This is a genomic window from Herbaspirillum sp. WTB6 (genome assembly GCF_057457785.1).
The window spans coordinates 2889757-2947427 of record NZ_CP176522.1 but is presented as its reverse complement, the minus strand read 5'-3'; the positions used below and the strand labels follow the sequence as shown (position 1 = coordinate 2947427).

Here is a 57671-nt window from a genome sequence, read left to right as displayed (position 1 = left end):
ATCGCGGCACGCGCAAAATCATCCCGACTCCGTATGGAAAAGTGGTGATCGCGCGGGCTGAAAAAATCCTGCAGGAAGCCAAGGGATTGCGCCGCGACGTTGAACTGATGAAAGCCCACGAGTACGGAGAAGTATTGATTGGAGTCGGTCCGATCCCGGCCGCCGTTCTCCTCATTCCGGTAATTTCGAAGCTCGCGCGTCTGCATCCGAAAATTCGCACCCATGTCGAAATCACGCACTGGCGCAATTTGCTGAGATTGCTTGAAGCGGAAGCGCTCGACCTGTTCATTGCCGATACCCGCGAACTGTTGACCAGCGACCGGCTCGAGATCATTCCGTTGCCCGAACTGCCCATCAGCTGCTTCTGCCGCGCCGGCCACCCGATCCTGGCGCATCCGCAAATCACGGTGGAACATCTGCATGAATACCCGCTCGCGTCATTTCGGTTTCCGGACGTTTCCCTGACCGAGGTGATGAAGGCGTTCAAATTCAAAGGCGACCCGCGCACCCTCTGGAGCGTCGAATGCGATAATCTGCTGGTACTCGAGCAGGTTGCGGTGGCCACCGATGTGGTGATCCTCGGACCCGAATCGGCCTTTAGAACCCAGGTAAAAGAGCAAGAACTGGTCGAAATCAAGGTAACCCCGTCACTCAAGTTGTTTACTCATTTCGGGGTCGTAACCCTGAAGGGCAGGATGTTATCGCCGGCGGCGGAATTATTCATTCAATTCGCCAGTGAAGAACTTGCGCTGGAACTTGCACAACGAAAAGCGCGCAAGAAAAAATAAGTATCCTGCCCTCCCCCGATCGAGGATCGCCGCATTCAGGTTTTACGCCCCGGTTTGGTGGCGTCCTTGATCGGAATCCGGACCACGGTCGGATTCGTGCCGTTGAAGTAATTGATCCACGAAGACGTCCCGCGTGTCCCATCCACCGCCGGCACCATCACCTCCTCCAGTTCGTTCAAACGCCCGGTCTCCTTGGCAATCCGATATTTCTTGTTGTGAATGCATTCCCGATCCTTGAATTCACAAACATTATCATCGGTCCCCGAGCAAGGCCCATTGGCCAACCCCTTGGGACAGGTCTCCGGGCAGGTATATAGCAAATGCTCGATCCGGCAGAAGCCACAGGTCTCGCACCCGAGTGCCGCGGATTTGGTCAAATGCTCCAGTTTCAACAGGGCGCGCTTGCCGACGCCGGTGGCGTTCACGGTTTGCAGCACCGGCTTCAGAACCTTGGCCCCTACCGAATCCTGGTCGAACATGGCGTGATGCACTGAAGACATGCGCCGGTATTTGTTCATTTCTTCCGGCGCCGCCCGTACCGTGCCGATCTCGGGAAGCGACGTCAAACTTCTGGCCTCGGGTTGCTCGCTTCCGAACAGATACAGGCCTCCCGGCGGCGCAAAATCGGCGGCGCTGCCATCCTGCAGCCGATGCGCTTCCGCCCACGCCTGGTCCCATTGTTCACGGTTGGTGATCGTTTTTTCCAGATCGTCGACGAGCTCGATCACCTCGCACAAGGCTTCGTAAGTTTCCACGCCGCTCAACTGCACGCCGGCATAGCCCATCAACCTGACCCCGATGACCTGCAGGGCGAGCCGGCGGTAGTAGCATGCGCGCGCCTCCGGTTTCCCGAGTTTGCTTTCTTCCAGTATCTTGCCAAACAGGCCATCGGACATGTGCACGCCGGGCAGGCGACCCGAATGAATCCCGCGCGCCCAGCCGAGCGACGGCAAGAGCAGATTGGCAACCACCGGTATCTGAAAACCCCGGGCGTCCCGGTACCAGATCAGCTCCTCGAACTTCCGCATGTCCCAACCACAGTTGGTGATCAGATAATTCGCCCCGGCGCTGATTTTCTTGGCCATCTTCAGGTACTGGTTTGCCAGTTCCTCTTCCCGGTACTTGAAGGGGGAGATGGCTGCCGCCACCAGGCAATCCGGATTGAGCCGCTTCGCATCCAGAATTGCCACCACCGACTCATGGTAGCGGGTGCGGCCGGGCCGGGTCGGTTCCATGATCCGGTCGCCAGTAACCAGCAGCATGTTGTTCAACCCGGCGTCCAGCGCCTGTCGGATCACGCCGACCGCTTCCCGCGGCTCGCGGTCCTTGCCGGCCAGGTGCAGCAGCGGCACCAGACCGCTCGCCTCGGCGACGATCTTCCCGCACTCGACGGTGCTGAAGCAATCTGTCGATTTGACTCGGTCGCCGATGTTGACGCCACGTATTCTCGGGTCGCGCCCGACCAGTTCCGCGTCGCGCGCCAGACGGTCCAGCGCCACGCGGCCGGCGCCGCGAAGTTCCGGAACATGTTCGAGGGTGTAGAGAAAGTCGCCGTTGGCCAGCCCTTCCCTGATCGCATTTTTGTAAGCCATGAATTTGATCAATCAAGATATGAATGCGACGCATCGGCGTCGGAACCCGCTCGGGCGCCTTGCTCGCCGCTAAGCGTTCACCATCGAAAGAAACCGCTCGTGTTCCTGCGCCGTCATGTGCTGGGTATGTTCCGGCAGGGGGTACTGGCCGGAAAGCACCTGTTCCTTGTATGCCGTCAGCCCCCGGGCAATCACCGGCGTGATGTCGACGAAAGCCTTGGCATTTTTCGGCCGGCGAAAGGCGCTGTATCCAACAGCGTCGCCGGTGCCGATATAGATGCCGTCCGGTGACCAGCCGGCGCTGACGCTGATGATCGGCACCGGAAGCGTCCTGGCCAGGTAGGCGGTGATTTCAACCGGGACGTACTCGAGGATGATGGCGAACGCGCCGGCTTCAACAAAGGCGCGCGTGTCGTCCACGATGCCGGCGGCCTCAACCGCGCTACGACCCTTGAAGCCGTACCCGCTCTGTTCCAGCATGCGCGACGCCTGCATCCCCATATGGCCTACCACCGGTATGCCGGCGCGCACGATTTCCGCCACGTTGCGGGCGGTATGCCGGTTACCCTCGCACTTGACGGCATCGGCGCCGCCCTCGCTGATCAGCCTGGCAGCGTTGCGCACCGCCTCCGCCGCCGACGCCTGGTAGGTCATGTAGGGCATATGCGCCACCATCAGGCCGTATGGAGCCATGCGGCTCACGGCCTGGCTCAGGATGAGCTGCTCTTCGAAACGCACCGTCATCGGTGTCGGATGCCCTAGCAGGGACATGGGCCCGGCGTTGCCGTTGATCAGGAGGTCAAAGCCGATTTCGTCTGCGATTGCCGCCATCGGCGCGTCATACGCGGCGATGCAGACGAGCGGCTCGCCGCGCTGCTTCTTGGCGAGCACCGTTTTCACGGTGACCTTCTTGCGTGTGGATCCTGTCATGATTCATTCCCCCGACCGATATGGATAAATCAACAATCAACTCGCCGGGTCACTTGACGAGATCGATGAACTTGGCGTGTTCGTCCTCGGTCATGTGTTGGGTGAATTCCTGGTTGGGATAACTGCGATTCAGAACCTGTTCCTTGTATGCGCGCAGCCCTTGCTGAATCAAAGGCCGGACATCGACGAAGGAACCCTCGTGCTTGGGACGCGGGAATGCGCTATAACCCACCGCATCGCCGCTGATGAGGTAGATGCCGTCAGGCGAAGGGCCGCCACCAACGCTGATGATCGGAACCGGGAGCGTTTTCGCCAGATAGGCGGTAATTTCCACTGGCACGTACTCGATGATCATGGCGAACACGCCCGCATCGACAAAGGCGCGCGCTTCCTCGACGATCTTGAACGCCTCTTCGGCGGAGCGCCCCTTGAAGCCATATCCGCTCTGCTCCAGCTTGCGCGAAGCCTGCATGCCCATGTGGCCCATTACCGGAATGCCGGCGCGCACGATTTCGGCAACGTGTTTGGCGGTATGGATGTTGCCTTCGCACTTGACCGCGTCCGCGCGTCCTTCGCTGATGAAGCGCGCCGCGTTGCGGATGGCCTCCTCTGCCGACACGTTGTAGGTCATGTAGGGCATATGCCCGACCACCATGCCGTACTTGGTGACGCGGCTCACAGCCTGGGTCAGGATCAGTTGCTCTTCGAAGCGCACGGTCAGCGGAGTCGGGTGTCCGAGAAGGGACATCGGCCCGGCATTGCCATTGATCAAAAGATCGAAACCGATTTCGTCGGCAATGGCTGCCATCGGCGCATCGTAGACGCCGAGGCTGACGATCATTTCCTTGTTTTTCTTTTTATCGAGCAGATGTTTGATGGTCACTTTTTTGCGCTTTTCGACACTCATTTTGCTAGCCTCCGGAAGTTAAGTTGACTCTGGCGAGTCTTTGGGAATGTGAAACTAGACGGGAGACTAGCACCACGAAAACAATACCTCCAATGCATTGTATTGACTGTTCCAATGCATTTGGTGCAATTGGTGTGGAATTCCGCTATAGGCGTTTCGGATCAAAAGCCCCGAGTTGGGAAGTTCTTATTTCTAAAATTCGAGATACGCGGATGGAGCTCATAGAAAACTCATATAGGGCAAGTTGATTCGATTTTTTTAAGACTACCAAAGAGCGGAGTTTTGCCGGACCTTACGCCAGTGTCGGATAGACGCCGATTCTTGACGTGATTGACAACGCAACGCAATCGACATGTCCCCTTACGCATAGAAGCGGCTGCAATCATCCAGCCGCGGGGCGCATTTTTAGCTGGTCCACGCAATCTCACGATTGCAACCACGCTCCCAAATTTGCGTTGGAAATAATTGAGGAATGCCATTGCCTTAGTAGCTGGTCACTCGTACACCGACAGATCGATGTTGAACCATAGTTATCTCTTAGTTATCTCTTAGAAAAGCCGCTGCACCGCCACAGGTCGCAGTCTCGTAGATCCGCTGATCGGGAATTTTATAGATTGCAGCCACTGCATGGTTATGCTGAATAGAATGCATTGGATGTATGGAAAAGCCGATGCTAATCTTCGTTCACCAAATCCGCATCAACCATCACAGAAGTAAAAACGGGGTCTTCTTCGTATGACTGAAAATAGCGCAGGAAAACGGAAACGCGTGACGCCAGATGCGATACGCAGCCGCAAAAACAGCGGAACGCCAATTACATTGGTTTCAGCGTACGACTATCCATTTGCACGCTGCGCGGATCACGCCGGGATTGACATCATTTCCGTCAGCGACGCATTCGCCAGCGTAGGCCTTGGCCGCCGCGACACGCTGTCGGTCACGGTCGATGAAATGATCTACCACACCAAGGCGGTCAAGAGCGGCGCCGGCGACAGCCTGGTGCTGGCCACCCTGCCCTATCTTTCGTACTCGAACCCACGCGACGCCATCGCCAGCGCCAGCCGCCTGATCAAGGAAGGCGGTGCCTGCGCAGTCGAAATCGAGGGCTGCGCCGATCTGGCCCCGACCGTTCATGCACTCAGCGACAGCGGCATCGCCGTGGTGGCGCACGTCGGCCTGACCAAGAAAATCGCGGCGCGCACCGGCAGCTACCGGACCCAGGGCAAGGACGTGGAATCCGCTCTGACGGTGATCGAAGATTCTCTTACACTCGCTGACGCCGGCGCCTTCGCCCTGATTCTCGAATGCATACCGGACCGGATTGCGGCCGTGATCACCCAGCTTGTGCAGGAGCCGACCATCGGCATCGGGGCCGGCCCGTATTGCGACGGGCAAGGGCTGGTTACCCAGGACATGTTCGGGCTGTTCGACAAGTTCACGCCCAAGTTCGTTCAGCAGTTCGCCCAGCTCGGAACTTCCGCTATCGACGGCTTCCGCTCGTTCAAGGGCAGCGTCGAACAAAAGCAGTTTCCCGGCCCCAGCCACACCGTCGCGGTTGGCGACGAGGTTCTGGCGAACATGCTGCATCGGTTGCAAGGTGCCTGTAATGGCGCCGCCACCAACGGTTAGTAGAAACTCATTTAGCAGTGGCAGTACGGTCATGACCCGCGTGTCATGTTCTTTTTAAATCAAACCTAAGGAAGAGAAAAATGGCAAATGACGGACACATCGCTCTTGGTCTGGTCGAAACACGGGGCCTGGTCGGTGCAATCGAAGCCGCAGACGCAATGGTGAAGGCTGCCAACGTGACTTTGCTCGGCAAGGAAATGATCGGTGGCGGTTTTGTCACGATCATGGTTCGTGGCGACGTCGGCGCTGTGAAAGCAGCCACCGACGCCGGCGCCGCCGCTGCGAAACGCGTTGGCGACCTGGTTTCCGTCCACGTGATCCCGCGCCCGCATGGCGACCTGAACTCCGTTCTGCCGAGCCGCGCAGCGCAAGCAACCCAGGGCAAGTAAACGCCATGTCAACCAATAACTCCAGCAATTTGCAGCTGCGAGCCTTCTTCTACATCGACCGGATGCAGGCTCAATACGCAGCGTACTTCGGCACGGTAACCTCCGGCGACATTCCGGTTGCCGGGATGGCTCAGTTGTATGTAGAGCTCGCCCCGGGCAACGAGGTGTTTCGCATTGTCGACATGGCGCTCAAATCCACTGACGTCAAGCCGGGGGTCCAGATCGTCGAGCGCGAGTTCGGCGTATTGGAAGTGCACTCGGACTCGCAGGAATCGGTGCGCGAAGCCGGACGGGTCATCCTGGAACGCCTCGGCATGAAAGAGGAGGACCGGATCCGCCCCAAAGTGGCATCGGTTCAGTTGATCACCAACGTCTCCCCCTACCAGGCGCAGTTGATCAACCGCTCGCGCCGGGGCCACATGCTGGTGCCGGGCGAAGCGCTGTACGTGCTGGAGGTGACGCCGGCCGCGTACATCGACCTCGCCGCCAACGAAGCGGAGAAATCCGCCAACGTGCGCCTGATCCGGCTGCAGGACGTGGGCCGCTTCGGCCGCCTGTTCATGGCCGGCACGGAGGCGGAGGTCAGGACTGCGCAACTGGCGTCGACCGCCGCGATCGAGAATCTGACCGGCGTCGACAAATAACAACCAACCGACTGGCTTACATATATGTTGATATGCCGAACCATTGGAATGGTGGTTTCCACCATCAAGGAAGACCGCCTGCACAGCAACAAGCTCCTGCTCGTGCAGCGCGCGTCTTCGGACGGCACTGCCGCCGGTGAACCGTTTGTCGCCATCGATACGGTCGGCGCCGGGGAGGACGAGCTGGTGCTGGTCGTCACCGGCAGTGCCGCCCGGGAGACCGAAACGACTCGCGGCGCTCCGGTGGACGCAACCATCGTCGGGATCATCGATTCCACATCGGGTGGCGGAAAGCTGACGTTCTCGAAAACCGGTGAAGCGCCGCCGAAACGGCGGTAACCGTCAAACAGGAGAGGAAACGCCGTGTCACAAACACCATACGATAAAGACCTGCGGTCCGTTCAACAGGCCCGACGCCTGCTTGACCAATGCAGGATTGCCCAAAGGCAGTTCGCCAGCGCGACTGCCTCGCAAGTGAACGATATCTGCGAAGCGATGGCCGAGGCTGCCTACAAGGATTCCACGCGGCTGGCACAAATGGCTCACGAAGAAACCGGCTACGGCAATGCGGAACATAAAGTCATCAAGAACCAGCATGCATCCAGGGCCGTCTGGAATTCGATCAAGGATATTCCGACGGTCGGCGTCATCGCCAGAAACAGCGAGCAAAAGATGCTGACCATCGCCGAGCCGATGGGCGTCGTGGCGGCCCTGACTCCTTGCACCAACCCGACCTCGACCGCGATCTTCAAGTCGCTGATCGCCGTCAAGGGGCGTAATGGCATCGTTTTCTCGCCGCATCCATCCGCCGCGCGCAGCACGCTCGAGGCCGTCCGCACCGTCAGCGCCGCCGCCGAGCGCGCCGGTGCGCCGAAGGGCCTGATTGCGTGCCTGGAAGAATCGGCCTTCGCCGGCACCCAGGAAATCATGCGCCATCACACCGTCAACGTGATCCTCGCCACCGGCGGTGGTCCGATGGTGCGGGCCGCACACAGCGTCGGCAAGCCGGCGTATGGGGTTGGGCCGGGCAACGTGCCGGCCTGGGTCGATCGAACCGCCGATGTGCGCAAGGCTGCGCGCGATCTGGTGATGAGCAAGTCTTTCGATTGCAGCCTCATTTGCGCTACCGAACAAACCGTGGTCGCCGATGAGGCGATTGCGCAGGATCTGCGCCGGCACATGGAAGAGGAAGGCGCGCTATGGCTGAGCGCCGAACAAGCAGCCCGGTTGTCCGCCTTGCTGTTCCACCCAGACGGTTCGATGAATACGCGGCAGGTTGGCCAGAGCGCGCGCAAACTGGCGGCCGCAATCGATCTCCCGGCGCCGGATAATCTGCGCGTGCTGGTCGCGCCGCTGGCCGGGATCGGTGCAGATCATCCGTTATCGCGCGAAAAACTGACCACGGTTCTCGGCTTCATTACGGCACCGACTCCCGAACAGGGATTGGATTTGTGCCTTTCCATACTCAAGTTCGGCGGCGATGGCCATACTGCCGTGATCCATTCGCAAAACGAGCAGCAGGTCGAAGCCATGGCGGCACGCCTGCCGGCATTCCGCATCGTCGTCAACTCGATGTCCACACTTGGCAGCGTCGGCCATACCTGCGGTTTCGCGCCGTCGTTCACCCTGGGCACCGGTGGCATCGGCGGAGCGATCAGCGGCGACAACATCACCGTCACCCACCTGATCAACCAGAAACGGGTCGGCTGGGAAATCGCCCCCTGGCTGCCATTGCCATCGCACGAAGCAAGCGCGAAGGCCGGCACGCCGCAACCGGACATCGACATGATCGTCAAGCAAGTTCTGGCCAGATTGAAGAGCGGCCAGGCTCCGAACGTACCGTTGTCTTAGAAAATATCATGTCATATTACTGTGCCCCTGTAGAACGACCACGCCAGACCAAGCGTTTCCTGACGGTACGCGACGTCGAGGATGCGGCCGCCAGCGGCTGCCGCGAGATCGTTCATACGGCTGATCTGATCATCACCGACGCCGCCCGCGAAACGGCGCACGACCTGGGCGTGTCGATCGTCAAACCCAAGGCAGACGTACCGGCAGCCGCGCCGCAGCCGGTTGTGGCCGCGGTGCAAACGCCAAGCCGCGCCGTTGCACCAATCTTGAATTCACCGCCTCCCGCTTTCGCGATGCAGCACGATTCCGGCGCCGGCCAGCATCCGCTCGTACAGGAACTGGTGCGGGCAATACGAAACAAATGGCAACCAGTCAAGCGCCGTCAACGGCAATTGCTGGCTTGACTACGGAGACCAGACCCCATGACCGCCTTCTCAGCCAGATATCGCGACTTGCCGATTCGCCGCCGCGAGGTCATCACGCGCGCCGACATCGATGCGCTTGCCGCGCGCCACCAACAATCCATCACCGTCGGTGAACACTGCACGATCACCGACGAGGCGCGCGAGCATGCGCTCAAGCTGGGCATCCCGGTTCAATACAGAGATGTCAAGGCCAAAACTTCCGCTCCCGCCGCCACACCGCCATCCGCGCCACCGGCCAGCCCGCGCCGGCCGGTTGCCGGAGAAACTGCCGGCGCCGGGATGTCCGAAGCCATAGTTGCCGTGTTGCGCGAAATGAAGCTGCAACCGACGGAAGAAATCATCCGCCTGGTGATAGAGCGCGTCAGCACGGCTCTTGCGGCGCCGCGCGCCTGAAAAGCAGGGACTAAACCATGGACTGCATTCTGATCGAAGACTTGCGCGTTCCCGTACGAATCGGGGTTTACCCCCATGAAAAGCATGGCACGCAAATGGTGTCGCTGGACCTGGAAATCGGCCTGCCCGGCACCGCAATGTTCCAGACCGATTCAATCGATGACACGATCGACTATGGCGAAGTGGCGCTTATCATCACCACGATGGGCGTCAGCAAGCACTATTCCCTGGTCGAGCATTTCGCGGATCGGATTGCCACCATGCTGATCGACGATTTTCGCGCTCCCTGGGTCAAGGTGCGCGCAGCCAAGATCGGCGTCATCCCGGGTGCGAAGTTTGTCGGCGTTTCGATCGAAAGAACCTGCTCCCGGCTTCGGCTCCTCGGACAGGTGCCGCAAATGGAAAGCGTACCGTGACCCGCACCGCTCGCCGCGCGTCGGCGAACGGATAAGGCGCAATACCCGGAAGTGCAACACCGGCGAGATGGCGCGCAAACCTGTTTGCAACGCCATTCCGCCCGCATCCCGGTCCGCACGCACCCGGGTTGCCGGGCGCCACTGACAGCTCATCATTTAAATCATCATGCTCCGCCTGTTCCCGTTCCTGAAGTGGCCACGTCCGACAATGGCTGCATTACGCAAGGATGCCTGGGCGGGTCTGAGCGTTGGCCTGGTCCTGATACCGCAGTCACTTGCCTATGCCACTCTGGCCGGCATGCCGCCGGAAACCGGGTTGTATGCGGCGCTGTTGCCGGCGGTGATAGGGATTCTGTGGGGGTCGTCACCGCTGCTTGCGGTAGGCCCGGTGGCACTGACCAGCCTGCTCACCTTCGCGTCGCTGCTGCCATTTGCCACTCCCGAGAGCGCCGAATGGGTCCAACTCGCGATCTGGCTGGCGATTTACTCGGGCCTGATTCAATTCCTGCTGGGCGGATTACGGCTGGGCGCGATCGCGAATTTCGTTTCCTACCCGGTGATCGTCGGCTTCATCAACGCAGCCGCGCTGATCATCATGTTTTCCCAGGTCCCGCCGCTGTTGGGGTTGCCCGGTATCGAGTTCAGCGCGCACTGGCTGGATCTCGCCGCCGCCGCCCTGCGCGAAGCGCCGATGCACACGCTGCAGACCGCTGCCTTTGGCGTGGGTGCGCTGGCATTGCTGATACTGCAACGCCGCTGGGCGCCGCGCCTGCCCGGCGTCCTGCTGGTCTGCCTGGGCGGCATTGCCGCGAGCGCGGCGCTGGGCCTGGCACAGCACGGGATCGACGTGGTAGGCCAGATCCCAAGCGGGTTTCCGCAATTCGGGAAGATGCCGGCCATCACCGTGGAACAGCATCTGGCGCTTCTGCCGGCCGCGGTGATCATCGCCCTCATCAGCTTCACCGAAGCGATGTCGAGCTGCCGCACGCTGGCACGCAACAGTAACCAGGTGTGGGACGAAAACCAGGAGTTGATCGGACAAGGGTTGGCAAAAATTGCCAGCGGCGCCAGCGGCGCTTTTCCGGTAAGCGGCTCATTCTCGCGCTCGGCGCTGAACGCTTACGTGGGCGCAACCAGCGGCTGGTCGGCCCTGTTTACCTCGGTATGCGTCCTGGCATGCCTGCTGTGGGCCACCGACTACCTCTATCACCTGCCGCGAGCGGTGCTGGCCGCGATCATCATCGTGCCGGTCATCGGGCTGGTCGATCTCCGCGCTTTTCGCACGCTGTGGCGCTCCGCGCGCGACGACGGACTGGTCGCCGTCACGACATTCGCGGCGACGCTGGCGTCGGCACCGTATTTGCACTGGGGGGTGCTGGCCGGACTGGTGGTATCGCTGCTGTGCTTCCTTTACCGGCTTGCGCGTCCACGCCTGATCGAGGTCGGCCTGCATGCCGACGGCACTTTGCGCGACCGGCAGCATTACGCGTTGCCGCCGCTGGCGCCGGACGTGCTCGCGGTCCGCATGGATTCGGCACTCGTTTTCATTACCACGCCGCTGCTCGAGCGTTTCATCATCAGCCGCGCACAACGATCGGCCGGACTGCGCACGGTCCTGTTGTGCTGCGCGCCAATCAACCATATCGACGCAACCGGAGTGGAAGGCTTGCGGCGATTGGAGCGCAACCTCGCGAACATGGGCATCAGCCTGCGGTTATCGGCGGCCAAGAAGCAACTCAGCGAAGTCTTGCTGAGAACCGGGGTGCAGAGCGCGTTTGGAGAATCGGCGTTCTACTCCACGGATCGGGAGGCGATCGAAGCACTGGCGACGCCACCAAGCGGGCGTGCCAATTGACCGGCCGCTGGCGCACGGGCGCCATGCGCGGCTATTCTTCTGGGGCGCGACTGGACAGGCGGCCGTCACGGCAATCGCCGATTACCACTCCACCACCGCCGGCAAGGCACCGCGCAACGCATTGCACACCAATACCTGCTGCGCCGCGCGCAAGTCATCCAAGGTCAGCCGCCGTTCCACTGCCCCGAACGAAGGGTCGGCAAGCAGCACACCGCGCATCACTCCCGGCAACAGGCCGGCCGATAATGGCGGCGTGTACCAGCGGCCGTCCAGGCGCACGAATACGTTGCTGCGCGCGCCTTCCGTCAACTCTCCGGCGCGATTGAGGAACAGCATGTCGAACGCGCCCCGTTCCTCGGCCGCGCGCCATGCCGCATCGTACTGTTCACGCACGGTGGTCTTGTGGCGCAGGAATGGGTCGGCCTGGCCGATCGGCTCCGGCGCCACCAATACCCGCACTGTCGACGGCAAGGTTGACAGCGGTGCGCTGTGCACGGTACAGGCGCCGGAATGCGCCAGGCTTAGGCGCAGGCGGTAATCGACCCCTTGCGCAAAATCGGCGCACGCTTGCCGCAAGACCTCGCGCAGGGGGGCTTCGTCGTAGCGAAACCCGAAATATTCGGCTGACGAACGCAGCCGCTGCAAATGCAAATCGAGGTGGCGGCAGCCTTCCGCCCGCGTCGCGAACATCGTCTCGAACAGGCTGAAATCGACCGCCAGCCCGGTCAGGAAACGGGCCTTCAACTGGCACTCCTGGTATTCGGAAGCGGCATCGCTGTCGTACACAATTCCTGCGCCGATTCCCATCTGGCCCTGGCGCATTCCGCCTGCCGCCGGTGCCTCGAGCGCAATCGTGCGTATCGGCACGGAAAGGCAGAAATCGCCGATTTTCCGGCCATCAACCGGTTTATCAAACCAGCCGATCGCACCCGTGTAGATGCCCCGGGGAGCGGCTTCCAGCTCGCGGATAATCTGCATCGTGCGGCGCTTCGGCGCGCCGGTAATGGAGCCGCACGGATACAGTGCGGAAAATAGGCCTCCCAGGCTTGCATCGGGCCGCAAATGCGCGGTTACCGTCGAGGTCATCTGCAGCACCGGACCATATGCATTCACCTCAAACAAGTGCGGCACGCGTACCGTCCCTATCGTCGCGACCCGGCCGATATCATTGCGCAGCAGGTCGACGATCATCAGGTTCTCGGCACGGTTTTTTGTATCCGCCGCCAACTCCGCGGCGCGGGCGCGGTCGATTGCGGCGTCGCCACTCGCGGCCGCTGTGCCTTTCATCGGCCGCGCGACCAGTTCGCCGCGCTCGTGCCGGATGAATAATTCCGGCGACGACGACAACACCGCCCTGCCGTCCGGCAACGCGATCAGCGCGCCATATGGCACTGCCTGGCGGGCGCGCAGGCGCCGGTACAGGCCAATAACCGAGCCGTAGGATTCGAAGTTCAGGCGATAGGTGTAGTTGACCTGATAGGTGTCGCCGCTCTCCAGATAGGAGTGGACGCGTTCGATCGCGTCGCAAAATTCCGCCTGGCTCACATCGGCACGCAGTCCCGCAATGCCGGCAGGAGGATCGCTGGCGGGACTCTCCGCATCATGCGCTTCCTGTTCGCGCGCGGCGAGCCATGCGGAAACTTCGGATGCGGAAAGCCGCTCGCAGTACTCGAATAAAAGTATTTCAGCCAAAGGCTGCGTGGTCACACGGGGTTCTATTCGATGGAATTCGGCGCCTAATTCATAAGCCAGGAGGCCGACTGCGTAAAGCCCGCGCTGCAGCGCCTGCTGCATGGCGTCGAACAAGCCCTCCAATTCCGACGCATGGCGGCAAGCCAGCGTTCCCGCATATCCGGAGTACAGGCGCGATCTGGGATCGGCCGCAGTCGCCTCGCAATCATCCAGAAGCACGAAGCAGTCATGGCTTGCCGGATGTTTCAAATCTGATGCGGGCATGACCGATTCCACTGCCTGTTGCGTTAACGTATTACGGAAATGGGCGATAGCCCTTGCAGTCAAGCTGCCCATCTATGGGCGACTGAGGCCGGAACGATGGTTGACGCTCGTTCGCGGCCGTCAATTATATTAAATTCGGCAGTCCGGTATTTGAAATCGACTGATACCCCCAGCCGGACTGCCGTGAACCACTGCGCCTAGCGCCCTTTCCAGTGAACCAGTTTCGTCTCGGCGGTTCCCAGTGCCAGATTAAGAATCAAGCCAATCAGTCCGATCAGGGCGATGCCGACGAATACGACCGGAATCTGGAACAGCTGCGCGGCGTCCGAGATCATGAAACCGAGCCCGCGCTGAGCCCCCACCAACTCTGCCGCGACAACTACCGCCCAGCTCAGCGCCATCGCGACTTTCAGGCCCGTGAAGATCTGCGGCAGCGAGGCTGGCAAGACGACCTTCCGAAACAACTGGAACGAGGTCAGGCCAAGCGATTGCGCCGCGCGCAGATACACGATGGATACGTGAGCAGCGCCAGCGTGGGCATTCACATGGGCGTAGTTGAACGCGGTGAAGAATATCAGCACCACCTTGCCCAATTCGCCCAAACCGAAGTAGAGAACCACCATCGGAATGAAGGCAATCGGCGGGATCGGCCGGACAAACGCCATGATCGGCGACATCACCGCGTCGGCGGTGCGGTTGTAGCCGGTTATCAGGCCGGTCGGAATTCCAAGCGCCACCCCCAGCGCAAAACCGGCGAGCGCCCTGAACAGACTGATCCCGATATGCTCGGCAAGCGGAACCCTCTGATAGCCGTTGACGATCAACTCGTACGTGACGGAAACGAGCGCCTGCGGCGACGGCAGATACGTCGCACTGACAAGTCCGAAGTTGGTGGCTGCCCCCCAGATGACGAGCAGGGAGAATATCGCGAAAACCGAGATCCAGACCTGCGGCAGCGCGCCGTTGCGATTAGATGAAGTATCCATGGTTCACCTACTTGGCGCCGCGCTGTTCGGCCACGAACGCGCTCATATACGATGCATCAATCGAATTGGTTATGCTGCTGCGGGATAGCGGCGCCGGAATGGTCCCCGCCTCATGCAACATCTGGCTGGCGGTATACAGCTGCCCAGCCAGACCGCCCTCTTTGGCGACCAGCGAATATGGGCTGTTCGCATCCAATTGCTGTTCGAATGTCGGCAGCTTGTCGCCCGAGTGGAGCTCATAGAATTCCTTGGCGACTGCCTCCGGAATCTTCAGGTATTTCTGCAATGCGTCGATCGCCAGCTTCGGATTCTTCCGGACCTGCTCCATCGTCTCGGCCTGGACCCGCAGCATTCTGAGCGGAACGTCAGGGTACTTCTCCAGGAAGGCCGGCCGGAACGCATTGACGCTTGGACATACTCCACCGTATTCGGCGTCCCAGCTGACGACCTTGACGTCCCCAGATTGCATGATCGAGTATGGCGCCCAGCCGATCGCGGCATCGATCGAGCCGCCCGTAAAGGCATTGGCAAAGAGCGGCGGCGCCAGATTGACGACGTTCAGCTTGGAGTAGTCGACCCCGGCCTTCTTCGCCATCAGCCGCAGGGACACCTGGGAGCAGGTGCCCGGCGTGGCCGCGATCATCTTCGCCTTCGCAATGTCCTTGTAGCTCTGGATTCCGCTCTTGGCGCTGACGATCAGCCCCTCTCCCTTGCCGTTGTCCAGCTCCCAGGAGACGATCTTGAGCGGAATTCCCTGGCCGATAGCAAAGACCGTCGCCAGCCCGGTGACGGCCTGATCGACGCTTCCGCTCTTCAGCGCGGCCAATAGTGGCGCGCCGCTCGTAAACCAGTGGAACTGGGGATCCAGTCCGTGCTTTTGGTAGATACCCAGTTCCTGGGCCAGATACGTGTTCCAGTATCCGGCGCTGGGGCCTCCGATGTTGACCTTGATCAGGTCACGCTTGACCGGCCGATCCTGTGCAAGCGCGGCGCCGCCAAAAATCGTCCCGACCAACATAGCCGTCAAGCCGGCGATGAAACCCTTGCGATAATTCACGTTATCTCCTTACTTTTAATAATAATAGTCAGGTCCAGCATCAAGGTTCAGAGCGTCCGCTGTTGGACTTGGTTCACCGCTAAACCAGCTGGCCTGCAAGAGCTTTCGGCATGAAATGGAGCAGCAACTCCGCCCGATTGGCCGTCGGTGCAAGGTGAAGGCGAAGCTTCCCGGTGCATGTGGCGGACGGAAAATCGGATCCGAATAAATAGACTAGCGTGCCGGGAAAAATGATGCCAATGCATATTTGGAGCGCCAATCATGCAGAAACTGCATCGGCGCGATGAGCGGAAAAATGGAGCGGGAATGCTAACCCGGGTCATGTATCTGCGCAACCGATCATCCTATCTCACGCCTGCCAGACGCCGTAGCCGGCTTCGCGCAGGCCGACCGCCAACTCCACCTCCATCTCGCAGGCGCCGTGATACGGCATCGGGTTGTAGCATTCGTACAACTCGGGCAGCAGCCGCAAGCCGTAGACGGTGACGAAGCGGTTGGACTGGATCCCGGCCTTGTGTTTGTCGAAGCGCAGATCGGGGTTCAAGCCGGTCATGCCGACGTAGACGCACGGCTTGCCGGTCACGTAATCCGGATTGGCCTTTTTGAAGCGCGGTTCGTACAGGACGTCCGGCGACAATTCAATGACGTAGACGTGGTGGTGGTAGCGGCGTGCCATCGGCGGATTCCGACTGGGTTCACCGACAAGCATAGCAGCCGGGACGCGCCGCACGCCACCGCTGCGGCGTATGGCGGCCCGGTGCTATGATCGGCGGTTGCCAACTGTGAAGGAAAACGCCATGAATATCTCCATGTACTGCGCCTCGGTTCCGGTCTTTCGGCAAATGCTGAACGCCTTGAGCGAGGTGCTGGCCAAGGCCGAAGCGCACGCCGCGGCAAAATCGATCGCGCCGGATGCCTTGTTGCAGGCACGCCTGTTTCCCGACATGTTCCCGCTGCGCCAGCAGGTGCAGATCGCGGCCGATTTCGCCAAGAGCGTGCCGGCGCGTCTGGCTGGCATCGAAATGCCGGCCTATGAGGATAACGAGCAGAGCTTCGCCGACCTGCGCGCGCGGATTGCGAAGACGCTGGCGTTCATCGACGGCATCCGGCCCGACCAGATCGATGGCAGCGAACAGCGTCAGATCGTGCTGCGGCCCGGCACGCCGAAGGAAAGGAAACTGAACGGCAACGCCTACCTGCTGCACTACGGGCTGCCGCAATTCTTTTTCCACGTCACCACCGCCTACGCGATCCTGCGCCACAACGGCGTCGAGATCGGCAAGCGCGACTTCATGGGCGCCTACTAAGTGGCCTATTCCTGCGTCGCCCCGGCGCGGGAATCGCCCTCGCCGGCCCGTGTATCATTGCCGCACACCATGCGTCCGATCCACGGGATCGAAGCCGGCACCATCTTCCGGCCGAACGGCCCAACCCTCTTTTGGAAATGACACAAGCATGATCCTCGAACTCGCCGACATTCGCATCCATCCCGGAAAACAGCAGGAATTCGACGCCGCGATCGTGCGCGGCGTGCAGCAGGTGATCAGCCACGCCAAGGGTTTTCGTGGCTACCGCGTGCAACACGGCATCGAGACGCCGGAGCGTTACGTGCTGACGATTTACTGGGAGACGCTGGAAAACCACACGGTCGATTTCCGCGAATCGGCGGCGTTCCAGGAATGGCGCGCGATCGTCGGCCCGTATTTCGCGGCGCCGCCAGCGGTCGAGCATTTCACGCTGCTGGCCGACTTGCCGCCGGCCGGCAACTGATCTGCCGCGGGAAAATCATATACTCCAATTATAAGTGTCAAATTTCGGTCGTAGAATTTCTGGATTTTAAACATACTCCCGTTTTATTGCGCATTCCCCCCTTTTGTAACCCTGAGTCCGCGCGAGCCGATGTCCACGCACACCTTCCTCTGGCACGATTACGAAACCTTCGGCATTTCGCCGCGGCGCGACCGCCCGGCGCAGTTCGCGGCGATCCGCACCGATGCCGAACTGAATCCGATCGGCGAGCCGATCATGCTGTACTGCCAGCCGGCGCCGGATTACCTGCCCGATCCGCAATCCTGCCTGATCACCGGCATCACGCCGCAGTTGTGCCTGCAACAAGGGCTGCCGGAACACCAGTTCGCGGCCGCCATCGAGCAGGCGTTTTCCGCACCCGGCACGATCGGTGTCGGCTACAACACGATTCGCTTCGACGACGAATTCACGCGCTTCCTGTTCTGGCGCAACCTGATCGACCCTTATGCGCGCGAATGGCAAAACGGCTGCGGCCGCTGGGACATCCTGGACCTGGTGCGCACCACGTACGCGCTGCGCCCGGACGGCATCGTCTGGCCGCGCCACGAGGATGGTCGGCCAAGCTTCAAGCTCGAACATCTTTCCGCCGCCAACAGCCTCGAACACGCTGCCGCGCACGACGCGCTGTCCGACGTCCGCGCCACCATCGCGCTGGCGCGCCTGATCCGTGCGCGCCAGCCGCGCCTGTTCGATTTCTGTTTCGAGCTGCGCAAGAAGGAGCGCGCCGCCGAGGAAATCAGCCTGTCCGCGCCGCGCCCGTTTTTGCATGTGTCCGGCATGTTTGCGGCCGAGCGCGGCTGCCTGGCGCTGATGTGGCCGCTGGCGCAGCATCCGACCAACAGGAATGAAATCATCGCCTGGGACCTGGCCTTCGATCCGGCCGAACTCGCCACGCTGGATGCCGAGGCGATCCGCAACCGTTTGTTTACCGCCGCCGACGCATTGCCGGCCGGCGTCGCGCGGCTGCCGATCAAGAGCATTCACATCAACAAGTCGCCGGTCGTGATCGGCAACCTGAAGACACTGTCGGCGGAGCGCGCCCAGCATTGGGGCATCGATCTCGACCGCGCCTTGCGGCATGCGCAGGCCGCCGCCGGGCTGGCTGCCGACGGCAGGATGCGCGCGCTCTGGGAAGCGGTGTTCCAGCGCCCGGCTGGCGCCGCCGCCGACGTCGATGAAGACTTGTACGGCGGCTTCGTCGGCAACGGCGACCGCCGCACGCTGGCCCGTTTGCGCACGCAAACGCCGCAGCAACTGGCGGCGCACACCTCGTCGTTCGACGACCCGCGACTGGACGAACTGCTGTTCCGCTACCGCGCACGCAATTTTCCAGACACGCTCTCGGCCGACGAAGCGCTGCGCTGGGAAGAGCACCGGCGCGCGCGCCTGTTCGACGGCGCCGGCGGCGCCCGCACGCTGGCCGCCCTGTTCGACGCGATCGACGGCCTGGCGCAAAGCGCCGGCGAGAAGGAAGAGGAAATACTGGGCGCGCTGTACGACTACGCCGAGGCCATCGCCCCGGCGCAAGATCCTGCAGGCTAGGAAGCGGGCGCCAAGCGCCCGGCGCTCACGGCTGGCGCGCGGTCAGCGCATTCAATTGCCGCTCCAGCTCCTGAATCCGGCCCAGCAAATTCACCGCCACCGCCAGCCCGGCCGCGTCCAGTTCAAAGTCATCGCGCAGGCGGCGGGCGCTGCGCACCTGGACGATGCAACTGGCATGGAAGACGCTGCGCGCGGCCGGTTCTTCGGGTTCGGCTTGCGCCGGCGGCAGCACGCCGCTTTCCACCAGCATCGTCAATTCGTCCGGCGTCAACCCGGACAACTCGACCAGATCGTCGAACGAACACAGCGCCGCTTCGTTCAGCCACACCGGATCGTCGGCATGAATATGCATCGTTGACTCCTTGCTCAGTGCGACCGGCGCGGATTGAAGCGCGAGTGCGCGGCCAGTTGCTGGAACAGCTTGCGCTCTTCCGCATCCACCGTCTTCGGCACTTCGATGCGTACCACCGCATACAGGTCGCCGTGTTCGCCATCGGCGCCGGGCAAGCCGCGCCGCGCCAGGCGGAAGCGGCGCGCCGCCATGGTGGCGGGCGGGATCGTCAGTTCCACCGTGCCGCCCAGCGTAGGCACCTGGACGGCCCCGCCCAGTACCGCTTCCCACGGCGCCAGCGGCAGATCGGTGTACAGGTCGCGGCCGCTGACGCGATAGCGCGGATGCGGCGCCAGCGTCATCATGATGTACAGGTCGCCGTTCTTGCCGCCGCCGATGCCGGGGCCGCCCTTGCCCGCCAGCCGCAGGCGCTGGCCGTCCTGCAGTCCTTTCGGCACCCGCACGCGGAAGGTGCGGCTGACCCGGTGCGCCAGACCCTGGGCATCGTATTCGGGCACCGCCAGCGTGACGTCCACCTCGGCGCCTTCATACACCTGTTCGAGGCTGACCTCGGTTTTCGCTTCGTAGTCTTGTCCGGCTCGTTTCAATGGTTCGCCCGCCCGTCTGCCGCGCCCGTGCCGGGCCGCCGCCATCGCCGCCAGCAGATCCGACAGGTCGACATCGTCGAATGCCGATCCCGATTCGTGAAACTGGTTCTGCCAGTCGCGCGGCGGCTCGAAATTCTCGCCCGGCCGGCGCTGCCCGAGCTGGTCGTATTCGGCGCGCTTTTCCGGGTCCTTCAGCGTCGCATAGGCTTCCGCCACTTCCTTGAAGCGCTCCTCGCCGGCCGGGTCCTTGGAAACGTCGGGGTGATACTTGTGCGCCAGCTTGCGGTAAGCGGCCTTGATCTGGGCCGCCGTGGCGGTGCGCTCCAGCCCGAGAATTTGATAGTAATCCTTGTATTTCATCTGGCTCCCGGGAAAGGCGACGTTGCCGCTGGCGGCCACAGAAACCCAGCGGCGGAACTCAGGCAGTTAGCTCCGCGCCAAACCAATCATGCGCACAGGCGGAGCGCGGAGCGCGGCTATTTCTTCTGATCGGTGGGGCGCGCCCCATCCGCGCTTGAGCCGCCCACCGCCGAGGTCTGGGCCGACTGCGTGGTTTCGCCCTGACTGTACGCACCGGCCTTTTCGGTCGGGCGCGAACTCATGGCTGCGGCCGGAATTTCCTGGCTTGGCGCTGCGGCCGACAATGGCGTTGGCGTCACGGTGATGCCCTTGGCTTTCTGCTCGGCGATGTAGCGCGCCGCGACCTGATCCTGGACCTTGGCCAACGCCGCCTTTTGTTGTTCGGCTTCCGCCGCAGCCTGTGCTTTTTTCTGCAGCGCGGCTTCCTGCTCCTGCGGCGTCGGTGCTGGCAGCTTGGCGTGCGCCAGGCCGGCGCCAAGGCCGACCGCCGCAGCGATCACCAATACTCCGTTGCGAACAATATGCATGTCCATCTCCTGATAGTCTGAAAAAAACCTAGAAGATCACGCGCCATGGCAAGGCCTGCAACAACCGCCACTATAGCGCCAAGTCATCGCCGCGGGCGGAAATTGCCCGCGCGAGCCAGGTAAGCCCCAGGTAAGCCGCCCTATTTGGCAACCGCGCTGCCACCCAATTCTTCCATGAGTACCAGCTTGCGTTCGTGCATTTTCACACCCAGGGCGGCCGTGTCGAGTTTCGATTTTTTTACTTTCGGAAACATCTCCTTCTCTTCCTCCGTCATGTGATGCTCGACTTCCTCGCCCAGCACGGTAACCTTGGCGTCGTACAAGTCCTCCTCCGGCTCCATATCCTGCAACTGGTCAATCAAATTCCTGGCGCCGGCATGCTCCACCAGCGCTTCGTCCATCAAGTCGTCTTCTTGGATCGCCTTGCGTACCGCCGGATAAAAAATTTCTTCCTCCAGCATGCTGTGCACGGTCAGTTCCAGACAGATGTTGGTCACGAGGTCGCTTTTCTTGGCCTTGCTGCCCTTGTCCTTCAGTTTTCCATAATCCTTGAACAGGTTTCGTACTTTCTTGTGATCTGCCGTCAGCAAATCGATTGCATCTTCCAGCTTGGTAGCAGCCATGGTTTCTCCCATAAAGTGTGCAGCGCAGCGCCGGGTTGACGCAACGCGCGCAAGGTTTGTTGCCGTGGATCAAAGCGGACACCACAATTTGTTGGAGCATTGCTAATTGTTCAAGTTCCATTGGTGCGGTTGAGCTAGGGAGAACGCCACGCTGCCGCTGCGGTCGAATTGGCCATCTACCCCGGCGCCCGTGCCAAACCGATTTTTCCGGCGCCGACAGCGACGAAAGGACGCTCAATGAAATGGGAAGGAAACCGCGAAAGCGACAATATCGAAGACCGGCGCGGCGGCTGGTCCGGTTTGGGCGGCGGCTCAATCGGCATTGGCACCATCGTGGTGGCGCTGCTGGCGTCATACTTCTTGGGCATCGATCCCGGCACCGTGCTGAGCCTGTTGAGCGGCGGGCCGGCGACCCAGATGCAGGAATCGGCGCCGGCGGGGACACCGGCACGCGACCAAATGACGCGCTTCGTCTCCACCGTACTGGCCGATACCGAAGATACCTGGAGCGAACTGTTCCGCGCCAACGGCGCCAATTACGTGCAGCCGAAACTGGTGCTGTTTTCCGGCCAGACGCCGACCGCATGCGGCAGCGGCGATAGCGCCAGCGGGCCGTTTTATTGCCCTGGCGACCAAAAGCTCTATATCGACCTCAGCTTCTACCAGTTGATGCAGCAGCGCTTTGGCGTCTCCGGAGATTTCGCCCAGGCCTACGTGATCGCGCACGAAGTCGGGCATCACGTGCAAAATCTGATGGGCATCATGCAAAAGGCCGACATCGTGCGCCGGCACGCGTCTGCGGGCCAGGCCAATGCCCTCTCGGTGCGGCTGGAATTGCAGGCCGATTGTTTCGCCGGGGTCTGGGCTTTTCATGCCAACCAGGCGCGCAGCATCCTCGAAACCGGGGATATCGACGAAGCGCTGAACGCAGCCAGCGCGATCGGCGATGACGCCTTGCAAAAGCAGGCGCAGGGTTATGCGGTGCCGGATTCCTTTACGCATGGGACGTCGGCGCAGCGCGCCCGCTGGTTCAGGCGCGGCATCGGCAGCGGCAAGATCGGCGACTGCAATACATTCGCGTCCGGCCAGCTCTGAGGCCGGACGCGCAGTGCATCCCACTCGGATTCAAACAGGGTGAATTTTGTCGCGTCAACATGAAAGGAAATCACATGATTGCCATTACCCGCAACATTTCCCTGATGGCCAGCCTTTGCCTGGCCGGCTTGCTGGCCGCCTGCGGTGGTGGCGGCGGCAGCACGCAGGCGCCGGGCACTCTCGGCGTGGCGATGACCGATGCCCCGGCCTGCGGCTACGATGCCGTTAACATCACGGTCAACAAGATTCGCGTGCATCAAAGCGCAACGGCGGGCGACCAGGACGCCGGCTGGACCGACATTACCCTGAATCCGGCGCGCAAGATCAATCTCCTCGATCTCACCAATGGCGTTCTGGAGCCGTTGGGAGAGACGCCGCTGGCGGCCGGCCATTACACGCAGGTGCGCCTGGTACTGGATCCCAACACCGGATCGGGCATGGCCAACTCGATAGTCCTGACAAGCAGCCCGCCAAATACCATCGAGATTTCACTTGCCACGCCAAGCGCGGTGCAAAGCGGCATCAAGCTGGTTCATGGGTTCGACGTTGCCGCCGGCCAGCGTGTCGACCTGGTGCTGGATTTCGATGCCTGCAAGTCGATTGTCAAGCGCGGCAACAGCGGCGGCTATGGATTGAAGCCGGTGGTGAATGTGATCCCGACGGTCTTGAACGGCATCGACGGCTTTATCGACCCAGCCCTGGCAGGCAGCGATGTGCTGGTGTCGGCGCAACAGGATGGCACCGTCGTGCGCTCCACGGTACCGAATGCCAAGGGCGAATTTTTCCTGGCCCGCCTGGCTCCCGGCAACTATGACGTCGTCATCACCGCAAACGGCCATGCCAGCGCCGTCATCGCCACCGTTCCGGTCGCCAGCACCACCAGCATCGTGAACGTCAGCACCGCCACTGCGCCAATCGCGCTGGCGCCATCGGCGACCGGCACCATCAGCGGCACCGTGACGCTTCCGGCAAGCTTCACCGACGCCGCGTATGTCGCGGCACAGCAAAGCTTTGCATCCGGCCCGAAAGTCACGATCAAGTACCAGGGCGTGGATGTGACGGCGGACGGCTCCTACGCGTTGTCGAATTTGCCGACGGCGGCGCCGCAACTCGGCCCGTACAGCACGATCCTGCCGATCAAGCTGAGCACCCAAACGAATACCGTTCCCGGCACCGGCAAGTATGCGGTGCAGGCGTCGGTAGCCGGCTTCGCCAGCCAGACGCAGATCGCCGACATCACGGCAGCCGATAAAACCGGCATCGATTTCGTTTTCCCGTAAATCATTGCAATCGGCGCGGGCGGCGCTTCGGCGGCGCCGCCCGCGCCATGTTGGGATGAGCCAGCCCTGCAACCCGAGGCCGCGCGATCGGCTTGCGGTAATATCGCTCGCATTCACCGCTTATTCACCATTGCCATTTGCGCCGGGACGACGGCCACCTTGCTTTTTCCGATGACACACGACACCACCCTCCACACCCTGCGCCAGGCGCTCGCCGACTGGCAGCGCCGGCAAAGCGCGCTGCCTGATTTTTGCCATGCGTGGTGCTCCCAAAGCGCACTGCTGGAGGCGCTGCCGGCGCACTACCGGGAAGCGCTGGAAGACCTGCCGGGGCGGCTCGAATCGGCGGCGCCATTTGGCGAGCATTGCGGTTGCACCCTGGACCAAGGCGGCCTGCTGGCCAACTTCGGCCGCTGGCTGGAGCGGGCACGATGAGCGCGGCCACGCAAACCTTCACGCTACGCGGCGAGTATGTCGAACTGAATCAATTGCTGAAGCTGATCGGCGTGTGCGACAGTGGCGGTGCCGGCAAGGCGCTGGTCGCCAGCGGCGCGGTGCGCGTCGATGGTCAGGTCGAGTTGCGCAAGACCTGCAAGCTGCGCACCGGGCAAACGGTGCAGGTCGGCCAAATACGCGTCGAGATCGTCTCCGCCTGAGCCGCTCAAGCCTGTCACTAAGAACATACCGCATAGGGTATTTTTCACAACCACAATTAAATTGGGCGGAATCGGCATATTTTTCAATATACCCCTGGACATACAATCAACCTGAGCAAGCAATGAACATCGAAGGCAATCTCGAAAGCGCGCCATCGATCCGGCAATTCTGGTTCGGCGGCAGCGCCGATGACCGCATCACCAGCCAGCAGCAAGCCGCGCTCTGGTGGTCGAAAAACGGAGTGCAAGACCGGCAATTACGGCTGCGCTTCGAGCCGACGCTGGCCGCCGCTGCGCAGGGCCGGCTCGACCACTGGGCCGACAGCGCCGACGGCATGCTGGCGCTGATCCTGCTGACCGACCAGTTCCCGCGCAACATGTACCGCGGCGAAGGCCGCTCATTTGCATTCGATGCGCAGGCGCTGCGCTGGTGCCGGCAGGCGCTGGAGCGCCAGTTCGACCGCGCGCTGCGGCCGATCGAGCGCGTGTTCGTCTACCTGCCGCTGGAGCATTCCGAGGCATTGGCCGATCAGCAGGCGGCGGTGGCGCTGTTTCGCGCACTGGTGCAAGACGCCCCGGCCGACCGACAGGACATCTACCGCGGCTATCTCGACTATGCGCTGCAGCACCAGGCCATCATCGCGCGCTTCGGCCACTTCCCGCATCGCAACGCGCTGCTTGGCCGCAATTCGAGCGCGGCTGAACTGGAGTTCCTGGCGGGGCCGCATTCATCGTTCTGAAGCCACCGCGGCGCTTTGCCTGCATGCAACGTGGTCAAGCGGGCATGAAGCTACTAGAATGATCTGCTCCGATCCGACGATTGGAAAGGAGTCACCGATGAACGATCAGGATGGATTGAAAACCGCCGCTGAGCCCGGCGAATTGGAGGAAAGGCAGCGCCGCGAAGTGGTGCGCGCGCTGGAGCCGTATGGCTTGCGGCTGATTTCCGATCTGGCGCTGATGACGCAGGCGGAAATCGCCAAATGGTTCATCTGGAACCTGCATGAAAACCTGGACGAACTGCGCAAGCTCGAACCGACGCTGGTTGGCCACGTAGTCGGCAGCCAGTTGACCGTGTGCGATGGCCAGTCGATGTGGAGCGCCTGCGGCGGCCTTGAAAAACGCATCGAATTCCGCTGCGACTGGCGTCTGCTGCTGAAGTACCCGGCCTATCAGAACGAGCAGGCGTATCAGCTCGGTGACGGCTGGATCGATCTGTTCGTCGGCCCGCGGCCGCCGCCGCACCCGGCGCTGGCGCCGGAGCAGAAAGGCTATCTGCACGCGGACAGCCCGCTGTATCCAAACCAGTTGTTTCTGTACGGCTGGATCGGCGCCGGCGTCTGGGACGAAATCAAGCCGCAGCTCTATCATCCGCACGCCGACTGCCAGACCGATATCTTCCTGCGCGACAATTTCCTGTTTCCGGTCAAGAGCGGATTCGATTTCGTGGCCGGCCCGGCCGGCGCGGTCGGCATTACCAATATCGAGATCCGGGTTTCCTCGCAGGCGCGGCCCAACACCTGGGTCAGGAACAAATAAAATGCGACGGCGCGACCGCGCCGCGCATGCCATCAACCACCGCACAAGGAGCCGCTCCATGGCCAGCCTGATTTACGTCGCCGATCCGCTTTGCTCCTGGTGCTATGGCTTCGGCCTGCAACTCAAGGGGCTGCTGGCCGTCTTACCCGACACGCCGCTGGACATCGTGGTCGGCGGCCTGCGCGCCTACAACACCGAAGTCATGACCGAGGCCGACAAGGACAACATCCTGTCCCACTGGCGCCGGGTGCAGGATGCGACCGGCCTGCCGTTCAATTACGAAGCGTTGTCGCGCCCCGGTTTCATTTACGACACCGAACCAGCCTGCCGTGCCGTGGTGGCGGCGCGCCAGTTGGCGCCGCAAGCCAATCTCGAGGTTTTCCTCGCGATCCAGCACGCGTTCTATGCCGAAGGCCAGGAAGCCACTGATGGCGCGGTGCTGGCGCGGGTGGCTGCCGCGGCACTGCAACGCTGCGGCGCCAGCGTCGAGCCAGCCGCCTTCCGGGCGCTGTGGGCCGAGGAAGCGACCGTCGCCGCCACCCGCGACGAATTCATCCAGACCCAGCGCTGGGGCATCTCCGGGTTTCCGACGCTGGTGCTGGAACACGACGGCCAACTCGACCTGGTCAGTTCCGGCTTTACCCGCACCGCAACCCTGGTCGAGCGGATCCAGGCGCTGATCGGCCAATAGGCGCCGCAGCCTTTCCCCCGTTTTTTTACTGCCAGCGACCAGCCGGACGGCGGCGGTCGCGTCGCGAACATTGCGCGCGTACCCGGTACGAAGAGCTTCCCCGCGGTTTATGTTACTCTTCAACAAGATTGGCAAAGCACCATCCGACGATCGAGCAATCGATCTCCAGACGGTTCGTACCGACCAGCCCACCAACCGGTCACGTGCTTATGAAATCACTCCAACTTCCGTACTGGCAGGCCCAGTTGCCATGGTTCGGAGTGCTGGCGGCAGCACTCACGGTCACGCTGAGCGCGGCAGTCTTCATCATCAGCATCGACCGCGCGCAACTGCACCGCACCCAGTCCGGGCAAGTGGAGCGCACGGTTACCCAGCTCAAGCAGATTTTCCTCCTGCTGCGCGACGCCCAGGCCGGGGTGCGCGGCTTCGTCATTTCCGGCCAGCGCGATTTTCTCGAGCCATATGCCACTGCCGGCGAGCGCATTGCGCCCATCCTGCGTGCATTGCGCGATAGCGCCGGCAGTGGCGACCAACCGCATGAACTGGCGCAGAGACTGGCAGAACTGCAATCGCAGATCGACAACAGCCTGCAGTATCTGCAACGGGCCGTGCGTCTACGCAACGATGACTTCGATCACCGAGCCGCCGCGAACTACGTCGGCGGCGGTCAAAGCGAGCAGGCCGTGGAACAGGTGCGGCGGCAGATCGCGCTGATCGAGGAACAGCAAAAGAACTGGCTGGCGGAGCGCGAGCCGGGCGCCACGCTGAGCGCGCCTTCGATGAAGGCTTTGGTCGTGCTGAGCACCGTCTTCACCTATCTGCTGCTGGCGAGCGCCTTCTGGTTGCTGAAGCGTGAAATCCGGCACCGCCGGCGCGCCGAACAGGCGCTGCACAAAACGAACCGGGCGCTGCAGCGGCGCGCCGATCAACTGAAGACCTCCAATCTGGAACTGGAGAGCTTCAGCTATTCGATTTCGCATGATTTGCGCATCCCGTTGCGGGCCGTCAGCGGTTACGCCCGCATGCTGGAGGAGGATTATGGCGCCCAACTGGATGCCGAAGGTCAGCGGCTGCTGCAGGTGATTCGCGACAATGGCCATCGCATGGGGAAATTGATCGACGATCTGTTGGCGTTTTCCCGGCTCGGCCGCAAACAGCTCCAGGCCACCGAAATCGACATGAACGAGCTGGTGGAGCCGCTGGCGGCGCAGGCGCAAGCCGACAGCAACGGCAGCACACCGCAATTCGAGATCGGCAGACTGGCGCCGATCAGCGGCGACCGCACCCTGCTGCAGCAAGTCTGGCTCAACCTGATTGCGAATGCCGTCAAGTACAGCGGCAAGCGGCCGCATCCGGTGATTCGCATTTCCTCACAACGCGGCGCCGACGAAAACGTCTATGCGGTCAGTGATAATGGGGTCGGCTTCGACATGCAATACTACGACAAGCTGTTCGGCGTATTTCAGCGCCTGCATGGCGCGGATGAATTTCCCGGCAGCGGCGTCGGCCTGGCGATCGTCCAGCGGATCGTGACGCGCCACGGCGGGCGCGTCTGGGCCGAGGCGACACCGGATCAGGGCGCGACCTTTTTCTTTGCCCTGCCAAACGATGGAACCGTCCATGGATAATTTCTCCCAAGTCGACATCCTGCTGGTGGAAGATACCGCCACCGACGCCGAAATGACGATTCGCGCGCTGCGCCGGCGCGGCTTGGCAAACCAGCTGGCATGGGTGCGCGACGGCAGCGAGGCGCTCGACTTCCTGTTTCGCCAGGGCGCCTATGCCGGACGCGACGACAGCCGTCCGAAACTGGTTCTGCTCGACGTCAAGATGCCGAAGGTCGACGGCATCGACGTCTTGCGCAAAATGACGCAGAAAGATCTGCTGCGCACGATTCCGGTGGTGATGCTGACCTCGTCGGCGGAAGAGCGCGACATGGTGGAAAGCTATCGTCTGGGCGCCAACAGCTACATCGTCAAGCCGGTGGACAGCGAAGATTTCGATCGCGTGGTCAGCGACATCGGCATGTACTGGATGCTGGTCAATAAATTGCCCGGCTAATGCGATTCCCCGACTGCCCATAATAAAAGCCATGGATCAGCCAATCAGGATTTTGATGCTGGAGGATGTCGCGACCGAGGCCGAGTTGGCGCTGCGCGCCTTGCAGCGCGACGGCCTACGCGTTGACCTGCAGCGGGTCGAAACCCGGGACGCCTTTAACCAGGCGCTGATTCGGCTCCAGCCCGACATCATCCTGTCCGACTACTCGCTGCCCGGCTTCGACGGTTTTTCAGCGCTCGGCATCGCCCGCACGCAATGTCCGGGAATTCCATTCATTTTCGTCTCCGGCACAATCGGCGAGGAAGTGGCGATCGAAGCGCTGCGCAACGGCGCCGCCGATTACGTCCTGAAAACCAACCTGCAACGGCTGGCGCCCGCGGTGCGGCGCGCGCTCGATGAAAGGCGCGAACGCACCGCCCGCCGGTACGCCGAATCACGCTTTCGTGATCTGATCGAATTCGCGCCGGATGCGATCGTGCTGATCAACCAGCATGGCAAGATCGAGACCGTCAACCGGCAAATGGAGCTCCTGTTCGGCTGCCCGCGCTCGCAACTGATCGGCGCCTGCAGCCGCAGCCTGGTTCCGGCCCATCTCACCGAATGGGACGATCTGCTGAACGGCGAGCGCGCGATGGCGCGTGCACTGGAGTCGCTCGGCGCGCCGTTTGAGGTGCCGATGTGCCGCGCCGATGGTTCCGAGTTTCCGGCCGAGGTCAGCCTCTCCCCGCTGAAGGGTGAAGGCGGCCTGTGGATTTCAGGCGTGATCCGCGATATCTCCGAGCGCAAGGAGCAGGAAGAGCGGCTGGCGCGGATGACCCGCATCCACACCATCCTCGGCAGCATCAATGGCGCCTTGCTGCGCATTCGCGATCGCAAGAGCCTGCTGCAGGAAGCATGCCGGATCGCGGTCGAGGAAGGCCGCTTCGTCGGCGCCGCGATCGGCCTGCTGGACCAGACGACCTTGATCGTGACACCGCAGGCATGGGCCGGCATCGATACCGATTTCCTGCAGGAAGTCCCGGTCAGCGCCGATCCGAGCCGGGCCGATGGCACCGGCATGGTCGGCACCGCGATGCGCACCGGACAGAGCCAGGTGGCGCACGACCTGCTGAAAAACCGCGAGCTGGCGCTATGGCCGGCGGCGATGCTGAAACGCGGCATCCGCTCGACCTTCGTGGTGCCGCTGCTGGCGGGCGACCAGGCGATCGGCGTGCTGGTGCTATTCAGCGTCAGGCCGGACGCCTTCAACCACGAAGAACAGCAATTGCTGACCGCGCTGGCGGCCGACATTTCCTTTGCCCTCGACTACATCGCCAAGAGCGAGCAGCTCAATTACCTGGCCTATTTCGACGCCCTCACCGGCTTGCCCAACCGCGCGCTGTTCCAGGATCGGACCGAGCAACTGGTGGCCGAGGGAGTGGGCGGCACACCGGAAAAAGTGGCGATCGTTCTGATCGACATCGAACGCTTTCGCGACGTCAACGACACGCTTGGACGCGCCGCCGGCGACGACATCCTGCGCACGGTAGCCAGGCGCTTGCGCGAAATCGTTCCCGATTCCAACTACCTGGCGCGCATCAGCGCCGATTGCTTCGCCTTCGTCGTGCGCGAAAATGCCAGCGTGACCGAAGTGGCAAACCTGCTCGAACGCAGGTTGACGACCCAGTTGTCGCAACCGATTCCGACGCATGGCAGGGAACTGCAGGTATTCGTCAAGGCTGGAATCGCGCTCTTTCCGTCGGATGGCATGGCGGCCGACCTCCTGTTGCGCAATGCCGAGGCGGCGCTGAAGAACGCCAAGGACTCGAAGGCGCACTACCTGTTCTACACGGCGGAAATGAACGTGCGCACCGCAAAGAAATTCTCGATGGAGAACCGTTTGCGGCGCGCCTTCGACCGGCAGCAGTTCGTGCTGCACTACCAACCGAAGGTGGATCTGGCCAGCGGCGAGATCGTCGGCCTGGAAGCGCTGCTGCGCTGGCAGGAACCTGGCATCGGCCTGGTCCTGCCGGGCCCCTTCATTCCGATCCTGGAAGAAACCGGCCTGATCGTTGAAGTCGGTGACTGGGTGATCCAGCGCGCCCGCCAGCAGTACCGCGAGTGGCGGGCGCGAGGCTTGCGGCCGCCGCGCATCGCGGTCAACGTCTCGCAACGACAACTGCGGCAGGAAAATTTCGTCGAACACATGCTGCAACTGGCCGGCACCGATGGCGCACAGGCGCTGGAAATTGAAATCACCGAAAGCCTGTTCATGGACGGCCAGGAGCGCGATGCCGCCTGTGCCAAACTGGCTGTCTTGCGTCAGGCCGGCATGACGGTTGCCGTGGATGATTTCGGTACCGGCTATTCCTCGCTCAGCTACATCGCCAACCTGCCGATCGACACGCTGAAGGTCGATCGATCGTTCGTCACCGACATGGCCATCAGCGGCAATCACAAGGCGATCGTCTCGACCATCATCTCGCTGGCCCACTCGCTCAAGCTGACGGTAGTAGCCGAAGGTGTGGAAACGCCGGAGCAGGCGCAATTGCTGAGGGCGTTTGGCTGCGACCAGATGCAGGGATTCCTGTACAGCCCGGCCTTGCCGCCGGAACAGATCACGCCGCGCCTGCGGCATTCCGTGCCGGCCGCTGCCGGTTGACGTGCCAGCCGGCTAGGCGCCGGCCCACTGGCGGAACACATGGATCAGCAGGCCGACCATGCCGCCGACCAGCGTGCCATTGACGCGAATGAACTGCAAATCGCGGCCGATGTTCAATTCCAGCTTGTCGACGATTTCCTCGTCCTTCCAGTCGCGCATGCGGTCGGCAATGAAGTGGCCCACGCGCGGCCGGTATTCCTCGATCAAGGCCGGCGCCGCCAGCAGGATCTGGCGATTGATCCAGTCGCGCATCGGCTGATCGTCGCGCAAGCCTTGTGCCAGATGGTGGGTCACGGCAACGATGCGCGCGCGAGCGCTGGAGTCGGGGCGCTGCAAATCTCGCTGCAGCCACTGCCGCAAATCCTGCCACAGGCCGTGCAGGTATTCGGTCAGGCGTGGATCGGCGGCCAGCTTTTGCTGCAGCTGCTCGATGTGAAAACGGCTGGCCGGGTCGTGCTTCAGCTTGTGGATCAGATCCGCCACCATGCGGTTGAAGTCCAGGCGCAGCGGATGCTGTGGATCGGCATTGATTTCATGCAGCAATTCCAGGATGCCAAGCACGACTCTTTCCGCCGCCACACGGCCGCCTGCCAGTTTCAGCCGTTCGAAATACAAGGGCAACTGGTCGGCCAGCAATTGCTCGATGCGTCCGCGCACCGAGGGCTTGGCCAGCCCCGACTCGATTGCCTCCAGCAATTGGTCGAGCAGCGCCTGATGGCGCTCGTCCAGCGTCAGCAAGTCCAGGATGTCGCCGGCCAGTTGCGCCAAGTCGAAGCGTCCGATATGCGCAGCCACCGTGCGCCGCAGAAAGTTTTTCACCTGGTCGTCGTCCAGCGCATTCAGGCCGTAGGAAACCGCGCGCAGCACGACATCGCCAAAACGCTCGGCGTGGATCGGGCTGGCGAGCCAGGCGGCGACTTTGCCGGCCGGATCAAATTCCCGAATCACGTTCAGCACGCGCTCGGTGGCGAAGAATTCTCCCTGCACGAATGCACCGAGATTGGCGGCGATACGCTCCTTATTGGCGGGGATGACCGCGGTATGCGGGATAAAGCGTAATCCGAGTGGATGGCGAAACAGCGCCACCACCGCGAACCAGTCGGCCAGCGCGCCGACCATGGCCGCTTCGGCAAATGCCGCAACGTAGGCCAGCAGCGGGTGGTGCGGCTGGAAATAGGTTGCCGCCGCAAATACCAGCGCCACCAACAGCAGCAAGCCATTGGCCAGCCACTGCATGCGGCGCAGGCGCCGCCGCTTATCCTCCGTGCCGCCGAAGGCAGGCTGTCGCAGTTGTCGGCCGAATTTCATCACGCACTCAGTACCTTCCGCCAACATTCATAACATGGAGTATGCAAAAAAACAGCGTTATTTTCGCCTATTTTTATGGATTTTAAAAAAATACTATAGTCAGTATCAATCAAACAGCGATGTGACCCGAGCGCCTCGTTTCATTCGGGAACGAAAAGCGCATCTTGCCGATCAATCCAGTTAATAACCTTCATTGGAACAGGAATCCGATGCCTCCGAACCCCGTCCCAGGTGCCATCGCTCGCCGCTATCTGCTGCTCTTGGCGCTGGCCTGGTGTACGGCTCTTCTCCCGCATCGCGCCTTTGCGTTCGACTTTAACGACATCTCGCTGCGCGCGCAGCAGTTGGCGCAAACTCCCTACAGAAAACCGGCTGCCAACCTGCCCAAGGCAATCCAGAACCTGAGCTACGATCAGTATCGCGACATCCGCTTCAACCCGGAACAATCGCTGTGGCGCAGCGCCAGGCTGCCGTTCGAAGTGGCGTTTTTCCACCAGGGCCTGTTTTACGATCACCCGGTGAAGATCAACGAAATCAGCAGCCGCGGCGTGCATGAGATCAAGTTCAAGCCGGCCCTGTTCGACTACGGCAAAAACCGGCTCGACCCCAGACAGTTGCAGCACCTCGGCTTCGCCGGTTTTCGTGTGCACTACCCGGTCAATACGCAGAAATACAAGGACGAGGTGCTGGTGTTTCTTGGCGCCAGCTATCTGCGCGCGCTCGGCAAAGGCCAGTTGTACGGCATTTCGGCGCGTGGACTGGCAGTCGACACGGCGCTCAACTCGGGCGAGGAATTCCCGCAGTTCACCGAGTTCTGGCTGCAGCGGCCGCAGGCGCGCGACAAGGACCTGACGATTTATGCGCTGCTCGATTCGTCCCGCGTCAGTGGCGCCTATCGCTTCGTGCTGAAGCCGGGCGAAACCACCGCCATCGAGGTCAAGTCCCAGCTATACCTGCGCGAAAACGTCACGATCCTCGGCATCGCGCCGCTCACCAGCATGTATTTTTTTGGTGAAAACCAGCGCTCGGCGGTCGAGGATTACCGGCCCGAAGTGCACGATTCCGACGGTCTGTCGGTGCAATCCGGCACTGGGGAATGGATCTGGCGCCCGCTGGTCAATCCGAAGCGCCTGCTGGTGACCTCATACGCACTGACCAACCCGCAAGGCTTCGGCATGATGCAGCGCGACCGTGCATTCGCCAGCTTCCAGGATCTGGAGGCCCACTACGAAATGCGGCCGAGCGTCTGGATCGAGCCGATCGGCAACTGGGGCGCCGGCCGCATCGAACTGGTGCAACTGCCGACGCCGGATGAAACCAACGACAACGCGGTCGCCTTCTGGGTGCCGGAAGTGATGCCGACGCCGGGCAAGCCGTACCAGATCGAATACCGCATGCTGTGGCAAAAGGACAGCGAAACGCGGCCGCCGCTATCCTGGGTGACGCAGACCCGGCGCGGCCATGGCTACCTGCGCAAGGTCGACGACAGCCTGGCGCTGGTGGTCGATTTCGAAGGGCCAGCCCTGGCCAGGCTGGCGCCGGACACGAAACTGGAGGCGATCGTCAGCAGCGATGCCAACGGCAAGCTGCTGGAAACCAACACCTACCGCAACGACGTCAGCGGCGGCTGGCGCATGACCGTGCGCCTGCGCCGCAACGACGACGCCAAGCCGGTCGAGTTGCGCGGCTACCTGCGCAACGGCGGCGACACCCTATCCGAAACCTGGAGTTACATATTACCGCCCAACTAACCCGCGCCCCGGACACGCAAGCGGCAGGCCGGTCGGCGCCCTGCGCCGCGTACCTGGCTCGACTGCCGCTGACGGCGGCGCAGCGGCAAGCGCTGCTGCGCCCCGGCGAGGCAAATGGCGCCAGCCCGCAACAGGCGATGCGGGCGCTGCACCAGGCGCTGACCGGGTCGCATGCGGAGGACGGCAACCCCGCCTATGCCTCGGTCGCCGCCCGCCTGCGGCTGCGCCGCGGAGCGGCCGCTGACCAAGCCGCTGCCTGCCTGTCCCAAGCCGGCGCCACCACGCCGCCAATCCGGCGCATCTCGATGGTGCCGCAACCTTGGGGCGGATTAAACCCGTTACACCGCTGGTGGCGCGCGCTGCGCGGCCACGGCACGCGCGGCGCAGCACCGCCAGCGGAGGCACCGCCCGCGTACGACAACTGGCAGCGCAGCGGCGGCTGGCGGCGGCTGACCCTGCTGTTGCTGATGTTCGGACAAACCGCGCTGGCCGCGTACTTCATGAGCGCGGTATTGCCCTATCACGGCACCAAGCCGTTGGAGATGGTGACGCTGGCCTTGTTCGCCATCCTGTTTTGCTGGGTCTCGGCCGGCTTCTGGACTGCCATGGCCGGCTTGCTGGTACTGCTGCGCGGCGGCGACCGCTACATGATCTCCGCTTCCGCCGCCGGCGATCTGGCCGGCCGGCCGATTGCCGCCGCTGCTCGCACCGCAATCGTGATGCCGATCTGCAATGAAGACGTGGCACGCGTCTTCGCCGGGCTGCGCGCAACCTATGAATCGGTGCAGCGCAGCGGTACCCTGGCGCATTTCGATTTCTTCGTGCTGAGCGACAGCAGCCAGCCTGACCTGTACGTGGCCGAGCTGGCGGCCTGGGACCGGTTGTGCCGGGCGGTCGACGGCTTCGGCCGCATCTTCTACCGGCGCCGGCGGCGCCGGGTCAAGCGCAAGAGCGGCAACATCGACAATTTCTGCCGCCGCTGGGGCGGTAACTACCGCTATATGGTGGTGCTGGATGCCGACAGCGTGATGAGCGGCGAGTGCCTGGCGACGCTGCTGCGGCTGATGGAAGCCAACCCCGGCACCGGCATCATCCAGACCGCGCCGCGCGCTTCCGGGCGCGACACGCTGTATGCACGCATCCAGCAGTTCTCCACGCGCGTCTACGGCCCGCTGTTTACCGCCGGCCTGCACTACTGGCAACTGGGAGAGTCGCACTACTGGGGTCACAACGCCATCATCCGCATGGCACCCTTCATCCGCCATTGCGCGCTGGCGCCGCTGCCGGGGCGCGGCGCGCTGGCCGGCGACATCCTGTCGCACGACTTCGTCGAGGCGGCGTTGATGCGGCGCGCCGGCTGGGCGGTGTGGATCGCCTACGACCTCGACGGCAGCTACGAGGAAATGCCGCCCAACCTGCTGGACGAGCTGAAGCGCGACCGCCGCTGGTGCCACGGCAACCTGATGAATTTCCGGCTGTTTACCGCGCACGGCATGCATCCGGTGCATCGCGCGGTGTTCGCCACCGGCGTCATGGCCTACCTGTCAGCGCCACTGTGGTTGCTGTTCCTGGCGCTGTCGACCGGCATGCTGGCTTCGCATACGCTTTCCGTTCCGCAATACTTCACCCAACCGTTCCAGTTGTTTCCGATCTGGCCCGAGTGGCACCCGGAAAAGGCACTGGCGCTATTCTCGGCCACCGCCACGCTCTTGTTCCTGCCCAAGATATTGAGCGTGGGGCTGATTTGTGCGCAGGGCGCACGCGCCTTTGGCGGCTGCCTGCGGCTTGCCGCCAGCATGCTGCTGGAGCTGGTGTTCTCCGCTCTGCTGGCGCCGGTGCGCATGCTGTTTCATTCGCGCTTCGTGGCGGCCGCCTTCCTCGGCTGGGAAGTCCGCTGGAAATCGCCGCCGCGCGACGACGCCGAAACCAGCTGGGGCGAAGCCCTGCGCAAGCATGGCGGCCATACGCTGCTCGGGCTGGCATGGGGCGCCGGCGTGTTTTGGCTCAACCCGTCATTCCTGTGGTGGCTGCTGCCGATCGTCGGCGCCCTGGTGCTGTCGATACCGCTCTCGGTGCTGTCCAGCCGTGTTGGGCTCGGCCGCCGCCTGCGGCAGCGGCAATTGTTCCTGATTCCGGAAGAAATACAGCCGCCGCCGGAACTGCGGGCCACCAGCGGCTATCTGCAAGAAACACCGCCGATGCCGGATTTTTCCCGCGCGGTAGCCGACCCTTTGCTGAACGCGCTGGTGTGCGCCTGCGCCAGGGCGCATCCCGGTTTACCGGCCGCGACCCGCGCCCGGCACGCGGAACTGGCGCAAAGCGCGCTGCAGCACGGCCCCGGCGCGCTGACGGCGACACAGGCGGATCTGCTGCTGCAGGACCCGCTGGCGCTGGCGCAACTGCATTTCGACGTCTGGTGCGCGCCGCAGGCGCACCCGCAGTGGCAGGTCCTGACCATCGGCTGCCAGCCAGCCGCGGGCACGCTTACCGCATGATGCGATAGCACGGCGTGTAGACGCTGCCGGGCAATTTCATCCGCCCCTGCTCGACGAAGGCGCGCAGCAGCGCATCCATCGATTGCATGACGGCGCGATCGCCGTGCAGTTCGAACGGCCCGAATTGCTCGATCGCGCGTATCCCCTGTTCCTTGACGTTGCCAGCCACCACGCCGGAAAACGCACGCCGCAGATTGGCCGCCAGCACGTTGGTCGGCTGGCCCTGGTGCAGCTTCAGGTCGCGCATGGTGGTGTGCGTCGGCACGAACGGCTGTTGCAACTCATGGTCTATTTTCAGCAGCCAGTTGAAGTAGTAGGCGTCGCCGCGTTCCTTGCGGAAGGCCCGCACGCGCTTGATGCCGGCTTCCATTTCACGCGCCACCTGCACCGGATCGTTGACGATGATCCGGTAATGGCGCCGCGCCTCGTCGCCCAGCGTGTCGGCCACGAACTGGTCGATCTGGTCAAAATAATCGGCGGCGGAAGCCGGGCCGGTAAAAATCAGCGGAAATGGAATCTCGCGATTGTCCGGATGCAGCAGGATGCCGAGGATGTACAGAACCTCTTCGGCCGTGCCGGCGCCGCCGGGAAACACGACGATGCCATGGCCGAGGCGCACGAATGCCTCCAACCGCTTTTCGATGTCAGGCAGGATCACCAGGTCGTTGACGATCGGGTTGGGCGCTTCGGCGGCGATGATGCCCGGCTCGGAAATGCCGAGATAGCGGCCGCCGGGCAGGCGCTGCTTGGCGTGGCCGATGGTGGCGCCCTTCATCGGCCCCTTCATCGCGCCCGGGCCGCAGCCGGTGCAAATGTCGAGCGCGCGCAAGCCGAGCTGATAGCCGACTTCCTTGGTGTAGCGGTATTCATGGTCCGGGATCGAATGGCCGCCCCAGCACACCACCAGGTTCGGGCTGATCTGCGGATGCAGCAGATTGGCATTGCGCAGGATATGGAACACCGAGTTGGTGAGCCCGGCCGAGGTGCCGAGATCGAACTTCGGATTGCGCTTGATTTCCGCGCTGGCGTAGATGACGTCGCGCAATACCGAAAACAGATGCTCCTGGATGCCCTTGATCATCTTGCCGTCGACAAAGGCGGAAGCCGGCGCGTTGCGCACCTCCAGCTTGATGCCGCGCTCGCGCTGGATCACGCTGATCGAAAAATCGGGATGCCGTTCCAGCAATTGCTTGCCGTCATCGATACGGCTGTCGCAATTCAGCACCGCCAGCGAACAGTTGCGAAACAGGCGGTACAGGCCGCCCTGGCTGGTATCGCGCAACTGGTGAACTTCGGCGCGGGACAGCACGTCCATCCGGCCTTCGGGGGAAATCTGGGTATCGACGACGGTATAGTCCATGGAGATGCAAGGGCGTATGTGGGGAAAATGCTGCCGAGGTAGCGGCATGCTGCTTGTCTGCGCACCATTTTACCGGCCCGGGTATTTCTTCGGATGGCAATTCTCGCCGCATGCTGCGGCAGCGCGCGTGCGCCATAGACGGCATAATGGCGAGCATTTGCAGAAACGGGCAGCGTTGCGTGCGCCCGATCGACGCGCGGCAGCACCCAGGAAAGGAACCCCATAATGGACGAGCAACAATTTGGCGTAGACGACTGGCGCCGCTTCCTGCAGAGCATCGGCGAGGACACCGAGCGCAGCGGCCTGCGCGAAACGCCGCAGCGCGTAGCGACGGCCTGGAAGCACTGGACTTCCGGCTACCACCAGAATCCGGCCGAGGTGCTGAAGGTATTCGAGGATGGCGCCGAGCAATACAACGAACTGATCGTGGTGCGCGGGATTCCGGTCTACAGCCATTGCGAGCATCATCTGGCGCCGTTTTTCGGCATGGCCACGATCGGCTATACGCCCAATGGCAAGATCGTCGGGTTATCCAAGCTGACCCGGCTGGTGGATTGCTTCGCCAAGCGACTGCAAGTGCAGGAGCGGCTGACGATTCAGATCGCCGAAGCGCTGATGACCGAGATGCAGCCGCTGTCGGTCGGAGTCGTCATCCGCTGCCGGCATTTATGCATGGAAAGCCGCGGCATTCGCACTCCGGGCGAAGAAACCGTGACATCGGCGATGCTGGGCGAGTTGCAGACCAACCTCGGATTGCGCACCGAATTCCTGGCACTGGCGCGTGAGAAGGATTGATACTCCTACGATAGGTAGCTATTTACGGGCATTAACCGGCCGTCTGGACTTCATACTCCAGATCGCGCTGGAAAATTCTATAAGAACCGGTCCAGCAACTTGCGGCTGGCCTTGTCCAGCGCCGCCACGTCACGAATCAGAAACTGGATTCCGTGACTGTCAGCGATCAGCAGCCGGCTCTCGCCGATGCGGCGAATGTCTTCCTCGCCCTTCAGCACGAAGCGGGCATCGCCGCGGTCGGTCTCGACGCTCCAGGTGCTGGGCGTGGCAAAGCTGGAAACACCCACAATGCGCCGGATTTGCGGCAGAAATTCGCGGCTTTCCAGCTCTTCGACGATTAAATCCCGGGCTTGCTGCGGTAGCGCGGCCAAGTTGTCGATCCAGCACAGTTCGCGGCCATCGGCCGCCACCAGCGCCAGGCTCTCGTCGGGCGCGGCAATCGGAAATGCGCGCACCGGCACCACGCCTTCATGGCTGATGTCCTCACCCGGTGCCCGGTACACCAGCCGCCCGGCGGCATTGCGACTCAATTCAAACGGATTCATGCGATGCGCTCCAGCCTCTCCTCGCTTTCGGGCGAGGATTGCGCCAGATCGGCCTCGGTCAGCCGCGCCTGCGCCTGATGCAGCTTGAAGTAGGCGCCTTCGCGCGCCAGCAGCTCGTCGTGCGGCCCGACTTCGACGATCTGGCCGCGATCCAGCACCACGATGCGGCTGGCGCGGCGCAAGGTCGAGAGCCGGTGCGCAATCGCGATCGTGGTGCGGCCGCGCACCAGGTTGTCGAGCGCCGTCTGGATTTCGCGCTCGGTGGTGGTATCGACCGAGGACGTGGCTTCGTCCAGGATCAGGATATGCGGATCGATCAACAGCGCGCGCGCAATCGAGATGCGCTGGCGCTCGCCACCGGACAAGGTCTGGCCGCGCTCCCCTACCAGCGAGTCGTAGCCGTGCGGCAGCCGCAAAATGAATTCGTGCGCGTGCGCAGCGCGGGCGGCGGCGACGATCTCGGCGCGCGTCGCATCCGGCTTGCCGTAGGCGATGTTCTCGGCAATGGTGCCGAAGAACAGGAACGGCTCCTGCAGCACCAGGCCGATATTGCGCCGATAGCCGGCGATCGAAAACTGCCGGATGTCAGTGCCGTCGACCCGGATCGAGCCTTCCGAGACGTCGTAGAAACGGCAGATCAGGTTGACCAGCGTGCTCTTGCCGGAGCCGCTGTGGCCGACCAGGCCGATCATCTCGCCCGGCGCAATCGACAGATCGAGGCCGCGAATCACCGCCTGATTGCCGTAGCGGAAACCGACCTGGCGCAACTCGATCCGGCCCTGCAGCCGCTCGACCGGCAGTGGACGCGCCGCCTCCGGCACGTTCGAGACGTGATCCAGGATATCGAAGATGCGTTTGGCGCCAGCGGCCGCTTTCTGCGTCACCGAGACGATGCGGCTCATCGAATCGAGCCGCGTGTAGAAGCGGCTGATGTAGGCGATGAACGCGGTCAGCACGCCGACCGTGATGTCGCCATGCCCGACCTGCCAGATGCCGACCGCCCACACCACCAGCAGGCCGATTTCGGTCAGCAGCGTGACGGTCGGCGAAAACAGCGACCATACCTTGTTGACACGGTCGTTGACCGCCAGGTTGTGCTGGTTGGCTTCGCGAAAGCGCGCCGCCTCGCGCTTTTCCTGCGCGAACGCCTTGACCACGCGGATGCCGGGAATGGTATCGGCCAGCACGTTGGTCACTTCCGACCAGATGCGGTCGATCTTTTCGAAACCGTGCCGCAAGCGGTCGCGCACCACATGGATCATCCAGATGATGAACGGCAGCGGCAGCAAGGTCACCAGCGCCAGCCATGGATTGATCGACACCAGGATCACCGCGGTCATGGCGATCATCAGGACGTCGGTGGCGAAATCCAGCAAATGCAGTGAAAGAAACACGCAGATGCGGTCGGTTTCCGAGCCGATGCGCGCGATCAGGTCGCCGGTGCGCTTGCCGCCGAAATATTCGAGCGACAGCCGCATCAGGTGTTCATAGGTGGCGGTACGCAGGTCGGCGCCGATCCGTTCCGATACCAGCGCCAGGATGTAGGTCTTGGCCCAACTCAGGCCCCAGGCGAACAAGGCCGACGCCAGCAGTCCGCCCAGGTACAGCCCGGCCAAGCCGACATCGATCGGCTTGCCGTTCTGATACGGGATCAGCACATTGTCCATCAGTGGCATGGTCAGGTACGGCGGCACCAGGTTGGCGGCGGTCGCGATCAATGTCAGCAGGAACCCGGCCAGCAATTGCCACTGATATGGTTTGGCGAAGCGCCACAGGCGGAACAGGGTCGAGGTCGAGGGCGGCGTCGGTGGCGGCGGGCTGCAGGCCGCGCACTGCCGGCCCGGTTCCAGCGGCGCCGAGCAATTCGGGCAGGATAGCGTCAGCGGCGCGCTTGCCGCCGGACCGCCGGCTGCTGCCGCCCGGAGCCGATCAAAACTGCGCACCAGTTGCAGCGCTACCGCATTGCGGCCGAGCGTAAAGCGCCAGCGCGCCAGGCGCACGCCGCCATCATGCAATTCGAGCGTGCCGACACCGGCATGGTCATGCAGCAGCAATCCCAGTCCGGGAGTCAGCGGCCACTCGCTCCAGCCGTCCGCAGCACCGTTACCGGCCAGCAGCCGGTGCCCCGTCAGCACCAGCAGGCCGGGACGAAAACGCAGGCGCGCGTCCAGATCCAGTTCCAGGATGGCGAGCACGGTTTCTTGCTGTTCCAGACGGGATTGCAGATCGGCCCGCCAGGAAACCGGCAGTGGCTCACTCGTTGACGACATTCGGTACTCGATTTTGGTGGAGGCAGCAGGAGATTCGCGCTGCGGCCTTGGCGGCGCAGCGTCGCCCGGTATGCGGCTCGGTCGCAATGCAGCCGCACTATAGCCGAATCACGGCCGGGTCGGATCATACAGGCGATCGACCGAACCCGTCATCCTTGAACGCGCCAGGGACCGATTCTGTTGACACGCCAAATATTTATTTGGCCAACCTGTAAACCATTTGCGCGGTGCGCGCGTTATCGGTAGCTATGAATTTCACAGTTTTTGCCGATTTTTGCTTGACCATGCCCCACCGGACCCGAGAGTCATGACTAAAAAGACCATTGAAATTGTCAATGTAATCACTTTACGCGGCCCGAATATCTGGACTTATCGTCCTGCCCTGGAAGCGTGGGTCGATATCGGCGCCCTCGAAGATTCGCCCTCGAACACCATCCCCGGCTTTTATGAGCGCCTCACTGCCTGGCTGCCCGGTTTGATCGAGCACCGCTGCGGCATCGGCGAGCGCGGCGGTTTCCTGCAACGCTTGCGCGATGGTACCTGGCCCGCCCACATCCTCGAACACGTGATGATCGAGTTGCAAAACCTGGCCGGCATGCAAACCGGTTTCGGCAAGGCACGCAGCACCGCCACCCGCGGCCTGTACAAGGTCGTGGTGCGCACCCGCGACGAACGGGTCAGCCGCAGCGCGCTGTATGCCGCGCGCGACTTGGTAATGGCAGCGATTGAAGACCAGCCCTACGACGTCGGCGCCACGGTCAAAGCATTGCACAAGATGGTCGATACGCTGTGCCTCGGCCCCAGCACCGCCTGCATTGTCGATGCCGCCGCCGAACGACGCATCCCGTTCTTTCGCCTGAATGCAGGTAATCTGGTGCAGTTTGGCTACGGCGCGCGCCAGCGCCGCATCTGGACCGCCGAAACCGATCAGACCAGCGCGATTGCCGAAACCATTTCCAGCGACAAGGAATTGACCAAGACCCTGCTGCAATCCTGCGGCGTCCCGGTGCCGGAAGGCCGCATCGTCAACAGCGCCGCCGAGGCATGGGAAGCCGCCGAAAGCATCGGCCTGCCGGTCGTCATCAAGCCGCTGGATGGCAACCACGGTCGCGGAGTTTCGACGAATCTGAATTCAGCCGCCGATATCGAAGCCGCCTTTCTGCTGGCGGAACAGGAAAGCAGTGACGTCATCGTTGAGCGTTTCATCCGCGGCCACGAACACCGTCTGCTGATCATCGGCGGCAAACTGGTGGCTACCGCTCGCGGCGAAGAGGCCACTGTGATTGCCGACGGCAAATCCAGCGTTGCCGAACTGATCAATAGCCAGCTCAACAGCGATCCGCGCCGCGGCAGCAGCGAGGACTGCCCGCTCAATCTGATCCTGATCGACGAGGCGGACGACCCGGGCGTCGTGCTGCTGGAACTGGCACGTCAGGGCTATACGACGGAATCCGTTCCGGCTGCCGGCGAAAAAATTCTGGTACAGCGCAACGGCAATGTCGCCTTCGATGTCACCGATCAGGTGCATCCGGCGGTGGCGGCAGCGGCATCGCTGGCTGCGCGCATCGTTGGACTGGACATTGCCGGCGTCGACCTGGTGGCAGAGGACATCAGTCGGCCGCTGGAAGAGCAGCACGGCGCCATCGTTGAAGTCAATGCCGGTCCGGGCCTGTTGATGCACCTGAAACCAGCCGAAGGTTCCCCGCGCCCTGTCGGCCGCGCCATCATCGATCACCTGTTTGCAGCCGATGCCAACGGCCGGATTCCGCTGGTCGGCATCAGCGGCAGCCGTGGCATGAACGCGGTAGCACGTCTGCTGGCACGGCTGTTGCATCTGCAAGGGGTATATGCCGGCCTGGCTTGCAGCGACGGCTTGTTCCTGGATCAGCGCTGCATCAAGGCCGGCGATTGCGCCAACGGCCAATCCGCCCAGCGCATCCTGCTGAACCATGCGGTCGAAGTCGGGGTGTTCGAGAGCGGCTTGCCGGCGATTCTGGGCGAAGGGCTGGCCTACGACCGCTGCCAGGTCGGCGTCGTCACCAACCTCGATACCGAGGCACTGCTGCCGGAATATCACATCCATGACTGCGAACAACTGGCCAACGTGCTGCGCACCCAGGTCGATGTCGTGCTGTCCGATGGCGTCGCGGTATTGAACGCGGCCGATCCGGCGGTGCTGGCGCTAGCGCCGCTGTGCGACGGCGAAGTGATGCTGTTCGGCCGCAGCGCGGCCTTGCCGGCACTGGCGCAACACCGCAAGGATGGCGGGCGCGCAGTATTCATCGACGGCGCCCGCGTGGTACTGGCCACCGGCAGCAAGCAAACGGCGCTGGCCACGCTGGGCGCGGAAGTGCTGTTTGCGCCGAATGCCGCGGCGCAACTGGAAACCATTCTGGCCGCAACGGCAGCCGCCTGGGCGCTCGACATGCCGACTGACGTGATTCGCGCCGGCCTTGAAACACCGCGGGAAAAACCGACCGCCAGCGCGTCATCGGCGGCCTTCTCCGGCAATCACCAATCCACCGTTCTGCACTGACAAGAAACGGTTCAACAAGGAAACCTGTCCATGGACATTTCGCGGATACGGGCGCTGCGCGGGCCCAACCTCTGGAGCCGGCGCACCGCCATCGAAGCCATCGTCTCCTGTTCCGACGCCGAGCGCTCGGCCGCCGACATTCCCGGGTTTGAAGCCCGGCTGTGCGCGCGTTTTCCGCAAATCAGCTTCCTGCACCCGCACGACCAGGAACCCACCTTCTCGCTGGCGCACGTGCTGGAATACGCGGCCTTCGGCCTGCAAGCGCAGGCCGGGTGCCCGATTTCCTTTTCGCGCACGGTCGAAACCGTGCAAAGCGGCACCTACCAGGTGGTGGTCGAATACACCGAGGAAGCGGTCGGCCGCCTCGCCTTCGAACTGGCGCTGACGCTATGCCAAAGCGCGCTCGATGACCAGCCATTCGACCTTGAATCCGCGCTGGCGCAATTGCGCGAACTGGACGAGGATGTGCGGCTCGGCCCCAGCACCGGCGCCATCGTGCAGGCCGCCGTCAAGCGCGGCATTCCGTTCCGCCGCCTGACCGAAGGCAGCATGGTGCAGTTTGGCTGGGGTAGCCGCCAGCGCCGCATCCAGGCCGCGGAAACCGATCGCACCAGCGCCATTGGCGAATCGATCGCACAAGACAAGGAACTGACCAAATTCCTGCTGGCCACCGCCGGCGTCCCGGTGCCGCATGGCCGTTCGGTGGCGGACGCCGAAGACGCCTGGCGCGCGGCGCAGGAGGTCGGTGCGCCGGTAGTGGTCAAGCCGCGCGACGGCAATCAGGGCAAGGGTGTCGCCTGCAACATCAGCACGCGCGAAGAAATCCTCGCCGCCTACGCCGCGGCCTGCGAAATCAGCTCGGACGTGATCGTCGAACGCCATCTGGCCGGACACGACTACCGGCTGCTGGTGGTCGGCGACAAGCTGGTGGCCGCGGCCCGTCGCACGCCGCCGCAAGTCACCGGTGACGGCGTGCACACGATCGCCGAGCTGGTACGGCAGATCAACCTCGACCCGCTGCGCGGCGACGGCCACGCCACTTCGCTGACCAAGATCCGGCTCGACGATATCGCGCTGGCGACGCTGGCCAAGCGTGGCTACACCGTCGACACCGTTCCGCCCAAGGGCGCGCGCGTAGTGCTGCGCAACAATGCCAACCTCTCGACCGGCGGCACCGCCACCGACGTCACCGACGACGTCCATCCGGAAATGGCGGCGCGCGCAGTGGAAGCAGCGCGCATGGTCGGGCTCGACATCTGCGGCGTCGATGTGGTTTGCGAAAACGTCATCACGCCGCTGGAGGCGCAAGGCGGCGGGATCGTCGAAGTCAATGCCGCACCCGGCTTGCGCATGCACATCCAGCCATCCTTTGGGGTCGGACGCGACGTCGGCGAAGCCATCATCGGTTCCATGTATGACGCCGACGACGACGGCCGGATTCCAGTGGTCGCCGTCTCCGGCACCAACGGCAAGACCACGACCGCACGCCTGATTGCGCACATTCTTGCCTGCGACGAATTGCGGGTCGGCCTGACCAGCACCGACGGCGTGTACATCCAGAACCAGCGCATCGACAGCGGCGACTGCAGCGGCCCGCGCAGCGCCCGCAACGTGCTGATGCACCCGGACGTCGATGCCGCCGTGTTCGAAACCGCGCGCGGTGGCGTGCTGCGCGAAGGCCTCGGCTTCGATCGCTGCGATGTCGCAGTGGTCACCAATATCGGCCTCGGCGACCATCTGGGCCTGAACTTCATCAGCACCGTCGAAGACCTGGCGGTCGTCAAGCGCGTCATCGTGCAAAACGTCGCCCCAAGCGGCGTTGCCGTGCTAAATGCGGCCGACCCGCTGGTGGCCAGCATGGCGCAGGATTGCCCGGGCTCGGTGACATTTTTTGCCATGGAACGCGACCATCCGCTGATCGCCACCCATCGCGCCAAAGGGCAACGCGTGATCTATCGCGACGGCGAACGCATCGTCGCCTTCGAAAACGGCCACAGCCAGGAAATCAGCCTGTCCCGCATTCCGCTCACCAGCAACGGCGTCATCAGCTTCCAGGTGGAGAATGCGATGGCGGCAATCGCCGCCGCCTGGGGGCTGGGTATCGATTGGCGCACGATCCGTGCCGCGCTCTCCAGCTTCGTCAGCGACGCCGAGACCGCTCCCGGCCGCTTCAATGTGTTCGCCTATCGTGGCGCGACGCTGATTGCCGATTATGGTCACAATCCAGATGCGATTCTGGCACTGACGCAGGCCATCGAGAAGATGCCGGCACAGCGTCGGGTAGCCGTCATCAGCGCCGCCGGTGACCGCCGCGATATCGACATCCGCCGTCAGACCGAGATTCTGGGCGCCGCCTTCGATCAGGTCATTCTGTACGAAGATCAGTGCCAGCGCGGCCGCGCTGACGGCGAAGTGATCGCACTCTTGCGCCAGGGTCTGACCGGCGCACCGCGCACCAAGTCGATTCAGGAAATCCACGGCGAATTTCCAGCCATCGACCGCGCGCTAAGCGGCCTGCATCCGGGCGACCTGTGCCTGATTCTGATCGACCAGGTGGAAGCCGCGCTGGCACATATCGCCAGCCGCATCGAGCACAACTGGCCACCGCTGGCTACCGGAAGCCGCAGTACCGGCCGCCACCCGGCACGCGACTGGAAGTTGCCGTTGCCGAGTGCCGATACGCCCGTCACCGAGGCGCAATCGACCGCCTGATCGGCGCCTTGCGGCGACTTCGCAAACTTGCGACCCGCTCATGCAAAAGGCCCGCTGAACCAGCGTTCAGCGGGCCTTGGTTTTCCTGGATCTTCCTCGCGAGCTTGTATCCACGCGCCGATTCCGAGCCAAAACTCGTGGCACGGCAACATGCGGCGCCACACGCCCGCTCTCTGGCAGCACAAAAAAAAGCCCGCGAACCTTGCGGTTGCGGGCTAAATCCAATTCTTTAGGAGGAAATTGGAGGAGACAGACGAATCATACTGCGGCGCAGCATCGACGTCTGCTCATTTCTCGTGATAGCGGAAATAGATATTTGGTATATCCCGTCGTTGGCACCTGTCGAGGCGACGCTCGACTCCGCCGTTGCGCTAGTAAGCTAGTAAACCAGTTGTATCTGCATCGTCACCCCACTGTCCGGCAGCTCGAAGCGCGCCTCGTCATAGCGTGCTGCACGCATTTTCGGTTTCGGATTATTTGAAAAACCGTAACCCTTGGTTGGCATGCCAAGGAAATTTGTCTCGAGTTTGCCGCTGTTGTCGTGGTCGTGGAAGGCGGCGATCGCATAGCTTCCGGCGGGCAGGTCCGTCACCACGGCCGTGGCGGAGTTGGTCGAACCGTCTATCGGCACCATGATTCGGCGGATAGCCTTGGTGTCATCTTTGGCAAAATGGTCCGGCCCGGCAAATACCGCAACCGCGACCTGCCCGCTCGCGTCTTTCACTCCCGAGACGACGACGGTCAGCGTCGCCGCCGCCACATGCGTGACGCATGCGAGCAGGGCGATCAGCGGCAGCAGCCGAAGCGATGCCAGCGAGCGATTGGATTTCGAAAACATGTTCATGGAAGTAATCTCCTGCAATTCAACTGGCGCGGGAATGCCAGTACCCGTGGAAACTGAGTGGGGTGGAATGCCGCAGCCAGACGCGCGCAGTCGGCCCGTCTGCCAGGCGGTCAGCGCGGAAGATGCCGAGGAATGAATTACCGCTGCCCCCGTCCAACCCCATGGTGAGTAACCAGCCCTGCTCACCGGCGGCAGTCTCGTCCGGCACGAAAATCGGTTCGCCCAGGTGAGTATCGTCCAGATACAGGAAATCGCGCTTGCCGCTCTCCATATCCAGACGCGCCAGCCCGTTATGAAAAACCGTCGCCCCCGGCGCGGTCGTAAAGTAGCCGAAACGGTGGCGATACCCGGCAACGCGAGCATCGACCATCGGAAACTCATGATTTTCCGAACTCACAGCTTCCTCGACGATTTTTCCCTGTCGCAGGTTGATCACGTAGCGCCGCACCGTCCCCGCATACTGCTGCAGCCCCTGCCGGCCCTCCATGATGAGCCGGAACGCGGCCTTTTCACCGATAAAGTGGTCTGGTTCCTGATAACCGACGAAATCGGCAACAATCGAATCCGCCGTTTCGAACGCATTCAGGCTATGCCACATGAAACAGGCCGACGTCTCCAGCAGCACCGGCTGTGCCGCGCCGCTACGGTCGATCACCATCAGCAGGTTGCCCTGCTCCGGCTTCCACTGCAGGCTGTCGGTAAAGCTGGCCACACCGCTCAGGTAACGGAACAGCGATAGCTCAAGCGGATGCAACAGCACCAGGGCGTAACGCTCGGTGATGAACCAGTCGTGAATATAAGATGCACGCGGAGCCGTCAGGCGCTGATGATGGCGTAGCTCTCCACCCGCGGTGCGCACGACCAGATGCAAGTACGTGCGCGGGCCATACTCCATTCCGAGCAGCAGCCATTCCCCGGTTTTGGCGTCCGTCTTGGTGTGCGCCTTGTAGTCCGCGCCGCAGTCCGGCGGACCCACCTGCTGTTCGCCGCGGGTTTCCAGCGTATCGGGATCGAGGCCGTAAGGCAGGCTCACCTCATCGAAGGCGAACAGGCAGCCGTTCTTGACCTGGGTCGTGACGCCCGCCTGCGACTTGATGCGGTTGCCCATGTTGCGCAACATCCCGCCCGGCGCACGCGTGGTCCAGGTTGGCAGCAGCACACGCCTGGCCTGCTCTTCGGCGACGTATTTTTCAGTGCGGACAAAGCGGTTGCGATAACGCACCTTGCCTCCACCGAAGTCGAACGCCTGGATCATGCCGTCGCCGTCCAGCAAATGGGTCTTGCGCATGCCGCCTAGATCAAAACGTCCAGGACCGTTCCGATACAGGGTTCCTCGCAACGCGGGCGGGACAGTGCCCTCCACCTGCGGTAAATAATCGTGCTCTTCGGTCATCGAACGGGCAAGCCCGGCCAGCCAGGATTTGTTATCCGCCCCTATTTGTTCTTGCTTTACCATGCATGACTCTCCTCAAAATTGACCAGTCGAGACACAGCAATGGCAAAATATACACTAGATTTAATTTCTTACAGGAAATTACACCGTGCATCGCCGATCTTGCTTTCGGCTGGCGCAGATCTGCAGTGAATTTTCTTCTAACACGATTGCGCCGACAATCAGGCGGCTGCCTTATGGATTCGCGTCCGCGCAGATATGCCGCGCACCCGCCAGTTCCGCAACTCCGACAGCCATTTCCCTCGACTGCACCTACCGTAGCACGGCCGCATGAACTGAAAGGCCCGCTGAACTAACGTTCAGCGGGCCCTAGTCTCCTTGTTCCTCCTGTGTGGACTTTTATCCACGCGCCAATTTTGAGCCAGTTTTAATCGCTCGTCATTATGCGGCGCAACATAACCTGTTGTTGCATAAAAAAAAAGCCCGCGAACCTTGCGGCTACGGGCTAAATCCAATTCTTTAGGAGGAGATTGGAGGAGACAGGAGCATCTTACTGCGCCGCAGCATAATAGTCTGCTTGTTTATTGTGATAGCAGATATTCTTATTTTATATATCTTAGTTACTCCATCCTCTTCATGCAATTCTCGCCTGATCCGCTTGAAACGTAAAAAAGCCCGCACATCTTGCGACGAAACGGGCAAATCCAGATGTCTGGATAACTCACGAAGAAAATATCTGCAGTTGCTCACCGCAGCAACGCGATATTACTCATCCTGCATGACGAGGCTGTGACATTGTTCCTGCAATTGCCATCATGCAAAGAAAATCCCGATCGGCAATGAAGCATGTCCTTTAAGGTTTTTTTAGGATTTATTGAATAAAGTATTAAGAAAACCCCGAACCAGCCTTCCCTATCATTGGTGCCATTGATCGCGTGGCTACACGCGGCATCCAATGTTGATTTTCAATGAACAGGAATGGATATGGATCACATCAATTCGGAAATGCAACGCTCCGGCTCGGCCACTGGCTCGCGCGTGGATATTTACCGTGGCATTCACAAGGCGGTGCGCGCCTTTATGTGCGATACGCTGACCATGGTGGGGCGACTGGATATCAACGACGAGCAGGACGTCGTGGCGGCAGTAACCCAGGTCCGCGGCCTGGCGGTATTTTGCGCGGGGCACCTGGCACATGAAAACCAGTTTGTTCATCCGTCCATGGAGGCGCGCCGCCCCGGATCGTCCGGCGTGACGGCAGGAGATCATTCCCACCATGTCGAGGCGCTCGAAAAAATCCATGCGCTGGCCACCGCGCTGGAACAGGAATCCGGCACTTCCCGTGCCTGCGCCCTGGCGGAGGTGCAGCAATTCCTGGCGCAGTTCGTCGCCGAAAACCTGACACACATGAATGTCGAAGAAACCTGGAACAACGCGGTGTTATGGGAAACGCATTCGGATGCCGAACTGATTGCCATCGAACAGGCAATCGTCGCCTCGCTCTCCCCGGAAGAAATGGCGGTTTGCCTGCGCTGGATGATCCCCGGGATGAATCCAGCAGAGCGCGCGGAACTCCTGGCTGGCATACGGCAAACCGCGCCCGCACTGGTATTTGAGGGCGCCCGCGAACTGGCACGCGACTGCCTGGGCGCGCGCGACTGGAGCAAGCTGGTGACCGCATTGGCACAGCCCGAACGCCTGGTGGCATGAAGCTGTGCGGCCGCTAAGCTGGCAGCTCGACCAGTTGCACCGGGCGGCTAACGCTCAGCCGAAAGCGCCCGCGCCCGGTTTTTTCGATGCGCACGCACTTCCCGCGCTCGCTCAGGCGGCGCGCCAGTAGAATCAGGCGTGCTTCGAGGTTGTCGCTGATATCGGGCAGGCGAATCCTGGCATCCAGGCGCAACTCGCGGTTGGTGAAGGCAACCCGATGCTGTTCGACATAGTCGCGTATCAAGGTCCAGAAGATGGAACCGGCAACACCCTTGATCAGATATTCGTCATCCAGGAAAATGCTGTCGTTTTCCGCGAAATGACGAACCAACAGGATCTCCCCGCTCGGCAGTTGCGGCGTCGATTCCTCGGAAGCACCTTCTTCCGCCTCCTCGGTCGCACGCTGCAGCGCATGAATCGCCATGCCCAGTTGCCCGGAAAGCGCCAGCAGCGCATCCTCGTCGTCATAGCTGAAACGCAAATCCCGCGGACTTTCAACATATAGAATACCGACCAGCTTGCGAAAGGCAATGATCGGCACCGCGCACTGGCTGCGCGACTCGCTTAATCCAGGCATCGGTATTTCAGGCTCGAATCCACCCTCGTCGCCGCTCATTCTGGTGCTTTGCTTCACCGCACGACTATAGGCATACTCGGAATTCATGTGGCCGATGCGGATCGGCGTCATCTCACGCGCGGCGACACCGATCACGCCGCTGCCGAAAGCAATTTCGGACCCGATGCCGGACTCCTGGTAGCCGTGACTGCCCACGGTATACAACCGCTTGCAGGACGCGTCCGCCATCAGCAGCATCGCGTGCTCGATATCCAGATAGCGATTCAGGCAGAACAAGGTTTCACTCAGCAATCGCTCCAGATCGGTGCAGGCGGAGATACGTTGCGTGCATATGCGTAGAGCCGACAACAGATTGCGAGCAGGCGGCGGCGCCGGCAAGCTTGCACCCGCGACGACCGTGATCTCAAGCACGTGGAAGATATCGGAGCCAAGCAGCCGGAACACGCCGCTCATACCGGTATGCGACGCAATCCCGGCCAGCTTGGCCTTCATTTCTTCAAACACCTGGCCGGACGTCTCGGTATGCGAATAGCGCAAGGACAGTCGATACTGGGCGGCGGTCACCGGATTCGTGACCAGCAACGTTGCCGACGGATTGGCGAGGATGTTCTGCCGCGTCTTATTGAAAAACTGATAGGACAATGCAATCCGCTGCGCATCGATGAATTGCACTTGCGACAGATAGGCGACATTGGGCATGCCGTCCACGCCCGCGGTGGCCATGATTGCCGGAATCACGCCTTCGAAGCACTCACGAATCGCATCCAGCCGGAATCTCATGCGCCGGCCCTTAACGGTTCGCCCGCATGCGGCCCCGGCGTTTGCGAGAATGCGGCGATCGGATTGAACTCCACGGCAACCAGCTCCGGCGACGAATACGCGAGCACGGTTCGCACGAACACCTCCGAAAAACCGAGCACTTGCAGTTCGCACGTGAATTGGTCTTCGTGCCTCGCAATCAGCACCAGATCGGACTCCGCAACCGTGGTCAGCACCGCGTTCAAGCCCTTCACCTGAATCGTGCGATGGGTGGTCGGCCTGTTGAATACGACGGCGACCGCACCACATTCCGCAATATCGGCCAGTACCGTGGATGCCTGGCTTCTTGCCACAAAAACCTTGACCAGGCGCCGATCCGGCGCAATCCAGCATCCCAAGCCCCGCACCACGCTCGGTATATTTTGCGCATCGCAACTGCCGACGGCGATCGACACCCCGCCCTGCATGAACCTCCCCTGCTCGGCATCGATAATCGGTTCGGACTCCGGCATAGGAAACCCATCAATACAAGTGGAACACCCGCCATGCATGCGTGCTTGGACCTGTCATGCTGACACGATTTTAATCATTTTCGTCGGTGGCGAAAGAAAACGAAAACCCTGCTGCCTTGCCCTTCAGGATTTGGCCGCCCGAAAAATATCGTCGGAAGAATCCTGGTTCAACACCCGCCGACCCGGCGACCCGGCGACATGGGAGCGAGGCGATGGCGCGCCGGCTCGATGCGACTTACCCACAGAACCCGTTGGCAACCCTGTGGATAAGCATACTCATTATTCTCTATCTCATTGATATTTAGCAAGATTATGACGCAGCTCAAATCTGATGCGCAGGATGCTGCAAGGAGTGAATGGCGACCATGCCGAGCAAGTCTCCCGCTCGTGCCGTTCGCCAGGACTGGGTCGAGGCAGGAACCGTGATCGGCGCGGCATCTCTAACGACAACGAACCGGTGAATCGAGGCGCGCCATGAACATGAAATCATTTTCCGTAATCATCGTTGCCAGCGCCCTTACCGCCGCCTGTACTTTTCCGACCACCATTGATCCCAATCTCTTGGGTTCGCCGGCTCCGCCGACGGTAGCCACACGCAGCATTGTCGTCACTCCCGACACCAGATGGGTGAATGTGACAGGCGGCGAAATCATCAGGTTTGTCGTGGCTGACAATACATTCACCTGGAATTTCAATAATTCGCCGACGGTCAGCAACTTTGATTTGCGCCAAGTCGCTCCGGCCGGCCTATTCGAGCACCGGGTCGAAGCGTATATCGCGCCCAATCCGCTATACATCGGCGGCAGCGGCCGAGGCCACGGCGCCGGTCACGCCGGGGGACATCGGTAAGATCCTATCGCCCGATGTTTCCCGAAGCCAGCACAGGCATTGCTCGCCAACCAGTTTTTTCGAGCAGGAATGAAAAAAGGGATTTCCGAATATCGATCATGGCGTTTCGCAACCGGCATCCTGCGCGCGTCCTTTCCCGACGTTCCGGACGCTGCACCACCACTCCAACATTTGTCTGAAGCTGCCAGCGAAGCCACGTTGGAGAAGGTCCTCCGAAACCATCGAACATTCGGCGGCCGTGCTGAAATCCAACACCATTGTCGATGCTGCCCGATCACATTCAAGGTAAATCGCTTTGAGTTCCGCCACCGAAACTGCCCTTAAGTGGCTCCGATCGGGTGGCTGTGCATTGGCGGCCGCACTCAGCAACGCCGCGAGCAGCGATAACATCATCGGCGCTTTCAGCGTCAAGGTTGTCATGAACTTTCCCCATGCCTCTTTTTAAAGGAGCTATGAAAACAAAATACTATTATTTCCAGAAAGGGGATGATTTATTGGGGATCAAAGGACCGGTTCGTGGGCCTGACGACGGGGGGTTCCCTCTGATACGATCTGCGGCACATCCGGGCAAGTTGCCTGAATCAATCCGAGTTGGACGCGCTCAGAAAATGGGCGTGTGGGAGTCTTCGGAGATGGTGAAAAGGTACGCTCGCCTGACACCGGAACAGTTTGCACAACACGCGTTCGTGGTCGATGGGATGCTAAATGGCACAACAGAAATGAAAAAAGGGTCAGCTTTTACGCTAACCCTTTGATTTCTTGGTGCTGATGGCCGGAATCGAACTGGCGACCTACTGATTACGAACCTTGCCTTGAAGTTTAAATACGTATATTAATCAATCACTTACAACGCTTGCCAAAGCAAAAAACTGTGCCCCGCAGGGGCAAACTACGTCATTCATTTTTCAGGTTGGCACAAATTTGGCACACCGATTCGAGCAGGCATCGGCTTCCGAATCAGACAAATCTGGGCAATGGATTGTTGTTCTTTCTATCCAGTAAATGGCTGGAGTTGACCCGAAGCTGACACAGCCGACTTCACAAGCAGACCTTCAGTGTTTGACCTGAGCGGCACACAACGGCGCGGTTGCGGGTTCATTGGCTGAGAAGATTTTATCGGCAAGTGCCGCAGCCAGGAAGGCGAGTAAGAAGCTCCTTAATCCGTTGGTTAACTCGTCCGCGAACTCCCCCACTGGGTATAGCCATCTACCTCCATTCTTTGTGCGCGTTCTTTCGACGGCTCTGACATATGCCTTTGGGTCATGCTCGAACTGGCCGACGGAAGGATTTAGTGGAACCAAAATCTCGATCTTTGCGTCCGGCTCGGAAGGAGATCTGTTGCTAAACACTTGTGCGCCACCTGAGAGTCGGTGTATCCACTCTTGCCGGTAACTCTCAAGTTTCGCAATGAATGCAGCGTGATCTTGCACAGAGGCTGCAACCGATGGGGTACTTGCCGTGAGCGCTTGATTGAATTTTGTCTTGTGGAACGCGCAGTCGCTGCCTTTCACATCAAGGTTGAGGCGCCTAGATGCCCAGACTGCGACATTGTCTAGTGTCGCTTGAGCGAAGAACACGAGCGATGCGGAATGGTACCGAGCTGGAACCACGTTGACCGACCCAATAGCGCGGCCTGTGGGCAGTCCTTTAAGCATTTCGCGTGCGTACTCAACGCAGCAAACATATTCGAATATTCCGCGCCAAGGCGACCAGACTACGTCGTGCTGAATGGCCTCAGAGGTGATAGCTATGGCTCGATCTGATAGCTCGCGAACCTGCGGGAACGCTGCATAGCCGAGCGACTGCAAATATGGCGGTAACAGCAGCGTTTCTTTGTTCATATGGATTTATGGGCTAGGGGCCTAACTTGTTATAAATCGCAAAATGGCAATTTAACATGGGACGTTGCGATCTAACACCAAGCTTGGATACGGCTGCAAGCCGCTTGATAACAGGTGCTGCCGTCCATATACTGTATTTATGCACAGTATTAACAAAACTGACAAACCACGCAAGCTGGGTCTGAACTCCACCCGCCTGTTGGACCAGCTGCGAGAGCGCCTGCGGTACATGCATTACAGCCTGCGTCCAGAGCAGAATTACATGTATCCGCTTTGCGATCACATCCTCCGCCGCACCTTTGACCACGCCGGCCTTCCCGCCTTGGCCGAAGGTACCCCTACCTATACGACGCCTGTCGGCCTTGGCAGCAGGAAACCGTCATGAGCCTCGTCGGCACGCTGGTTTCCGGATTTGAATCTGCGTGGACGCGTTACAAAGACGTTTTGGCTCCCGAATCTGCGGGACATGAAGTCGAAGGCGGCTGGCAGGCAGGCCTATACAGGTTCGGGAAGCGGACTGGCGCGAGGTCCAGTGCTGGAAATATGTGATTCACCACGAACAGGTACCTTCGCTTTGCGTCGATAAGCCAAGTGTGAAAGGTTCGATTAGGGCAGATTCGAAGGCCCTCCATAGCGATCGCCTTTACTTGTACGATATTCGCACTCCAAATCGGTACCGATTGAACTCCATTTGGCGCCCAAAGAGGCACGCCTGGTGACGATCGCACCGTTTGCCCACATTCGGCCACCGTGCAGACCACATCTGTACACCACCTGTACACCACCTGTGGCCGTGCCATGCAATTTGATGGGAATCCCGGCATCGCTGGCACAGTCGCGGCCCAACCCTGTCGTGATACCGAAAGAGTCCGAGCCGACGTCACGCATTGTTCCAGCCGATTTCCTGGGGCTCGCACGAACAGGCTACGTGCAAGGCGCGAAGGCCAAGTTATGGCTCGCGGTGGCCCACACATTCAGGCTGCCGTATTTGGCACTCTAGAAACCATCGTGTAGGCTATTTATGAGCCCATCGCACATCAGGCCACCTTGACGATTCGAAATAATGGCGCCAACTCGGGTCCTATTTAGGAGACCTTGACAGAGCCAAAAGATGGAGCCAACTGCGCCGCGGCGTCTCCCATACTCGCACAAGATTTAGCTTGCTAAATCTTTTGCGAGTATGTCCCGGGAAGCTTCATCCGGGACGATTTGCAAGGAGTCCGTAGGGCGACGCGCAGGCCCTCACAAGGGCCGGAGAAACACCAGCGGCCACGGCAGCTGGACATGGTACCCAAACGAAAATGAAACCCATCAACGACCAACGCGACCGGGAAGACAAGATGCCAACCTTTCGGATTCCAACCTCGGAGCAGGAAATCTACGCGCTCCAAATTGAGACCACCAACATGCTCAATGCGTATTCGGAAGCGATGATGAATCGACGCCTGCAAGCGAAAGGCATCGAGCCATCCAGGGTCAAGGACCCTGAGCAAAGAAAGCAGATGGCAGGCGCCCCATCGGAAGCAACAGCGCGCGAATACCGGAAAACCGCCAATCGGCTTCTGAAAAACGCCCCTCCTGGCACCGATGTGTGGACATGGGCTGCCAAAAAATCGTCGTCGACAGGTGCCTGGTACAAGAACCGGGCTGCGCTGCAACACATCTTGGTCGCCCGTATCAGGAAATCGAAACAGCGCATCGACGTACTGACGCGTGCGATCCGGCTCGGCAAGGACACGCCGGAGCTGATTGCCGAACACGGGCCCGCGTTGGCCGTGCTGGTTGACTCTGCAAATCACCTGAAAGCGATGCCGGAAAGAGGATTGCCTGGCG

The 57671-nt window shown here is 61.6% G+C and carries 52 protein-coding genes (2 of these 52 only partly in view); 31 read left to right on the top strand and 21 right to left on the bottom strand.

Annotation, left to right across the window (positions count from 1 at the left end; all coding sequences use genetic code 11):
- Positions 1-788, top strand: partial view of a LysR family transcriptional regulator gene (locus ACK2VC_RS13745; RefSeq protein WP_486730947.1) — the 3' portion only. The gene continues 238 nt to the left of window position 1, outside the view; only the last 788 of its 1026 coding nucleotides appear in the window; the start codon falls outside the window, past its left edge; the stop codon is at positions 786-788.
- Positions 789-823: 35 nt separating this feature from the next.
- Here the strand turns inward: ACK2VC_RS13745 and ACK2VC_RS13740 are convergent, their stop codons facing one another.
- The 3 genes from ACK2VC_RS13740 to ACK2VC_RS13730 all read right to left on the bottom strand — a co-directional run bounded on the left by ACK2VC_RS13740 (position 824) and on the right by ACK2VC_RS13730 (position 4217).
- Positions 824-2380, bottom strand: coding sequence for a methylenetetrahydrofolate reductase C-terminal domain-containing protein (locus tag ACK2VC_RS13740; protein WP_486730945.1), 1557 nt, complete (start codon positions 2378-2380; stop codon positions 824-826).
- A 69-nt stretch (positions 2381-2449) separates the two neighbouring features.
- Positions 2450-3280, bottom strand: coding sequence for a 3-methyl-2-oxobutanoate hydroxymethyltransferase (locus ACK2VC_RS13735; RefSeq protein ID WP_486730943.1), 831 nt, complete (start codon positions 3278-3280; stop codon positions 2450-2452).
- A gap of 79 nt (positions 3281-3359) precedes the next feature.
- Positions 3360-4217, bottom strand: a complete 858-nt coding sequence (locus tag ACK2VC_RS13730) for a 3-methyl-2-oxobutanoate hydroxymethyltransferase (protein WP_486730942.1) — start codon at positions 4215-4217, stop codon at positions 3360-3362.
- Positions 4218-5036: 819 nt separating this feature from the next.
- On the opposite strand from ACK2VC_RS13730, the gene panB reads away from it, so the two are divergent.
- From panB to ACK2VC_RS13685, 9 genes are all read left to right on the top strand, one after another.
- Positions 5037-5846, top strand: a complete 810-nt coding sequence (gene panB / locus ACK2VC_RS13725; protein WP_486730940.1) for a 3-methyl-2-oxobutanoate hydroxymethyltransferase — start codon at positions 5037-5039, stop codon at positions 5844-5846.
- Between the two features lie 80 nt (positions 5847-5926).
- Positions 5927-6235 carry a BMC domain-containing protein gene (locus ACK2VC_RS13720; protein ID WP_486730938.1) on the top strand — a complete coding sequence of 103 codons (309 nt, stop codon included), beginning with the start codon at positions 5927-5929 and terminating at the stop codon, positions 6233-6235.
- 5 nt (positions 6236-6240) lie between these two features.
- Positions 6241-6879, top strand: a complete 639-nt coding sequence (locus ACK2VC_RS13715; RefSeq protein WP_486730935.1) for a hypothetical protein — start codon at positions 6241-6243, stop codon at positions 6877-6879.
- Positions 6880-6927: 48 nt separating this feature from the next.
- Positions 6928-7218 carry a EutN/CcmL family microcompartment protein gene (locus ACK2VC_RS13710; protein ID WP_486730933.1) on the top strand — a complete coding sequence of 97 codons (291 nt, stop codon included), beginning with the start codon at positions 6928-6930 and terminating at the stop codon, positions 7216-7218.
- 24 nt (positions 7219-7242) lie between these two features.
- A complete protein-coding gene (locus ACK2VC_RS13705) occupies positions 7243-8730 on the top strand; it encodes an aldehyde dehydrogenase family protein (protein ID WP_486730932.1) in 1488 nt (495 codons plus the stop codon).
- An 8-nt stretch (positions 8731-8738) separates the two neighbouring features.
- The gene (locus tag ACK2VC_RS13700; protein WP_486730931.1) at positions 8739-9134 is read left to right on the top strand and encodes a hypothetical protein; all 396 of its coding nucleotides are present in this window, start codon (positions 8739-8741) and stop codon (positions 9132-9134) included.
- An 18-nt stretch (positions 9135-9152) separates the two neighbouring features.
- Positions 9153-9548, top strand: a complete 396-nt coding sequence (locus ACK2VC_RS13695) for a cupin domain-containing protein (protein ID WP_486730929.1) — start codon at positions 9153-9155, stop codon at positions 9546-9548.
- A 17-nt stretch (positions 9549-9565) separates the two neighbouring features.
- A complete protein-coding gene (locus tag ACK2VC_RS13690; protein ID WP_486730926.1) occupies positions 9566-9964 on the top strand; it encodes a dihydroneopterin aldolase in 399 nt (132 codons plus the stop codon).
- Positions 9965-10130: 166 nt separating this feature from the next.
- Positions 10131-11819, top strand: coding sequence for a SulP family inorganic anion transporter (locus tag ACK2VC_RS13685; RefSeq protein WP_486730924.1), 1689 nt, complete (start codon positions 10131-10133; stop codon positions 11817-11819).
- Positions 11820-11900: 81 nt separating this feature from the next.
- Here ACK2VC_RS13685 and pabB read toward each other — a convergent pair whose 3' ends face one another.
- From pabB to ACK2VC_RS13665, 4 genes are all read right to left on the bottom strand, one after another.
- Positions 11901-13775: an aminodeoxychorismate synthase component I gene (pabB, locus tag ACK2VC_RS13680; RefSeq protein WP_486730922.1), complete on the bottom strand. Its 1875-nt coding sequence runs from the start codon at positions 13773-13775 to the stop codon at positions 11901-11903.
- A 197-nt stretch (positions 13776-13972) separates the two neighbouring features.
- Entirely contained in the window at positions 13973-14761 is a 789-nt protein-coding gene (locus ACK2VC_RS13675; protein WP_486730921.1) for an ABC transporter permease, read from the bottom strand.
- A gap of 7 nt (positions 14762-14768) precedes the next feature.
- Positions 14769-15818 (bottom strand): ABC transporter substrate-binding protein, encoded by a 1050-nt coding sequence (locus ACK2VC_RS13670; RefSeq protein ID WP_486730920.1) that lies wholly within the window; start codon positions 15816-15818, stop codon positions 14769-14771.
- A 349-nt stretch (positions 15819-16167) separates the two neighbouring features.
- Positions 16168-16494, bottom strand: a complete 327-nt coding sequence (locus ACK2VC_RS13665; RefSeq protein WP_486730919.1) for a hypothetical protein — start codon at positions 16492-16494, stop codon at positions 16168-16170.
- A gap of 121 nt (positions 16495-16615) precedes the next feature.
- Between ACK2VC_RS13665 and ACK2VC_RS13660 the strand changes: the two genes are divergently transcribed.
- The 3 genes from ACK2VC_RS13660 (at position 16616) to sbcB (ending at position 19169) form a co-directional block, all read left to right on the top strand.
- Positions 16616-17125, top strand: coding sequence for a DUF1993 domain-containing protein (locus ACK2VC_RS13660; RefSeq protein ID WP_486730918.1), 510 nt, complete (start codon positions 16616-16618; stop codon positions 17123-17125).
- Between the two features lie 148 nt (positions 17126-17273).
- Complete coding sequence (locus tag ACK2VC_RS13655; RefSeq protein ID WP_486730917.1) at positions 17274-17588, top strand: antibiotic biosynthesis monooxygenase family protein; 315 nt, start codon at positions 17274-17276, stop codon at positions 17586-17588.
- A 129-nt stretch (positions 17589-17717) separates the two neighbouring features.
- Positions 17718-19169 (top strand): exodeoxyribonuclease I, encoded by a 1452-nt coding sequence (sbcB, locus tag ACK2VC_RS13650; RefSeq protein WP_486730916.1) that lies wholly within the window; start codon positions 17718-17720, stop codon positions 19167-19169.
- A gap of 25 nt (positions 19170-19194) precedes the next feature.
- Here sbcB and ACK2VC_RS13645 read toward each other — a convergent pair whose 3' ends face one another.
- The 4 genes from ACK2VC_RS13645 to ACK2VC_RS13630 all read right to left on the bottom strand — a co-directional run bounded on the left by ACK2VC_RS13645 (position 19195) and on the right by ACK2VC_RS13630 (position 21618).
- The gene (locus tag ACK2VC_RS13645) at positions 19195-19521 is read right to left on the bottom strand and encodes a chaperone modulator CbpM (protein WP_486730915.1); all 327 of its coding nucleotides are present in this window, start codon (positions 19519-19521) and stop codon (positions 19195-19197) included.
- A gap of 14 nt (positions 19522-19535) precedes the next feature.
- Entirely contained in the window at positions 19536-20468 is a 933-nt protein-coding gene (locus ACK2VC_RS13640; protein ID WP_486730914.1) for a DnaJ C-terminal domain-containing protein, read from the bottom strand.
- Positions 20469-20584: 116 nt separating this feature from the next.
- Positions 20585-20995, bottom strand: coding sequence for a hypothetical protein (locus ACK2VC_RS13635; RefSeq protein WP_486730912.1), 411 nt, complete (start codon positions 20993-20995; stop codon positions 20585-20587).
- A 140-nt stretch (positions 20996-21135) separates the two neighbouring features.
- Positions 21136-21618: a hemerythrin domain-containing protein gene (locus tag ACK2VC_RS13630; protein WP_486730911.1), complete on the bottom strand. Its 483-nt coding sequence runs from the start codon at positions 21616-21618 to the stop codon at positions 21136-21138.
- Positions 21619-21855: 237 nt separating this feature from the next.
- Between ACK2VC_RS13630 and ypfJ the strand changes: the two genes are divergently transcribed.
- From ypfJ to ACK2VC_RS13580, 10 genes are all read left to right on the top strand, one after another.
- Complete coding sequence (gene ypfJ, locus ACK2VC_RS13625) at positions 21856-22713, top strand: KPN_02809 family neutral zinc metallopeptidase (protein WP_486730909.1); 858 nt, start codon at positions 21856-21858, stop codon at positions 22711-22713.
- 74 nt (positions 22714-22787) lie between these two features.
- The gene (locus tag ACK2VC_RS13620; RefSeq protein ID WP_486730908.1) at positions 22788-23993 is read left to right on the top strand and encodes a DUF4382 domain-containing protein; all 1206 of its coding nucleotides are present in this window, start codon (positions 22788-22790) and stop codon (positions 23991-23993) included.
- Between the two features lie 171 nt (positions 23994-24164).
- Entirely contained in the window at positions 24165-24428 is a 264-nt protein-coding gene (locus ACK2VC_RS13615; protein ID WP_486730907.1) for a hypothetical protein, read from the top strand.
- Entirely contained in the window at positions 24425-24649 is a 225-nt protein-coding gene (locus ACK2VC_RS13610; RefSeq protein WP_486730905.1) for an RNA-binding S4 domain-containing protein, read from the top strand. The genes ACK2VC_RS13615 and ACK2VC_RS13610 overlap by 4 nt, the downstream gene beginning before the upstream one ends.
- Before the next feature lie 122 nt (positions 24650-24771).
- Positions 24772-25389 (top strand): DUF924 family protein, encoded by a 618-nt coding sequence (locus tag ACK2VC_RS13605; RefSeq protein ID WP_486730904.1) that lies wholly within the window; start codon positions 24772-24774, stop codon positions 25387-25389.
- A gap of 97 nt (positions 25390-25486) precedes the next feature.
- Positions 25487-26188: a hypothetical protein gene (locus tag ACK2VC_RS13600; protein ID WP_486730903.1), complete on the top strand. Its 702-nt coding sequence runs from the start codon at positions 25487-25489 to the stop codon at positions 26186-26188.
- A gap of 58 nt (positions 26189-26246) precedes the next feature.
- Positions 26247-26879 (top strand): DsbA family protein, encoded by a 633-nt coding sequence (locus ACK2VC_RS13595; RefSeq protein WP_486730902.1) that lies wholly within the window; start codon positions 26247-26249, stop codon positions 26877-26879.
- Positions 26880-27088: 209 nt separating this feature from the next.
- Positions 27089-28507 carry a sensor histidine kinase gene (locus tag ACK2VC_RS13590; protein ID WP_486730901.1) on the top strand — a complete coding sequence of 473 codons (1419 nt, stop codon included), beginning with the start codon at positions 27089-27091 and terminating at the stop codon, positions 28505-28507.
- A complete protein-coding gene (locus tag ACK2VC_RS13585) occupies positions 28500-28940 on the top strand; it encodes a response regulator (protein WP_486730899.1) in 441 nt (146 codons plus the stop codon). Before ACK2VC_RS13590 ends, ACK2VC_RS13585 begins: the two co-directional genes overlap by 8 nt.
- A gap of 31 nt (positions 28941-28971) precedes the next feature.
- The gene (locus ACK2VC_RS13580) at positions 28972-31581 is read left to right on the top strand and encodes an EAL domain-containing protein (RefSeq protein ID WP_486730898.1); all 2610 of its coding nucleotides are present in this window, start codon (positions 28972-28974) and stop codon (positions 31579-31581) included.
- 12 nt (positions 31582-31593) lie between these two features.
- On the opposite strand, the gene ACK2VC_RS13575 is transcribed toward ACK2VC_RS13580, so the two are convergent.
- Entirely contained in the window at positions 31594-32889 is a 1296-nt protein-coding gene (locus tag ACK2VC_RS13575; RefSeq protein ID WP_486730897.1) for a DUF445 domain-containing protein, read from the bottom strand.
- Positions 32890-33098: 209 nt separating this feature from the next.
- Here ACK2VC_RS13575 and ACK2VC_RS13570 point away from each other — a divergent pair, with 209 nt between their 5' ends.
- Entirely contained in the window at positions 33099-34640 is a 1542-nt protein-coding gene (locus ACK2VC_RS13570) for a glucan biosynthesis protein G (protein ID WP_486730896.1), read from the top strand.
- Positions 34613-37135: a glucans biosynthesis glucosyltransferase MdoH gene (mdoH, locus tag ACK2VC_RS13565; RefSeq protein WP_486733244.1), complete on the top strand. Its 2523-nt coding sequence runs from the start codon at positions 34613-34615 to the stop codon at positions 37133-37135. Before ACK2VC_RS13570 ends, mdoH begins: the two co-directional genes overlap by 28 nt.
- On the opposite strand, the gene ppnN is transcribed toward mdoH, so the two are convergent.
- Entirely contained in the window at positions 37125-38495 is a 1371-nt protein-coding gene (gene ppnN / locus ACK2VC_RS13560; protein WP_486730895.1) for a nucleotide 5'-monophosphate nucleosidase PpnN, read from the bottom strand. The two genes, mdoH and ppnN, sit on opposite strands and share 11 nt — an antisense overlap.
- Before the next feature lie 225 nt (positions 38496-38720).
- Between ppnN and folE the strand changes: the two genes are divergently transcribed.
- Positions 38721-39290, top strand: a complete 570-nt coding sequence (gene folE, locus ACK2VC_RS13555) for a GTP cyclohydrolase I FolE (RefSeq protein ID WP_486730894.1) — start codon at positions 38721-38723, stop codon at positions 39288-39290.
- A 77-nt stretch (positions 39291-39367) separates the two neighbouring features.
- Here the strand turns inward: folE and ACK2VC_RS13550 are convergent, their stop codons facing one another.
- Together ACK2VC_RS13550 and ACK2VC_RS13545 are read right to left on the bottom strand one after the other, a co-directional pair.
- Positions 39368-39835, bottom strand: a complete 468-nt coding sequence (locus ACK2VC_RS13550; RefSeq protein ID WP_486730893.1) for a cyanophycin metabolism-associated DUF1854 family protein — start codon at positions 39833-39835, stop codon at positions 39368-39370.
- The gene (locus tag ACK2VC_RS13545) at positions 39832-42105 is read right to left on the bottom strand and encodes a cyanophycin metabolism-associated ABC transporter (RefSeq protein ID WP_486730892.1); all 2274 of its coding nucleotides are present in this window, start codon (positions 42103-42105) and stop codon (positions 39832-39834) included. Before ACK2VC_RS13545 ends, ACK2VC_RS13550 begins: the two co-directional genes overlap by 4 nt.
- A gap of 307 nt (positions 42106-42412) precedes the next feature.
- On the opposite strand from ACK2VC_RS13545, the gene ACK2VC_RS13540 reads away from it, so the two are divergent.
- Positions 42413-44641, top strand: coding sequence for a cyanophycin synthetase (locus ACK2VC_RS13540; RefSeq protein ID WP_486730890.1), 2229 nt, complete (start codon positions 42413-42415; stop codon positions 44639-44641).
- 30 nt (positions 44642-44671) lie between these two features.
- Entirely contained in the window at positions 44672-47353 is a 2682-nt protein-coding gene (gene cphA / locus ACK2VC_RS13535) for a cyanophycin synthetase (protein WP_486730889.1), read from the top strand.
- Positions 47354-47732: 379 nt separating this feature from the next.
- Here the strand turns inward: cphA and ACK2VC_RS13530 are convergent, their stop codons facing one another.
- Positions 47733-48197, bottom strand: coding sequence for a DUF2141 domain-containing protein (locus ACK2VC_RS13530; RefSeq protein ID WP_486730888.1), 465 nt, complete (start codon positions 48195-48197; stop codon positions 47733-47735).
- A 19-nt stretch (positions 48198-48216) separates the two neighbouring features.
- Entirely contained in the window at positions 48217-49653 is a 1437-nt protein-coding gene (locus tag ACK2VC_RS13525) for a carotenoid oxygenase family protein (protein ID WP_486730887.1), read from the bottom strand.
- A gap of 921 nt (positions 49654-50574) precedes the next feature.
- Between ACK2VC_RS13525 and ACK2VC_RS13520 the strand changes: the two genes are divergently transcribed.
- Complete coding sequence (locus ACK2VC_RS13520; protein ID WP_486730885.1) at positions 50575-51300, top strand: hemerythrin domain-containing protein; 726 nt, start codon at positions 50575-50577, stop codon at positions 51298-51300.
- A gap of 13 nt (positions 51301-51313) precedes the next feature.
- On the opposite strand, the gene ACK2VC_RS13515 is transcribed toward ACK2VC_RS13520, so the two are convergent.
- Complete coding sequence (locus ACK2VC_RS13515) at positions 51314-52657, bottom strand: GAF domain-containing protein (RefSeq protein ID WP_486730883.1); 1344 nt, start codon at positions 52655-52657, stop codon at positions 51314-51316.
- Complete coding sequence (locus ACK2VC_RS13510; RefSeq protein ID WP_486730882.1) at positions 52654-53187, bottom strand: hypothetical protein; 534 nt, start codon at positions 53185-53187, stop codon at positions 52654-52656. The genes ACK2VC_RS13515 and ACK2VC_RS13510 overlap by 4 nt, the downstream gene beginning before the upstream one ends.
- 435 nt (positions 53188-53622) lie before the next feature.
- Here ACK2VC_RS13510 and ACK2VC_RS13505 point away from each other — a divergent pair, with 435 nt between their 5' ends.
- Positions 53623-53997 carry a CzcE family metal-binding protein gene (locus ACK2VC_RS13505; protein ID WP_486730881.1) on the top strand — a complete coding sequence of 125 codons (375 nt, stop codon included), beginning with the start codon at positions 53623-53625 and terminating at the stop codon, positions 53995-53997.
- 96 nt (positions 53998-54093) lie between these two features.
- Here ACK2VC_RS13505 and ACK2VC_RS13500 read toward each other — a convergent pair whose 3' ends face one another.
- The gene (locus tag ACK2VC_RS13500; RefSeq protein ID WP_486730880.1) at positions 54094-54417 is read right to left on the bottom strand and encodes a hypothetical protein; all 324 of its coding nucleotides are present in this window, start codon (positions 54415-54417) and stop codon (positions 54094-54096) included.
- A gap of 632 nt (positions 54418-55049) precedes the next feature.
- Positions 55050-55838, bottom strand: a complete 789-nt coding sequence (locus ACK2VC_RS13495) for a hypothetical protein (protein ID WP_486730879.1) — start codon at positions 55836-55838, stop codon at positions 55050-55052.
- 1301 nt (positions 55839-57139) lie between these two features.
- On the opposite strand from ACK2VC_RS13495, the gene ACK2VC_RS13490 reads away from it, so the two are divergent.
- A protein-coding gene (locus tag ACK2VC_RS13490; protein ID WP_486730877.1) for a hypothetical protein crosses the window boundary here: on the top strand, positions 57140-57671 show its start. It continues 686 nt past the right edge of the window; the window shows 532 of its 1218 coding nt (coding positions 1-532); it begins with the start codon at positions 57140-57142; the stop codon falls past the right edge of the window.

Bases quoted from the DNA above. Each gene is read 5' to 3' on its own strand.
- ACK2VC_RS13740 (WP_486730945.1), bottom strand. From the start codon at position 2,380: ATGGCTTACAAAAATGCGATCAGGGAAGGGCTGGCCAACGGCGACTTT.
- ACK2VC_RS13730 (WP_486730942.1), bottom strand. From the start codon at position 4,217: ATGAGTGTCGAAAAGCGCAAAAAAGTGACCATCAAACATCTGCTCGAT.
- ACK2VC_RS13720 (WP_486730938.1), top strand. From the start codon at position 5,927: ATGGCAAATGACGGACACATCGCTCTTGGTCTGGTCGAAACACGGGGC.
- ACK2VC_RS13715 (WP_486730935.1), top strand. From the start codon at position 6,241: ATGTCAACCAATAACTCCAGCAATTTGCAGCTGCGAGCCTTCTTCTAC.
- ACK2VC_RS13710 (WP_486730933.1), top strand. From the start codon at position 6,928: ATGGTGGTTTCCACCATCAAGGAAGACCGCCTGCACAGCAACAAGCTC.
- ACK2VC_RS13700 (WP_486730931.1), top strand. From the start codon at position 8,739: ATGTCATATTACTGTGCCCCTGTAGAACGACCACGCCAGACCAAGCGT.
- ACK2VC_RS13695 (WP_486730929.1), top strand. From the start codon at position 9,153: ATGACCGCCTTCTCAGCCAGATATCGCGACTTGCCGATTCGCCGCCGC.
- ACK2VC_RS13690 (WP_486730926.1), top strand. From the start codon at position 9,566: ATGGACTGCATTCTGATCGAAGACTTGCGCGTTCCCGTACGAATCGGG.
- ACK2VC_RS13685 (WP_486730924.1), top strand. From the start codon at position 10,131: ATGCTCCGCCTGTTCCCGTTCCTGAAGTGGCCACGTCCGACAATGGCT.
- pabB (WP_486730922.1), bottom strand. From the start codon at position 13,775: ATGCCCGCATCAGATTTGAAACATCCGGCAAGCCATGACTGCTTCGTG.
- ACK2VC_RS13675 (WP_486730921.1), bottom strand. From the start codon at position 14,761: ATGGATACTTCATCTAATCGCAACGGCGCGCTGCCGCAGGTCTGGATC.
- ACK2VC_RS13665 (WP_486730919.1), bottom strand. From the start codon at position 16,494: ATGGCACGCCGCTACCACCACCACGTCTACGTCATTGAATTGTCGCCG.
- ACK2VC_RS13660 (WP_486730918.1), top strand. From the start codon at position 16,616: ATGAATATCTCCATGTACTGCGCCTCGGTTCCGGTCTTTCGGCAAATG.
- ACK2VC_RS13655 (WP_486730917.1), top strand. From the start codon at position 17,274: ATGATCCTCGAACTCGCCGACATTCGCATCCATCCCGGAAAACAGCAG.
- sbcB (WP_486730916.1), top strand. From the start codon at position 17,718: ATGTCCACGCACACCTTCCTCTGGCACGATTACGAAACCTTCGGCATT.
- ACK2VC_RS13645 (WP_486730915.1), bottom strand. From the start codon at position 19,521: ATGCATATTCATGCCGACGATCCGGTGTGGCTGAACGAAGCGGCGCTG.
- ACK2VC_RS13640 (WP_486730914.1), bottom strand. From the start codon at position 20,468: ATGAAATACAAGGATTACTATCAAATTCTCGGGCTGGAGCGCACCGCC.
- ACK2VC_RS13635 (WP_486730912.1), bottom strand. From the start codon at position 20,995: ATGCATATTGTTCGCAACGGAGTATTGGTGATCGCTGCGGCGGTCGGC.
- ACK2VC_RS13630 (WP_486730911.1), bottom strand. From the start codon at position 21,618: ATGGCTGCTACCAAGCTGGAAGATGCAATCGATTTGCTGACGGCAGAT.
- ypfJ (WP_486730909.1), top strand. From the start codon at position 21,856: ATGAAATGGGAAGGAAACCGCGAAAGCGACAATATCGAAGACCGGCGC.
- ACK2VC_RS13620 (WP_486730908.1), top strand. From the start codon at position 22,788: ATGATTGCCATTACCCGCAACATTTCCCTGATGGCCAGCCTTTGCCTG.
- ACK2VC_RS13615 (WP_486730907.1), top strand. From the start codon at position 24,165: ATGACACACGACACCACCCTCCACACCCTGCGCCAGGCGCTCGCCGAC.
- ACK2VC_RS13610 (WP_486730905.1), top strand. From the start codon at position 24,425: ATGAGCGCGGCCACGCAAACCTTCACGCTACGCGGCGAGTATGTCGAA.
- ACK2VC_RS13605 (WP_486730904.1), top strand. From the start codon at position 24,772: ATGAACATCGAAGGCAATCTCGAAAGCGCGCCATCGATCCGGCAATTC.
- ACK2VC_RS13600 (WP_486730903.1), top strand. From the start codon at position 25,487: ATGAACGATCAGGATGGATTGAAAACCGCCGCTGAGCCCGGCGAATTG.
- ACK2VC_RS13595 (WP_486730902.1), top strand. From the start codon at position 26,247: ATGGCCAGCCTGATTTACGTCGCCGATCCGCTTTGCTCCTGGTGCTAT.
- ACK2VC_RS13590 (WP_486730901.1), top strand. From the start codon at position 27,089: ATGAAATCACTCCAACTTCCGTACTGGCAGGCCCAGTTGCCATGGTTC.
- ACK2VC_RS13585 (WP_486730899.1), top strand. From the start codon at position 28,500: ATGGATAATTTCTCCCAAGTCGACATCCTGCTGGTGGAAGATACCGCC.
- ACK2VC_RS13580 (WP_486730898.1), top strand. From the start codon at position 28,972: ATGGATCAGCCAATCAGGATTTTGATGCTGGAGGATGTCGCGACCGAG.
- ACK2VC_RS13575 (WP_486730897.1), bottom strand. From the start codon at position 32,889: ATGAAATTCGGCCGACAACTGCGACAGCCTGCCTTCGGCGGCACGGAG.
- ACK2VC_RS13570 (WP_486730896.1), top strand. From the start codon at position 33,099: ATGCCTCCGAACCCCGTCCCAGGTGCCATCGCTCGCCGCTATCTGCTG.
- ppnN (WP_486730895.1), bottom strand. From the start codon at position 38,495: ATGGACTATACCGTCGTCGATACCCAGATTTCCCCCGAAGGCCGGATG.
- folE (WP_486730894.1), top strand. From the start codon at position 38,721: ATGGACGAGCAACAATTTGGCGTAGACGACTGGCGCCGCTTCCTGCAG.
- ACK2VC_RS13550 (WP_486730893.1), bottom strand. From the start codon at position 39,835: ATGAATCCGTTTGAATTGAGTCGCAATGCCGCCGGGCGGCTGGTGTAC.
- ACK2VC_RS13545 (WP_486730892.1), bottom strand. From the start codon at position 42,105: ATGTCGTCAACGAGTGAGCCACTGCCGGTTTCCTGGCGGGCCGATCTG.
- ACK2VC_RS13540 (WP_486730890.1), top strand. From the start codon at position 42,413: ATGACTAAAAAGACCATTGAAATTGTCAATGTAATCACTTTACGCGGC.
- cphA (WP_486730889.1), top strand. From the start codon at position 44,672: ATGGACATTTCGCGGATACGGGCGCTGCGCGGGCCCAACCTCTGGAGC.
- ACK2VC_RS13530 (WP_486730888.1), bottom strand. From the start codon at position 48,197: ATGAACATGTTTTCGAAATCCAATCGCTCGCTGGCATCGCTTCGGCTG.
- ACK2VC_RS13525 (WP_486730887.1), bottom strand. From the start codon at position 49,653: ATGGTAAAGCAAGAACAAATAGGGGCGGATAACAAATCCTGGCTGGCC.
- ACK2VC_RS13520 (WP_486730885.1), top strand. From the start codon at position 50,575: ATGGATCACATCAATTCGGAAATGCAACGCTCCGGCTCGGCCACTGGC.
- ACK2VC_RS13515 (WP_486730883.1), bottom strand. From the start codon at position 52,657: ATGAGATTCCGGCTGGATGCGATTCGTGAGTGCTTCGAAGGCGTGATT.
- ACK2VC_RS13510 (WP_486730882.1), bottom strand. From the start codon at position 53,187: ATGCATGGCGGGTGTTCCACTTGTATTGATGGGTTTCCTATGCCGGAG.
- ACK2VC_RS13505 (WP_486730881.1), top strand. From the start codon at position 53,623: ATGAACATGAAATCATTTTCCGTAATCATCGTTGCCAGCGCCCTTACC.
- ACK2VC_RS13500 (WP_486730880.1), bottom strand. From the start codon at position 54,417: ATGACAACCTTGACGCTGAAAGCGCCGATGATGTTATCGCTGCTCGCG.
- ACK2VC_RS13495 (WP_486730879.1), bottom strand. From the start codon at position 55,838: ATGAACAAAGAAACGCTGCTGTTACCGCCATATTTGCAGTCGCTCGGC.